Origin of the sequence: Chromohalobacter marismortui (genome assembly GCF_004364315.1) — a bacterium.
Classification (GTDB): domain Bacteria; phylum Pseudomonadota; class Gammaproteobacteria; order Pseudomonadales; family Halomonadaceae; genus Chromohalobacter; species Chromohalobacter marismortui.
Genome location: NZ_SOBR01000003.1, coordinates 228,711 through 286,381 on the forward strand (window position 1 = coordinate 228,711; position 57,671 = coordinate 286,381).

Annotated in this window: 54 protein-coding genes and 4 tRNA genes (2 of these 58 cut by a window edge); 17 read left to right on the forward strand and 41 right to left on the reverse strand. The window is 60.1% G+C overall.

From position 1 onward, the window contains the following. The 6 genes from clpP to C8E00_RS07630 all read right to left on the reverse strand — a co-directional run. Positions 1-50 carry the 5' portion of an ATP-dependent Clp endopeptidase proteolytic subunit ClpP gene (gene clpP / locus C8E00_RS07605; RefSeq protein WP_133696496.1) on the reverse strand. 571 nt of this gene lie to the left of the window's left edge, so only the first 50 of its 621 coding nucleotides appear in the window; its start codon is at positions 48-50; its stop codon lies off the left edge, out of view. 97 nt (positions 51-147) lie between these two features. Beyond that, positions 148-1,497, reverse strand: coding sequence for a trigger factor (gene tig / locus C8E00_RS07610; RefSeq protein ID WP_133696498.1), 1,350 nt, complete (start codon positions 1,495-1,497; stop codon positions 148-150). A gap of 255 nt (positions 1,498-1,752) precedes the next feature. Further along, a tRNA-His gene (locus C8E00_RS07615) sits at positions 1,753-1,827 on the reverse strand. A 33-nt stretch (positions 1,828-1,860) separates the two neighbouring features. Continuing rightward, positions 1,861-1,935: transfer RNA gene (locus tag C8E00_RS07620), tRNA-His, on the reverse strand. Between the two features lie 76 nt (positions 1,936-2,011). Continuing rightward, positions 2,012-2,088, reverse strand: a tRNA-Arg gene (locus C8E00_RS07625). 56 nt (positions 2,089-2,144) lie between these two features. Next, positions 2,145-2,221 (reverse strand) — tRNA-Pro (locus C8E00_RS07630). A 211-nt stretch (positions 2,222-2,432) separates the two neighbouring features. Here C8E00_RS07630 and folD point away from each other — a divergent pair. The 3 genes from folD to mtnN are packed head-to-tail and all read left to right on the forward strand — an operon-like array spanning position 2,433 to position 4,543. Then, positions 2,433-3,296, forward strand: a complete 864-nt coding sequence (gene folD / locus C8E00_RS07635) for a bifunctional methylenetetrahydrofolate dehydrogenase/methenyltetrahydrofolate cyclohydrolase FolD (protein ID WP_133696501.1) — start codon at positions 2,433-2,435, stop codon at positions 3,294-3,296. A 48-nt stretch (positions 3,297-3,344) separates the two neighbouring features. Then, entirely contained in the window at positions 3,345-3,812 is a 468-nt protein-coding gene (locus C8E00_RS07640) for an S-ribosylhomocysteine lyase (RefSeq protein WP_133696504.1), read from the forward strand. Between the two features lie 23 nt (positions 3,813-3,835). Beyond that, positions 3,836-4,543, forward strand: a complete 708-nt coding sequence (mtnN, locus tag C8E00_RS07645) for a 5'-methylthioadenosine/S-adenosylhomocysteine nucleosidase (protein WP_133696506.1) — start codon at positions 3,836-3,838, stop codon at positions 4,541-4,543. 89 nt (positions 4,544-4,632) lie between these two features. Here mtnN and cysS read toward each other — a convergent pair whose 3' ends face one another. Together cysS and C8E00_RS07655 are read right to left on the reverse strand one after the other, a co-directional pair. Next, a complete protein-coding gene (gene cysS, locus C8E00_RS07650; RefSeq protein ID WP_133696509.1) occupies positions 4,633-6,018 on the reverse strand; it encodes a cysteine--tRNA ligase in 1,386 nt (461 codons plus the stop codon). 12 nt (positions 6,019-6,030) lie between these two features. After that, on the reverse strand, positions 6,031-7,710 hold the full coding sequence (locus C8E00_RS07655; RefSeq protein ID WP_133696511.1) for a glutamine--tRNA ligase/YqeY domain fusion protein: 1,680 nt from the start codon (positions 7,708-7,710) through the stop codon (positions 6,031-6,033). Positions 7,711-7,877: 167 nt separating this feature from the next. Here C8E00_RS07655 and C8E00_RS07660 point away from each other — a divergent pair, with 167 nt between their 5' ends. Together C8E00_RS07660 and C8E00_RS07665 are read left to right on the forward strand one after the other, a co-directional pair. Then, positions 7,878-8,372 (forward strand): peptidylprolyl isomerase, encoded by a 495-nt coding sequence (locus C8E00_RS07660; RefSeq protein ID WP_133696514.1) that lies wholly within the window; start codon positions 7,878-7,880, stop codon positions 8,370-8,372. A gap of 83 nt (positions 8,373-8,455) precedes the next feature. After that, complete coding sequence (locus C8E00_RS07665; RefSeq protein ID WP_133696516.1) at positions 8,456-9,184, forward strand: UDP-2,3-diacylglucosamine diphosphatase; 729 nt, start codon at positions 8,456-8,458, stop codon at positions 9,182-9,184. 16 nt (positions 9,185-9,200) lie between these two features. On the opposite strand, the gene C8E00_RS07670 is transcribed toward C8E00_RS07665, so the two are convergent. Genes C8E00_RS07670 through C8E00_RS07680 form a run of 3 tightly spaced genes read right to left on the reverse strand, consistent with a single transcriptional unit; the run spans position 9,201 to position 14,247 of the window. Continuing rightward, positions 9,201-13,076 (reverse strand): ATP-binding protein, encoded by a 3,876-nt coding sequence (locus C8E00_RS07670; protein ID WP_133696518.1) that lies wholly within the window; start codon positions 13,074-13,076, stop codon positions 9,201-9,203. Between the two features lie 43 nt (positions 13,077-13,119). Then, the gene (locus tag C8E00_RS07675; RefSeq protein WP_133696521.1) at positions 13,120-13,746 is read right to left on the reverse strand and encodes a MiaE family protein; all 627 of its coding nucleotides are present in this window, start codon (positions 13,744-13,746) and stop codon (positions 13,120-13,122) included. 33 nt (positions 13,747-13,779) lie between these two features. After that, the gene (locus C8E00_RS07680; protein ID WP_133696524.1) at positions 13,780-14,247 is read right to left on the reverse strand and encodes a DUF1289 domain-containing protein; all 468 of its coding nucleotides are present in this window, start codon (positions 14,245-14,247) and stop codon (positions 13,780-13,782) included. Between the two features lie 272 nt (positions 14,248-14,519). Here C8E00_RS07680 and acnB point away from each other — a divergent pair, with 272 nt between their 5' ends. The 3 genes from acnB (at position 14,520) to rraA (ending at position 18,677) form a co-directional block, all read left to right on the forward strand. Then, a complete protein-coding gene (gene acnB, locus C8E00_RS07685) occupies positions 14,520-17,123 on the forward strand; it encodes a bifunctional aconitate hydratase 2/2-methylisocitrate dehydratase (RefSeq protein ID WP_133697221.1) in 2,604 nt (867 codons plus the stop codon). Positions 17,124-17,420: 297 nt separating this feature from the next. Further along, a complete protein-coding gene (locus C8E00_RS07690) occupies positions 17,421-18,023 on the forward strand; it encodes an outer membrane beta-barrel protein (RefSeq protein ID WP_133696527.1) in 603 nt (200 codons plus the stop codon). Between the two features lie 162 nt (positions 18,024-18,185). Beyond that, a complete protein-coding gene (gene rraA / locus C8E00_RS07695) occupies positions 18,186-18,677 on the forward strand; it encodes a ribonuclease E activity regulator RraA (protein WP_133696529.1) in 492 nt (163 codons plus the stop codon). Positions 18,678-18,785: 108 nt separating this feature from the next. On the opposite strand, the gene ppsA is transcribed toward rraA, so the two are convergent. Beyond that, positions 18,786-21,176, reverse strand: coding sequence for a phosphoenolpyruvate synthase (gene ppsA, locus C8E00_RS07700; protein ID WP_133696531.1), 2,391 nt, complete (start codon positions 21,174-21,176; stop codon positions 18,786-18,788). 256 nt (positions 21,177-21,432) lie between these two features. Between ppsA and ppsR the strand changes: the two genes are divergently transcribed. Continuing rightward, positions 21,433-22,266, forward strand: a complete 834-nt coding sequence (ppsR, locus tag C8E00_RS07705) for a posphoenolpyruvate synthetase regulatory kinase/phosphorylase PpsR (RefSeq protein ID WP_133696534.1) — start codon at positions 21,433-21,435, stop codon at positions 22,264-22,266. A 24-nt stretch (positions 22,267-22,290) separates the two neighbouring features. On the opposite strand, the gene C8E00_RS07710 is transcribed toward ppsR, so the two are convergent. The 6 genes from C8E00_RS07710 to C8E00_RS07735 form a co-directional block, all read right to left on the reverse strand. Further along, entirely contained in the window at positions 22,291-23,394 is a 1,104-nt protein-coding gene (locus C8E00_RS07710; RefSeq protein WP_133696536.1) for an enoyl-CoA hydratase/isomerase family protein, read from the reverse strand. 82 nt (positions 23,395-23,476) lie between these two features. Next, positions 23,477-24,058, reverse strand: a complete 582-nt coding sequence (locus C8E00_RS07715; RefSeq protein ID WP_133696539.1) for a hypoxanthine-guanine phosphoribosyltransferase — start codon at positions 24,056-24,058, stop codon at positions 23,477-23,479. Further along, positions 24,051-25,346, reverse strand: coding sequence for a mechanosensitive ion channel family protein (locus C8E00_RS07720; protein WP_133696542.1), 1,296 nt, complete (start codon positions 25,344-25,346; stop codon positions 24,051-24,053). Before C8E00_RS07720 ends, C8E00_RS07715 begins: the two co-directional genes overlap by 8 nt. Positions 25,347-25,403: 57 nt before the next feature. Further along, a complete protein-coding gene (gene nagZ, locus C8E00_RS07725) occupies positions 25,404-26,426 on the reverse strand; it encodes a beta-N-acetylhexosaminidase (protein WP_133696544.1) in 1,023 nt (340 codons plus the stop codon). Between the two features lie 82 nt (positions 26,427-26,508). Next, positions 26,509-27,027 carry a L,D-transpeptidase gene (locus C8E00_RS07730; RefSeq protein ID WP_166638276.1) on the reverse strand — a complete coding sequence of 173 codons (519 nt, stop codon included), beginning with the start codon at positions 27,025-27,027 and terminating at the stop codon, positions 26,509-26,511. Continuing rightward, complete coding sequence (locus tag C8E00_RS07735; RefSeq protein ID WP_133696550.1) at positions 27,027-27,686, reverse strand: TetR/AcrR family transcriptional regulator; 660 nt, start codon at positions 27,684-27,686, stop codon at positions 27,027-27,029. The genes C8E00_RS07730 and C8E00_RS07735 overlap by 1 nt, the downstream gene beginning before the upstream one ends. A 197-nt stretch (positions 27,687-27,883) precedes the next feature. Here C8E00_RS07735 and lexA point away from each other — a divergent pair, with 197 nt between their 5' ends. Beyond that, a complete protein-coding gene (gene lexA / locus C8E00_RS07740; protein WP_133696553.1) occupies positions 27,884-28,522 on the forward strand; it encodes a transcriptional repressor LexA in 639 nt (212 codons plus the stop codon). A 19-nt stretch (positions 28,523-28,541) separates the two neighbouring features. After that, positions 28,542-29,588: a DNA polymerase IV gene (dinB, locus tag C8E00_RS07745; RefSeq protein WP_133696555.1), complete on the forward strand. Its 1,047-nt coding sequence runs from the start codon at positions 28,542-28,544 to the stop codon at positions 29,586-29,588. A gap of 9 nt (positions 29,589-29,597) precedes the next feature. On the opposite strand, the gene purU is transcribed toward dinB, so the two are convergent. Then, on the reverse strand, positions 29,598-30,452 hold the full coding sequence (gene purU, locus C8E00_RS07750) for a formyltetrahydrofolate deformylase (protein ID WP_133696558.1): 855 nt from the start codon (positions 30,450-30,452) through the stop codon (positions 29,598-29,600). Between the two features lie 171 nt (positions 30,453-30,623). Between purU and C8E00_RS07755 the strand changes: the two genes are divergently transcribed. Further along, positions 30,624-32,306, forward strand: coding sequence for a ribonuclease J (locus tag C8E00_RS07755; RefSeq protein WP_208291897.1), 1,683 nt, complete (start codon positions 30,624-30,626; stop codon positions 32,304-32,306). Positions 32,307-32,360: 54 nt separating this feature from the next. Here the strand turns inward: C8E00_RS07755 and C8E00_RS07760 are convergent, their stop codons facing one another. From C8E00_RS07760 to C8E00_RS07805, 10 genes are all read right to left on the reverse strand, one after another. Then, the gene (locus C8E00_RS07760; RefSeq protein WP_133696560.1) at positions 32,361-32,657 is read right to left on the reverse strand and encodes an H-NS family histone-like protein; all 297 of its coding nucleotides are present in this window, start codon (positions 32,655-32,657) and stop codon (positions 32,361-32,363) included. Between the two features lie 177 nt (positions 32,658-32,834). Beyond that, positions 32,835-33,824 (reverse strand): GTP 3',8-cyclase MoaA, encoded by a 990-nt coding sequence (moaA, locus tag C8E00_RS07765; protein WP_133696563.1) that lies wholly within the window; start codon positions 33,822-33,824, stop codon positions 32,835-32,837. Continuing rightward, positions 33,821-34,279: a molybdopterin synthase catalytic subunit MoaE gene (gene moaE, locus C8E00_RS07770; RefSeq protein ID WP_133696565.1), complete on the reverse strand. Its 459-nt coding sequence runs from the start codon at positions 34,277-34,279 to the stop codon at positions 33,821-33,823. The genes moaA and moaE overlap by 4 nt, the downstream gene beginning before the upstream one ends. A 10-nt stretch (positions 34,280-34,289) precedes the next feature. After that, positions 34,290-35,069: a cyclic pyranopterin monophosphate synthase MoaC gene (gene moaC / locus C8E00_RS07775; protein WP_133696567.1), complete on the reverse strand. Its 780-nt coding sequence runs from the start codon at positions 35,067-35,069 to the stop codon at positions 34,290-34,292. After that, positions 35,066-36,337 (reverse strand): bifunctional molybdopterin-guanine dinucleotide biosynthesis adaptor protein MobB/molybdopterin molybdotransferase MoeA, encoded by a 1,272-nt coding sequence (locus C8E00_RS07780; protein ID WP_133696570.1) that lies wholly within the window; start codon positions 36,335-36,337, stop codon positions 35,066-35,068. Before C8E00_RS07780 ends, moaC begins: the two co-directional genes overlap by 4 nt. Next, on the reverse strand, positions 36,334-36,900 hold the full coding sequence (gene mobB, locus C8E00_RS07785; protein ID WP_133696573.1) for a molybdopterin-guanine dinucleotide biosynthesis protein B: 567 nt from the start codon (positions 36,898-36,900) through the stop codon (positions 36,334-36,336). The genes C8E00_RS07780 and mobB overlap by 4 nt, the downstream gene beginning before the upstream one ends. A gap of 142 nt (positions 36,901-37,042) precedes the next feature. Then, positions 37,043-37,642: a molybdenum cofactor guanylyltransferase MobA gene (gene mobA / locus C8E00_RS07790; RefSeq protein WP_133696575.1), complete on the reverse strand. Its 600-nt coding sequence runs from the start codon at positions 37,640-37,642 to the stop codon at positions 37,043-37,045. Between the two features lie 96 nt (positions 37,643-37,738). Beyond that, positions 37,739-38,404 carry an ABC transporter ATP-binding protein gene (locus C8E00_RS07795; protein WP_166638277.1) on the reverse strand — a complete coding sequence of 222 codons (666 nt, stop codon included), beginning with the start codon at positions 38,402-38,404 and terminating at the stop codon, positions 37,739-37,741. Positions 38,405-38,433: 29 nt separating this feature from the next. After that, entirely contained in the window at positions 38,434-39,141 is a 708-nt protein-coding gene (locus tag C8E00_RS07800) for an ABC transporter permease (RefSeq protein WP_133696579.1), read from the reverse strand. A gap of 15 nt (positions 39,142-39,156) precedes the next feature. Then, complete coding sequence (locus C8E00_RS07805) at positions 39,157-40,005, reverse strand: ABC transporter substrate-binding protein (RefSeq protein ID WP_133696581.1); 849 nt, start codon at positions 40,003-40,005, stop codon at positions 39,157-39,159. Positions 40,006-40,210: 205 nt separating this feature from the next. Here C8E00_RS07805 and C8E00_RS07810 point away from each other — a divergent pair, with 205 nt between their 5' ends. From C8E00_RS07810 to C8E00_RS07820, 3 genes are all read left to right on the forward strand, one after another. After that, positions 40,211-41,572, forward strand: a complete 1,362-nt coding sequence (locus C8E00_RS07810) for a sigma-54-dependent transcriptional regulator (protein WP_133696583.1) — start codon at positions 40,211-40,213, stop codon at positions 41,570-41,572. Next, the gene (locus C8E00_RS07815; RefSeq protein ID WP_133696585.1) at positions 41,569-43,668 is read left to right on the forward strand and encodes a sensor histidine kinase; all 2,100 of its coding nucleotides are present in this window, start codon (positions 41,569-41,571) and stop codon (positions 43,666-43,668) included. Before C8E00_RS07810 ends, C8E00_RS07815 begins: the two co-directional genes overlap by 4 nt. A 61-nt stretch (positions 43,669-43,729) precedes the next feature. After that, positions 43,730-44,317, forward strand: coding sequence for a cupin domain-containing protein (locus C8E00_RS07820; RefSeq protein WP_133696587.1), 588 nt, complete (start codon positions 43,730-43,732; stop codon positions 44,315-44,317). A 29-nt stretch (positions 44,318-44,346) separates the two neighbouring features. Here the strand turns inward: C8E00_RS07820 and C8E00_RS07825 are convergent, their stop codons facing one another. The 12 genes from C8E00_RS07825 to C8E00_RS07880 all read right to left on the reverse strand — a co-directional run bounded on the left by C8E00_RS07825 (position 44,347) and on the right by C8E00_RS07880 (position 55,525). Continuing rightward, entirely contained in the window at positions 44,347-45,588 is a 1,242-nt protein-coding gene (locus C8E00_RS07825) for a uracil-xanthine permease family protein (protein ID WP_133696590.1), read from the reverse strand. 283 nt (positions 45,589-45,871) lie between these two features. Further along, a complete protein-coding gene (locus tag C8E00_RS07830; protein ID WP_133696593.1) occupies positions 45,872-47,614 on the reverse strand; it encodes an ABC transporter substrate-binding protein in 1,743 nt (580 codons plus the stop codon). Between the two features lie 55 nt (positions 47,615-47,669). Then, a complete protein-coding gene (locus tag C8E00_RS07835) occupies positions 47,670-47,942 on the reverse strand; it encodes a DUF2160 domain-containing protein (RefSeq protein WP_133696595.1) in 273 nt (90 codons plus the stop codon). Positions 47,943-47,953: 11 nt separating this feature from the next. Further along, on the reverse strand, positions 47,954-48,847 hold the full coding sequence (locus C8E00_RS07840) for a carbohydrate ABC transporter permease (protein ID WP_133696598.1): 894 nt from the start codon (positions 48,845-48,847) through the stop codon (positions 47,954-47,956). Between the two features lies 1 nt (position 48,848). Then, positions 48,849-49,730: a carbohydrate ABC transporter permease gene (locus tag C8E00_RS07845; protein WP_133696600.1), complete on the reverse strand. Its 882-nt coding sequence runs from the start codon at positions 49,728-49,730 to the stop codon at positions 48,849-48,851. Next, a complete protein-coding gene (locus C8E00_RS07850; protein ID WP_133696603.1) occupies positions 49,723-50,823 on the reverse strand; it encodes an ABC transporter ATP-binding protein in 1,101 nt (366 codons plus the stop codon). The genes C8E00_RS07845 and C8E00_RS07850 overlap by 8 nt, the downstream gene beginning before the upstream one ends. A 1-nt stretch (position 50,824) precedes the next feature. Beyond that, complete coding sequence (locus tag C8E00_RS07855) at positions 50,825-51,913, reverse strand: ABC transporter ATP-binding protein (RefSeq protein ID WP_133696606.1); 1,089 nt, start codon at positions 51,911-51,913, stop codon at positions 50,825-50,827. 280 nt (positions 51,914-52,193) lie between these two features. Beyond that, positions 52,194-52,823, reverse strand: coding sequence for a uracil phosphoribosyltransferase (upp, locus tag C8E00_RS07860; RefSeq protein WP_133696608.1), 630 nt, complete (start codon positions 52,821-52,823; stop codon positions 52,194-52,196). 127 nt (positions 52,824-52,950) lie between these two features. Continuing rightward, on the reverse strand, positions 52,951-53,652 hold the full coding sequence (gene ung / locus C8E00_RS07865; protein ID WP_133696611.1) for a uracil-DNA glycosylase: 702 nt from the start codon (positions 53,650-53,652) through the stop codon (positions 52,951-52,953). 32 nt (positions 53,653-53,684) lie between these two features. After that, positions 53,685-54,173 carry a xanthine phosphoribosyltransferase gene (gpt, locus tag C8E00_RS07870; protein WP_133697223.1) on the reverse strand — a complete coding sequence of 163 codons (489 nt, stop codon included), beginning with the start codon at positions 54,171-54,173 and terminating at the stop codon, positions 53,685-53,687. Between the two features lie 67 nt (positions 54,174-54,240). Next, positions 54,241-54,786: an adenine phosphoribosyltransferase gene (locus tag C8E00_RS07875; RefSeq protein ID WP_133696613.1), complete on the reverse strand. Its 546-nt coding sequence runs from the start codon at positions 54,784-54,786 to the stop codon at positions 54,241-54,243. A 124-nt stretch (positions 54,787-54,910) separates the two neighbouring features. Continuing rightward, the gene (locus C8E00_RS07880) at positions 54,911-55,525 is read right to left on the reverse strand and encodes a riboflavin synthase subunit alpha (RefSeq protein WP_133696616.1); all 615 of its coding nucleotides are present in this window, start codon (positions 55,523-55,525) and stop codon (positions 54,911-54,913) included. A 489-nt stretch (positions 55,526-56,014) separates the two neighbouring features. On the opposite strand from C8E00_RS07880, the gene C8E00_RS07885 reads away from it, so the two are divergent. Then, the gene (locus tag C8E00_RS07885; protein ID WP_133696618.1) at positions 56,015-57,058 is read left to right on the forward strand and encodes a methionine ABC transporter ATP-binding protein; all 1,044 of its coding nucleotides are present in this window, start codon (positions 56,015-56,017) and stop codon (positions 57,056-57,058) included. After that, on the forward strand, positions 57,039-57,671 hold the 5' portion of the coding sequence (locus tag C8E00_RS07890) for a methionine ABC transporter permease (protein ID WP_133696620.1). It continues 21 nt past the right edge of the window; 633 of the gene's 654 nt are visible here — the first part of the coding sequence; it begins with the start codon at positions 57,039-57,041; the stop codon falls past the right edge of the window. The genes C8E00_RS07885 and C8E00_RS07890 overlap by 20 nt, the downstream gene beginning before the upstream one ends.

The following is a 57,671-nucleotide window of genomic DNA, read 5'->3' on the forward strand; positions in this document are numbered from 1 at the left end:
ACCATGGGGACTAAACCGCCGGCATTGCTGATATCGAACTCATTGCCCATTGCGTGGCTTCCTTAAATCCGGTGACTGATTGCTCCAGTGACTAGAGACCCGGCCGTAGCCGGGTCCAGGCACTTGCGACGGCACGCAAGAGAACGCTTAAGCGTTGGTCTCTTCCTGTGCTTCGCCCTCATCATCTGCTTCTTGCTGCTGTGCCGCTTGCAACGCTTGCTCGTAGGACATCTCGACATCCTTAACCTGAGCTTGCTCCAGCAGCTTGTCAACCGCCTTGTCTTCAAGAACCGAAGACTTGATCTGGTTTTTCATTTCATCGTTCTTGAGGTAGTACTCAATCACTTGCTCGGGCTGCTGGTACTGCTGGGCCAGTTCTTCGACACGCGCCTTGATTTCGTCATCGCTGGCGTCGAGCTCGTGAACCTTGACGACTTCGGCAAGCAATAGCCCCACCTGCACACGCTTCTTCGCCTGGTCGGCGAACAGCTCGTCGGGCAGTTGGGAAACATCGAAGTCTTCGCCCAGGCCGAACTGCTGCGCAGCCTGACGCTTGAGCCCTTCGGTCTCCTGTTGAATCAGTGACTGCGGGACCGGAATGTCATTGGCCTGCTGCAATGCTTCGAGCGCCTGCTGCTTGACACGATTGGTCACGGCCTGGGACAGCTCGTGCTCCATGTTCTTCTGCACGTCGGCGCGGAAAGCAGCGACGCCACCTTCTTCGATACCGAAGCGCTTGATGAATTCATCATCGACTTCCGGCAACTGCTTGCCGGCCACCTTGTGCACTTTCACCTTGAAAGTGGCTTCCTGACCCGCCAAGTGCTCCGCCTGATAATCGTCGGGGAAGGTGACCTTGATCTCGAGATCATCGCCGGCCTGGGCACCTGCCAGTTGCTCTTCGAAGCCGGGAATGAAGCTATTGGACCCAAGCTCCAGCTCATGGCCTTCTGCCGCGCCGCCTTCGAACGGCTCGTCACCCAGGAAGCCCTGGAAATCGATGGTGACCTGATCACCATCGGCCGCAGGGCGATCGACCTCTTCCCATTCGGAATTCTGCGAACGCAGCGTATCGATCATCTGGTCGACATCGGCTTCGGTCACCTCTGCCTGAGGGCGTTCGATGTCGGTGCCTTCGATGGTGTTGAGTTCGAACTCGGGGTACACCTCGAGGGTCGCGACGAACTCAAGGTCCTTGCCGTCTTCGTCCACGGTCGGCTCGACCTGCGGCGAGCCCGCCGGATTGAGGCTTTCCTGGGTGATCGCCTGCACATAGTGCTGGCGCATCATTTCGCCCACCACTTCGTTGCGGACTTCTTGGCCGAAACGCTGGCGCACGACCGTCAGCGGAATCTTGCCACGCCGAAAGCCGTTCAGCCGCACGTTCTTGGCGGTTTCCTGAAGACGGGTAGACACGGCTTGATCGACTTCGGCCGCCGGCACTTGGACGGTGACACGACGTTCGATCTGGGAAGTCGACTCAACGGAAACTTGCATGAATGATCCTCTACCGACTGGGGGCGTTCAAAAAAAGCGTAATAAGACGAGGATTCTATGAATCCCCATTCGCGCTGGCAAGCGTATTGCGTGGTTTATGGGGCTGAAAGCCTCATCTTACAAGGGTAAATACACGAAAAAAGAGCGAATGCACGCCACGGCGTGATATGAAGCCTGATCGAGACACGCGTCAAGACTGAATGACAAGCAACGGGGATGGCGATACACAAACAACAGGAAGGGAAACATCATCGCTGGGGTGGATGATGGGGATCGAACCCACGACCACCGGAGCCACAATCCGGGGCTCTACCACTGAGCTACATCCACCACGACGACGAATTACTGCAACGCATACAAGCATGGGGTGGATGATGGGGATCGAACCCACGACCACCGGAGCCACAATCCGGGGCTCTACCACTGAGCTACATCCACCACGACTTGATACGCACGGGAATTTTCCCGACATCGACACGCTTCATCGGTTAACGACGTACATCAATTAACCACTTGGCGCGCCCAGCAGGACTTGAACCTGCAACCTACGGCTTAGAAGGCCGTTGCTCTATCCGGTTGAGCTATGAGCGCCTGACAACGCCGACACAGACCCAACCTGGAACCGACCCTCGAAAAGGCTCGGATACTGGTCGGGGTAGAGGGATTTGAACCCCCGACATCCTGCTCCCAAAGCAGGCGCGCTACCAGACTGCGCTATACCCCGTCGCTCCGAGACCGCTTGGGCATGGCCAATCGAGCCCGTCGATGCGCAGCGTATTCTACGCATCTTCCTTGCCAGGTCAAGCCCTTACGCCCTCTCTTCTGCCTCTCCCACGCGAGGGATAGATTGACTGCACCTCCCAGCGTGCGAAAATTGCGCCTCTTTCATAACGTCGCCCCACGCGCCGGGCCAAGCACACCAAAGGAACGAGTCGATGACCGCTCAGTTGATCGACGGCAAAGCGATTGCCGCGAATGTCCGCGAACAGGTATCTCGCCAGGTCCAGGCACGCCGCCATGATGGCAAGCGCGCTCCCGGGCTCGCGGTCGTCCTCGTCGGTGAAGACCCCGCTTCCGAAGTCTACGTGCGCAACAAGCACCGCGCCTGTGATCAAGCCGGCCTGCACTCGGTGCAGCACCCACTGCCCACCACCACCACGCAGGCGGAGCTCGAGGTATTGATCGACTCGCTGAATGCCGATACCGACATCGACGGCATCCTGGTGCAATTGCCTTTGCCCGAACACCTCGACGAACGCCCGATACTCGAACGCATCCGCCCCGACAAGGATGTCGATGGCTTTCACCCCTACAACCTCGGCCGCCTTGCTCAACGCCTCCCCGTACTACGTCCATGCACGCCGAAGGGCATCATGACGCTTTTACAGGAGAGCGGCATTCAGCCACGCGGCTTGGATGCCGTGATCGTCGGCGCGTCCAATATCGTCGGCCGCCCCATGGCCATGGAACTGATGCTGGCGGGCAGCACGACCACTGTCTGCCACCGTTTCACCCGGGATCTCGAATCGCACGTGCGGCGTGCCGACCTGCTCATCGTCGCCGTTGGCAACCCCGGGCTGGTCAAGGGCGAATGGGTCAAGGAAGGTGCCATCGTCATCGACGTAGGGATCAATCGCCAGGCCGATGGCAAGCTCGCGGGGGATGTCGAGTTCGCGCCCGCCGCCGAACGCGCCCGTTTCATTACCCCCGTACCGGGCGGCGTCGGCCCCATGACGGTCGCTTCGCTACTCGAGAACACCCTGCTCGCGGCGGAACTCCACGACAGCATGCATGCCTGACTTACAGGCGTTACAATGAATGCCGAGATTGAGAAAAGGAGTGGATAGATGAGCGATAAAGAGATGAATGTCGAAAGCTTCAACCTCGACCACACCAAGGTCAAGGCACCTTATGTGCGTCTGGCCGGCATCAAGACGGGCGAACAAGGCGACGCCATTCATAAGTATGATTTGCGCATCTGCCAGCCCAACAAGGCGCACATGGACATGCCCGCGCTGCACTCCCTGGAACACCTGATGGCCGAGTTGTCACGCAACCATACCGATAAGGTGCTCGACATCAGCCCCATGGGTTGCCAAACCGGCTTTTACATCTCACTGATCAACCATGATGACTACGACGGCGTGCTCGATCTGATCGACAAGACGCTCAATGACATCCTCGTCGCCAAGGAAGTACCGGCCTGCACCGAAATGCAGTGCGGCTGGGCCGCCAGTCACAGCCTGGAAGGTGCCCAGACCCTGGCCCGCGACCTGCTGGCCAAACGCAATGAATGGAACCAGGTGTTTGCCTGATCGAGAGAGGGACCACGCCCCACATGCGCAAGATCGCCATCATCGGTGCCATGGCCGAGGAGGTTGAACTCCTCGCCTCGCATCTCGACAATCGCCAGACCCACCAGCACACCGGCTCGACCTTTCACACCGGTCACTTGCACGGTGTCGATGTCGTTATCCAGCAATCGGGTATCGGCAAGGTGAATGCAGCCGTTGGCACCACGCAGATGCTTGAGCTTTACAAGCCCGATGTGGTCATCAACACGGGGTCGGCTGGCGGTTTCGGAGCCGATCTGGACGTCGGGGACGTGGTCATCTCCAGCGAGGTTCGCCACCACGATGTCGACGCCGTGGTGTTCGGCTATGAGTACGGCCAGGTGCCACAGATGCCGCCCGCCTACCTGCCCGATGCTCGCCTGGTCGAGGTCGCTCGGGAATGCATCGAGGGGCTCGGTGAGCTGCGCGTCACGGAAGGCCTCATCTGCACGGGCGATATCTTCATGGCGGATGAGGCCGTCGTGGGACAGGCGCGCGCACGCTTTCCGAACATGCTGGCCGCGGAAATGGAAGCGGCCGCCATCGCCCAGACCTGCCATCTCTACCACTGCCCGTTCGTCGTCATACGTGCGCTTTCCGATATCGCCGGCAAGGAATCCAGTCTTTCTTTCAAGGCCTTTATCGATAAAGCCGCCACGCATTCGGCGATGATGGTCGAAGCCATGGTCAAGCGCCTGGGCACGACATCTTGAGCGAATGACGACACCCGTCGGCAAGCAACAACAAAGCCCGCGGCCATCACGCCGCGGGCTTTGTATATCGAGCTTCCGGCAGACATGGATCAGTCGCCTTCGAGGACCCACGTCGTTCCCTCACGGGAATCCTTCAGCACGATTCCCAGTGCCGCCAATTCATCGCGTATGCCATCGGCGGTAGCGAAATCCTTGGCCTGCTTGGCCTGCGCCCGCGCCTCGATGCGCGACTCGATATCTTCCTCGCTCATCGGCAACCGGCCCGCGCCTGCCTGCAAGAAACGTTCGGGATCCTGGCCGAACAAGCCCAGCACACCGCCAAGTTCCTTGAGCTCATGCGCCAGAGCCGGTGCATGCGCGGGCGCCTCCTGCTTGGCGCGATTCAACGCTCGCGCCAGATCGAACAGCACCGCCAGCGCCTCGGCGGTATTGAAGTCGTCATCCATCGCGGCGATGAAACGTTCGCGATAACCCGCTTCCACCTCGCCGGCCACCGGAGCGACCCCCTGGAGTGCATTGTAGAAGCGCTCCAGCGAACGACGCGCGTCGCTCAAGGCATCCGGCGCATAATTGATCGGGCTGCGATAATGGCTTGCCAAGAGCAGGTAGCGCACGACTTCAGGAGCATGCGCTTCCAGCACCTCGCGAATCGTGAAGAAGTTGCCCAGCGACTTGGACATCTTCTCATGATCGACCCGCACTGCCCCGGCATGCATCCAGGTACTGACGTAGGGCCGCCCGGTCGCCGCCTCGCTCTGCGCGATCTCGTTTTCATGGTGCGGAAAGACCAGATCCGGGCCACCGCCATGAATGTCGAAAGTATCGCCCAGGCAGCAGGTCGACATCGCCGAGCACTCGATGTGCCAGCCAGGACGCCCTTCACCCCAGGGCGACGGCCAACTCTCTTCACCCGGCTTGGCGGCCTTCCACAGCACGAAGTCCAGCGGATCTTCCTTGGCGGCCTCGATGTCGACACGCGCACCCGAGCGCATGTCATCGAGATCGCGATTGCTGAGCTTGCCGTACCCCTCGAAACGCCGCACGCGATAATAGACATCGCCATTGGCGGCGGGATACGCGTACCCCTTGTCGACCAGACGCTGGACCATGGCGACGATGTCATCGACATGGGCCGTGGCACGCGGCTCGCGGTCCGGACGCAATACACCAAGACGCCCTTCGTCTTCGTGCATGGCCGCGATCATGCGCTCGGTCAATGCCGCGATGGGCTCGCCATTCTCGTCGGCGCGCTTGAGGATCTTATCGTCGATATCGGTGATATTGCGCACGTAATCGACCTCGAAGCCACGCCAGCGCAGATAACGCGTGATCATGTCGAACGCCACCATGACGCGGGCATGGCCGATATGGCAGTAGTCGTAGACGGTGATACCGCATACGTACATGCGCACTCGCCCCGCGTCGAGCGGCGTGAACGTTTCCTTGCGTCGCGTCAGCGTGTTGTAGATCTGCACGGCAATCCCCTCTCAGCCTTTCTTCTGTGCCTTGGCCCAACCATCCTTGAGCCCGACCGTACGATTGAATACACGCTTGCCATCGCGGCACGCATGACGGTCGGCGCAGAAATAGCCCACGCGCTCGAACTGGTAGCGGCTCTCGGGCTCGACCTCGGCCAGGCTCGGCTCGGCATAGCCTTCGACGATACGCAGCGACGCGGGATTCAAGTGCTCCAGAAAATCGACGTCGCGATCGCGATCCGGCGCCTCCACCTGGAACAGGTTATCGTAGAGACGCACTTCGACCGGCACGGCGTGCGCGGTGCTCACCCAGTGAATGACGCCTTTCACCTTGCGGCCCTCGGGGTTCTTGCCCAGGGTGTCGAGGTCGACACTGCAGCGTAGTTCCTGAATGTCACCGGCGGCATCCTTGATGACCTCATCGCAACGGATCACGTAAGCATTACGCAGACGTACCTCCTGGCCCGGCGCCAGGCGGAAGAACTTCTTGGGCGGTTCTTCCATGAAGTCGTCCTGGTCGATCCACACTTCACGGGTCAGCGGCAAGTGGCGCACGCCCATGTCGTCACGCGCCGGATGACCGGCCACCTCGAAGGTTTCCTGATGCTCCTCGGGAAGATTGGTCAACACCACCTTGAGGGGCTTGAGAACGCACATCGCGCGCGGCGCGTTGTCTTCCAGATCGGAACGAATCGCATGGTAGAGCATGGCGATATCCACCATACCGCCATCGGCCCGCGTCACGCCGATCATCTCGCAGAACTTGCGCACGGACCCCGGCGTGTAGCCCCGGCGCCGCATCCCCGAAATCGTCGGCATTCGCGGATCGTCCCAGCCATCCACGATTCCCTGATCGACCAATAGCTTGAGCTTGCGCTTGGAAGTCACCGTGTGCGCGAGATTGAGACGCGCGAACTCGATCTGACGCGGCTTGCTCGGCACCGGCAGATGGTCGAGGAACCATTCATAGAGCGGCCGATGGTCCTCGAACTCCAGCGTGCACAGCGAATGCGTGACGCCCTCGAGCGCATCCGACTGCCCGTGCGTGAAATCATAGGACGGGTAGATCTTCCACTTGTCCCCCGTCTGATGATGATGGGCATGGCGGACACGGTAAAGAATCGGATCGCGCAGGTTGATATTGGAGGCGGCCATGTCGATCTTGGCACGCAATACCTTCTCGCCCTCAGAGAACTCGCCCTGGCGCATGCGCTCGAGCAAATCGAGGTTTTCCTCGGGCGACCGGTCGCGATACGGGCTAGGTTGGCCCGCCTCGGTCAAGGTGCCGCGGTATTCACGAATCTCGTCAGGGGACAGGTCATCGACATACGCCTTCCCCTCACGCACCAGATGCTGCGCCCAGGCATACAATTGATCGAAGTAATCCGAGGCATAGCGCACCGCCCCGTCCCACTCGAATCCCAACCAGGTGATATCGGCCTTGATGGCGTCGATGTACGCCTGCTCTTCCTTGGCAGGATTGGTGTCGTCGAAACGCAGATGGCATTGACCGCCAAACTGCTCGGCAAGCCCGAAATTCAGACAGATCGACTTGGCGTGGCCGATATGCAGGAAACCATTGGGTTCCGGGGGGAACCGAGTGACGATGGCCTCCTGGCGACCGGCCTCGATTTCCTCGCGAACCTGATTGCGGATGAAGTTCGGGGCGGAGTGGCTGTCTACGCTCATGGGCTGTCTAATGAACCTCTGTTCGTTCGCGGAGTGACCGGAGGGCGCGCCGAAGCACCGACTGGCGCCTCGACACGGTTTCGCCCGCGGGTGCAAAGCCGCTATTATAGCGCGACGCCAGCGCGCGACGCCAAGTCGCGCTCAGTTCTCTTCGCCAGGATACGCCCATGATCGTTCTGCAAACCAATTACGGCCGCATTCGACTGCGCCTCGACCATGACAACGCGCCCAAGACCGCGGCCAACTTCGAGCAATACGTGCGCGACGGCCATTACGACGACACCCTGTTCCATCGCGTCATCGACGGCTTCATGGTCCAGGGCGGCGGCTTCGACATCCAGTTCGAGCAAAAGCCCACCCGCGCGCCGATCGACAATGAAGCGGACAACGGCCTGAAGAACGTCAAGGGGAGCGTGGCCATGGCGCGTACCCAGGACCCACATTCCGCCAGTGCGCAGTTCTTCATCAACGTCGCCGATAACGACTTCCTCAACCATCGTGACAAGTCCACGCAAGGCTGGGGCTATTGCGTCTTCGCCGACGTCGTCGAAGGCATGGACGTGGTCGAGAAGATCAAGAACGTCCCCACCACGCGCCGAGGCATGCATGCCGATGTCCCCGCCGAGGACGTCATCCTCGAACGTGCCTATCTGGAAGACTGACCTCGCGCCGCCGCGCCCAACATCGGCGCGGCGTTCAGATACCTGCCGCACGCCATACGCACGCCCATGAGGACACCAGCACGATGACCACCCTGCTGATTTCCGATCTGCACCTCCACGCAGGCCAACCGGACATCGTCCACGGCTTTCTGAATTATCTGGAGCGCGAGGCGCGACACGCCGACTCGCTCTATCTGCTCGGCGATATCTTCGAAGCCTGGATCGGCGACGACTATCTCGGTGACTTGGAACGACAGGTCATTGAGGCACTGAAAAAGCGCAGCGATGCCGGCACCCGGATTTATTTCATGCACGGCAACCGTGACTTTCTGGTCGGCGATGCCTTTGCCGAGGCTGCCGGCGTCACGCTGCTTGAGGACCCCTGTCTGACCACCCTGGGTAATCGGCGTGTGTTGCTGATGCACGGCGACAGCCTGTGCACCGGCGATGAGGAGTACATGACCTTTCGTGCCATGGCACGAGATCCCGAATGGCAAGCCAAGATTCTCGCCCTGCCCGTCGAGCAACGTCTGGAACTCGCCAAGAGCCTGCGCCTGCAGTCCTCGGATGCCAACACCCAAAAGGCCGATGCGATCATGGACGTCACACCGGCGGAAGTCGATGCGATCATGCGCGCGCACGGCATTACCACGCTCATCCACGGCCACACGCATCGGCCGGCGGTACACGACTTCGAGCTAGACGGTCAGCATGCTCGACGCATCGTACTCGGCGACTGGCGGCCCGGCAGCGGCTGGGAAATACGTGTCGAGGACGACGCCGAACCACAGCTACGCGAATTCACGATCTGAAGACGCTGACCTGCCGTCACCACCGTTCGTGCTGCGGTTCGCGGACACGATCGAGTTGCAAGCGCCAGCGCACCAGCATCGGGGCATCGGTCAACGAGACCTGATTCAGCAATTGTCGGAACCGTTGCCGCATGTCGGCGTCGTCGGGGTCGATCAGCGTTAACCAGACTTCGCAGGCGTTGATCTGGTGATGTCGATTCTCTTGTTCGTCCGCCACACGCCAGGCCTGTTCGGCCAGGCGACGCACGTCTTGAGGGGCATGCCTCAGCGCGTGGCGCACGCGCACCATTTGCAGGGTGAGTTCCGGCAAATACAACGAACCGCGTTCACGCGCGACCATCAAGCACTGGTCCAGATAGTCTTCGGCCCGCGCATATTCTCCCAGCGCCAGACAGGCGTCGCCATACCACAGCAAAGGACGTTGATAACGATCCTGCCCCGTCGCCTCTGTTCCACGCGCCATGCTTTCTTCGAGCAATGCCAGGCCCTGCGGGTCGCCGCTCATTGCCTTGTGCCAACCGAGAATGCCCTGCGCCGCGTAGTGCCAGAGATGCAGGTCCGGCGTCGACGTCAGCTCATGCGCGCGCTCGGCGCGTGCCGCCGCCATGTGCACATGTCCCAACTGGCGATACAACGCCGCCGCAAAAATCAGCGACAGCGCCAACGAGCCAGGGTGCTTGATCGACTCGGCCAATCGTATCGCCGACTCGATCTGCTGCTCGGCCCGCAGATAATCCCCGCGCAAGCACAAGGCCCAGGCATGGTAGCAAGCCGCTGCGACCTGTGGATGATCGGAAAACGGCAGCCACTCGAGCACCATCGGCTGATGCAGCGGGTCGATTTCCTCGAGATGCTCGAACGCATGCCGCACACGCCCCGCCCAGTATTCGCAATGAGCCCTCGCATAATCCGCCAGACGCTGGTAACGCGGATCGACGAGACGCTCGGCGAACGCCGACAAGCGCGCCGCCAGGGCAAACGCGTCGGCATGTGCATGCCGCTGGCTACAACCGACCCATAACCCCCAGGTCACCAGGAACGGCTGTTCGTCGTCCGGATCGTCATCGTCGACACGCCGCGCTTCCAGCGTTTCCAACATGTCCTTGGCACGCACGAAGCTCTCGAGCGCCGTGGGTGAACCATGCCCCTCGAGGGCGAAGGCAGCCTGGCCGCGCACCGTCAAAAGACTGATATGGCGCTCTTCCTGCAAGGCGAGGTCTTGCAGACACTCCAGGCCCGAGTCGGCCATCCGCAGCGCCGTGCGATTGGCACTCAATTTGAGGGCCGCCCGCGCAGCCAGCTCAAAGTAGCGGGCCGCCCGCGCATGGTCGCCACTGCGACGCAAATGCGACGCGAAATAGCCTGGATGTTGGCCGATCAAGGCCGGGAAACGCTCTTCGATGAGAGAGACGACTTGGTGGTGTAGCTGCTCCCTGACATCGCGAGGACAAGAGAGATAGGCGGCTTCCTGCAACAACTGATGAACGAATTGGTAGTCGAACGGGCTGTCGCCATGGCACGGCTCGATGATTTCCAGGCGCAGCATGTGATCGAGCACCTGCTTGAGACGCGTCTCGCCGAGACCAGTGCATTCGCGCAGGAAGGCGAACCGGAACTGGCGCCCGAGGACTGCCGCGACATGGGCCACATCGCGATCGGCATCGAGTTGTTCGATGCGGCTGGAAAGAAGCCCCAACAACCCGCGCGGCAACTCGTCCACCTGGACGCGCCGCCCCTCGCGCCGATCCATGTCGAGACGCCGGCAAACTTCCTGCAGGTAAAGCGGCACCCCATCGCACCGCTCGATGAGCTGCTCGCGCAGACGCGGGCTGATATGCAGTCGATAATGCTTGGCCAGCTGCACCAGCAAGCGTGACGACTGGGTGCTATCCAGGCGCCCCAATACGATGTGCTGGTCCCAGTTGAGGCGCACCGACAAGGCCTCGCGTCCATGATGACTCGCCACCAGCATGAAGGGGACATTGATCGGCAGACGGGCCTGTAATGCCAGCAACACCTTGAGCGAGAGTTCATCGAGCCATTGCAAGTCATCGATGATCAAGGCCAACGGGCGGCTCGCGGTGATGCGCTCTATGAGTGAATGAAAGAGCTGGGTGACCGGTTCGAGACTCTCGCCGATGTCGCCATCCCCGCCCTCACTCAGTGCATCGAAGAGCACTTCGCGCCGCGCGTCGTCCAGCGCCGGCTCATTGGCCAGCCAGGCGGTCAGTGTCGAGGCATCGACATCGCGGTCGAGATACCAGCGCAATAGCGCGCGTACCACGCCGTAAGGCGTCTGACTCGACAACCGCGTCGTCGGCTGCCAACACAGCGCAATTTCCTGGCTTTGTTCCAGTTGCCGAAAGCTCACCAGCAACGCCGACTTGCCCATGCCCAGTGCGCCTTGCACCAGCACGCTCTGGCGCAAGCCGATGACCACCCTGGCCAATGCATCGCGCAGCTGGCGCAGCGCCGCTTCGCGTCCGATCAAGCTCGGCGGCGTGGCATCGCGCCCCCCTTCGTCGACGCCCAGGACCAGCGCACGCAAGCGCACGCGTCCATCGGCGGCCAGCAGGCGTGTCGTCAAGCGCGGCTGAAGATCCAGCGCGGGCGGCATGTGCTGACTCGCTTCCTGCGAAATCACCAGCTCACTCCCCTGGGCGGCACTCATGAGCTCGAGTGCCGGTTGCGTCACCTGTCCCAGGGGATCGGCCAAACAGCGTTCGGGCAGATACAACCCCCGCCCACTATTGAGCCCCGCGGCCAGTTCGAAACGTGGCACCGGGTCACCCCCTGACCAATGACGCTGGATCTCTTCGGGTAGCTGGCCTCGGCAATGTTCATACAAGGCGACCAGCTCGGCCAGTTGATGCGCCGGCCCATGCGTGCCGAAACAGGCCAATCCCAGCCCACCGGTGGCACCAGGCAGCCAGAACCCGCCCAAGAGATGGCATTGACGTTCCAGCCAGCGCATCAACTCCAGTTGCAGGAGCAGACAAGCATGGCCTTGAGCACGTTCCTGCCAGTCGCCCTGCAAGTGCAGGCGAATCGCCATCACCGATAGCTGTCGATAGCCAATCTCGTCTTCTCGCACGGGAGCGCTATCCAGCGCCACCGCCCGCGAAAAGGCCCCCTGAGGCGACGTGGGCGGCGGCGCTTGCGTGCCATCCGACCAATAGCGCGCCAGCTGTAGAAACTCGGCATCGGGCTGCTGACCGGAAAGCGCCAGCAATTCCAGGTAAGCATTGAAGCGCTCATGCGCGGCGGCGATTTGGCCCTGCTCGGCCAGTTGGTGTACCAAGCGCTGATGAAAGGGGCCATATCCCGAAAAACGGCTCACCAGCTGCCGCAGCACGCCCTCGGAAACGTCTTCGACGCCGCTCAGTGCTTCCTCGATATAGGCGATCATGCGCTGACGCCATTCGCCGCGTGTCTTGACCAACCAGCGTTGAAAGTCACTGCACTGCGGCAAGTGCAGCTCTTCAACCAGGTCTCCCCGATACAACGAGAGCAACTCATCGATGGCCTCGAGGTCGGGCGGCGCTTGCAGGAGCGTCTCGAGGCGACGCACATCCAGCGTCCAATGCACTCCCGGATGCAGCTCGATACTTTGACGCGAGACCGTCAAGGCCGCATCGGCTTCGGCACCGAGACATTGTCGTAGACAATGCAAGGCATGACGCAAGTTGGTTCGCCCCGACGACAAGCCTTGGTCGGGCCACAACATTTCCGCCAGCCCGGCACGATTGATCGCCTGCGCATTGAGCAGCAAGTAGACCAATAACGCCTTGACCTTGTCATAACTGAACTGAGTGCGGGTGGCATCCCCCACGCGCATCGAAAAATGCCCGAACAGCGTCAAGCGAGGCGATGCCGGGGTGTCCTGGGTCATGGTCGTCATACTCTGATTGGGCCGTTAGCGCCGATGAGCACGATCACGCTGCCGACGGCACACCGCTGTGGAACCGAAAGCAGGTATCCGGTGATTCGATCAGCGCGCGCTCTCGCTCGGCAAAAAACGCGATACGTGGCGCGATATCCTGCGTGGCATACTGTTGCGCCAGTGCCAGGTAATCTTCGTAGTGGCGTCCTTCCGACTTAACCAGAGCGCGATAGAACTTGGCAAGCTCGTCATCCAGAAAAGGGATCAGCGCCGCAAAGCGCTCGCAAGAGCGCGCCTCGATGAAGGCGCCGACGATGAGGGTATCGATCAACCGTTGTGGATCGTCCTTGCCGACATGCTGTCGTAATCCCGCCGCATAGCGCGAGGCGCTGAGCTGGCGATAACGCACGCCCCGTCCACGCATCAAGGTCACCACCTGCTCGAAATGCAGCAGTTCCTCACGGGCCAACTGGGACATCTTGGTCAGCAACTCGGTATGCTCGACATAGCGATACATCAGATTCATCGCCGTGGAGGCCGCCTTCTTTTCGCATTGGGCATGATCGATAAGCAGCAGCGCCGGGTTGGCCAGCGCCTCCTGTACCCAAGCATCCGGGGTCGGGCACGACAAGAAGTTCAACAATTCCTGGGGTAACAAGGCGTTTGTGTCAGTGGACATGGCTTTCTTCTAAAAGATGGGCGGTCGTGAGCGTTAAACGGGAGGCTCGGTCGGCGCCGTCGTCAGGCGACAGAGCGCCTCCTGCAACAGTGCCTCTTGAAGCGCCGCGTACAAGGCATCGGGCGCGAGCCGAGCGACGCTTGCATGGCGTCGTAGACCATAGCGACTCAAATCCTGCATGCGCGTGCGCCCCACGCGCAGCAGTTCCACGGCCCGTGACAACGACGGTTGCTCGCGGCGAAAACGTATCCTGTGACGCACCAACTGCGCCTCCAGAGAGGCCGGATCGTCGACATGCAAGAAACGCGACGCGACCCGTACACGCAAGGCATCCAAGGCCTGCATGCGAGCTGTACGGGCCTCGGGGTCGAGCGCGAACCAGTCGCGAATCTCATCATCCGTGCGCTGGCACCCCCGACAGACGCGATCACCGACGGTCGTCGAGCACAATCCCACGCATGGTGACGGGATACGCTTTGCTTGGCTCTCGTTGGCAGCCATCTGACCTCCCCTTTTCCCGAGCCTTCATGGTATCGCGCGCGCATCGCCAGGGCGACCGTCGTGCATGCTTCATGCCTTTGACCATTGTCCCAGAGCCCGGCACAGAGGGGATTCTTAACATTGTCGACAGTTTCGAGTAGAATCTCGCTGCCTATTTAGACCGGTGACAACCTTTGCCAGGTCGGTCGTGTCCGCCGTGCGCGTGCGAGGAAATGATGATCGCCACGCGCATCGCCCCCGCCCTGGTTTCGATGACTGACGAGGGTCCCAACGTGCTTGAAGCCTACCGCCAACATGCCGAGGAACGCGCCAGCCAAGGCGTGCCGTCCCAGCCGCTCAACGCCGAGCAGACCGCCGAGCTGGTCGAGCTGCTCAAAGCGCCGCCCACTGGCGAGGAAGAAACGCTTCTCGAGCTACTCACCAACCGTGTCCCGCCCGGCGTGGACGAGGCGGCTTACGTCAAGGCCGGCTTCCTGACCGCCCTCGCCAAGGGCGAGGCCACTTCGCCGCTGATCGACAAGACGCATGCGGTCAAGCTGCTGGGCACCATGCAAGGCGGCTACAACATCGCCACCCTGGTCGAGCTCCTCGACGATGACGCCCTCGCCCAGGAAGCCGGCGAACAGCTCAAGCATACCCTATTGATGTTCGATGCCTTCCATGATGTCGCCGAGCGTGCCAAGAACGGCAACGCCATCGCACACGCCGTGCTCGAATCCTGGGCCGAGGCGGAATGGTTCCTGGCCAAGCCGGCCCTCCCCGAGAAGATCAGCATCGCCGTGTTCAAGGTGCCGGGCGAAACCAATACCGATGACCTTTCCCCCGCGCCGGACGCCTGGTCGCGCCCCGATATTCCGCTGCATGCCAATGCCATGCTCAAGAACCCGCGTGAGGGCATTACACCGGAAGCACCGGGCAGCAAGGGACCCATCGCGCAGATCGACGCAGTCAAGGCGAAAGGTTTCCCGGTCGCGTATGTCGGCGATGTCGTCGGCACGGGCTCATCGCGCAAGTCGGCCACCAACTCCGTGTTGTGGTTCTTCGGCGACGATATCCCCAACGTTCCCAACAAGCGCGCGGGCGGCTTCGTGTTCGGCGGCAAGATCGCCCCGATCTTCTTCAACACCATGGAGGATGCTGGTGCCCTGCCCATCGAGATGGATGTCTCCAAACTCGAGATGGGTGATGTCATCGACGTCTACCCCTACGCGGGCAAGGTGACGCGTCACGACAGCGACGAGGTCGTTTCCACCTTCGAACTCAAGACTCAGGTCATTCTGGACGAAGTCCGCGCCGGCGGCCGCATTCCGTTGATCGTGGGCCGTGGCCTGACCGAGAAAGCACGCAACGAACTCGGCCTCCCCGGCTCCGAGATCTTCCGCAAGCCGGAGCAGCCGGTCGATACCGGCAAGGGCTTCACCCTGGCGCAGAAGATGGTCGGCAAGGCCTGCGGCATGGACGGCGTTCGCCCGGGCATGTACTGCGAGCCCAAGATGACCACCGTCGGCTCGCAGGACACCACCGGGCCGATGACCCGCGACGAGCTCAAGGACCTGGCCTGTCTCGGCTTCCAGGCCGACCTGGTCATGCAGTCGTTCTGCCACACCGCCGCTTACCCCAAGCCGGTGGATGTCGAGACGCATCACACCCTGCCCGATTTCATCATGAACCGTGGCGGCGTTTCGCTACGTCCGGGCGACGGCATCATCCACTCATGGCTAAATCGCATGCTATTGCCGGACACCGTCGGTACCGGCGGCGATTCCCACACGCGCTTTCCGATGGGCATCTCCTTCCCGGCGGGCTCTGGCCTGGTCGCCTTCGCCGCCGCCACCGGCGTCATGCCACTGGACATGCCGGAATCCGTGCTGGTGCGCTTCAAGGGCGAACGCCAGCCGGGCATCACACTGCGCGATCTGGTCCATGCGATTCCCTACTACGCCATCAAGGACGGCCTCTTGACGGTCGAGAAGTCGAACAAGCAGAACTTCTTCTCGGGTCGTATTCTGGAAATCGAAGGCCTCGAGGATCTCACCGCCGAGCAGGCGTTCGAGCTGTCCGACGCCTCTGCCGAACGCAGTGCCGCTGGCTGCACGATCACCTTGGGGGAGGAGCGTGTTTCAGAGTACCTGACCTCCAACATCACCCTGCTCAAGTGGATGATCGATAACGGCTACGGTGATGTTCGCACACTCGAACGGCGTATCCAGGCCATGCAGGAATGGCTGGCCGACCCCAGCCTGATGCGTGCCGATGGCGACGCCGAGTATGCCGCCGTGATCGAGATCGACATGAGCGAGCTCGATCAGCCCGTGCTGTGCGCACCCAATGACCCGGACGACGCGCGCCTGCTCTCCGACGTCGCCGGCGAGCAGATCGACGAAGTCTTCATTGGCTCGTGCATGACCAACATCGGCCACTTCCGCGCCGCCGGCAAACTGCTCGAGAAACAACCCCCCGGCAGCCTGAAGACCCGCCTGTGGCTTGCACCCCCCACCAAGATGGATCAACATCAGTTGACGGAAGAAGGCTATTACGGCATTTATGGGCGTGCCGGCGCACGCATGGAAATGCCGGGTTGCTCGTTGTGCATGGGTAACCAGGCACGCGTGGCGCCCAAGTCCACTGTGGTCTCGACCTCCACGCGCAACTTCCCCAATCGCCTGGGGGATGGCGCGAATGTCTATCTGGCCTCCGCCGAGCTGGCCGCCATCGCCGCCGTCGAAGGCCGCCTGCCCACGGTCGAGGAATACAAGGGATATATGAGCGAGTTCAATGCCATGGCGGGTGAAATCTACCGCTACATGAACTTCCATGAAATCGAAGAGTTCCAGAATGCGGCCGCGAACGTGATTCCGGTCGCCGAGGAAGCCTGACCACTCGTCTCCAATGCTCGCCTATTGAGGAAGAGTGCAGGTCACCGAAACGCCCCGCCAATGCGGGGTGTTTTTTATCGTGTCGCCATGTCCCAACGCCCGCGTACGTTTTTTAACACTGTTCGACTTGTCAGCGGGTCCTGCAGACGCTTAGATATGAAACGCTCGTTCGCGTCCTCATTCCATGCGGGCATGGGATGAGACGGCAGGATGCCATGACATGCCGGCGATCCTGACGCCACGCCTCGAGGCCGGCACACCAGGGTACGTCGCGATGAGGAAATCAAGAGGAATTCCATGAAACTCAAGACACTGCTTACTGCTTCCGTGGCCACGTCAGGGCTACTCATCTTACCCCCCAACGCCATGGCCGCTCCCAGTCCGGATGGTTTGTACTTCGGTGTCGGCACTGGCTTCAGCTCGCTGGAAAACGATGACGACGACGTTGACGATTTCATCGAGTCCGGCAGCGAGGACTTCGACACCGACGACGACGACAATGTCTTCAAAGGCTTCGTCGGCTACAACTTCAACCGCTATTTCGCCACCGAAGCGTTCTATGCGGATCTCGGGCGTGTCAAGCTCGAAGGCAACGACGCCGTCAATACCGACCTCGAATCACAAGCCTATGGCGTCAGCCTCGTCGGCAAGTTACCCATCACGAATTGGTTCGAGTTGTTCGCCAAGGCGGGCATGGCGAAATGGGAAACCGACGTCGACGGCAATCTCGGCGGTGCCAGCACCGATCTGAAGGATAACGACGGTGTCGACCCCGTCTACGGCGCCGGGGCACAATTCAACCTCACACCCTTCCTGGTACGTGCCGAATACGAGCGCTACGACTTCGACAGCGACTACCAGGTGGATTCCTTCACGGCATCCGTGGGCTGGCAGTTCTAAGCGCCAAGATTTCTCGTAGCGACAAAACGCCGGGCACCGTCCCGGCGTTTTGTCATTTTACTAGTGGTCATTCACCCAAGGCAGCACTGGCATACCGCCCTTGGCGTGGCATGATGGCACCTGCTATTGCGCTTCCCTATCGAGTATCCGCAAGGAGACAACATGCCATCCATGATCGTCACTCCCGATATCTGCGATGCCTATCCGGACGTCAAGGTCCTCGAGCCGTTGTTCCTCAACCTCGGCGGCCCTGATGCCTTTTACGGCCCCGTCCGCACGGTCAAGTGCTTCGAGGACAACTCGCGCGTCAAGGAAGCCGTCGGCGAACCTGGTGATGGTGCCGTGCTGGTGGTCGATGGCGGTGGCTCTCAGCGTTGCGCCCTGCTCGGCGACATGCTCGCCGCCAAAGCCGTCGACAATGGTTGGGCCGGCATCATCGTCCATGGCTGCGTGCGCGATATCGATATTCTCCACGAGACCCCCATCGGCATTCAGGCACTTGGCACCCACCCTCGCAAGAGCGAGAAACGCGACGAAGGCCAGCGCGATATTCCCGTTACGTTCGGCGGGGTGACGATCGCACCGGGGCAATGGCTTTACGCCGACAACAACGGCATCGTGATTGCCGATGAGGCGTTGACGCTAGACGCCTGATCGTCGCCGAGTTGCTAGCGCCGCAAGACACCACGGGGCTGACGACACAGGCGCCATGTCGCGGGCCCGCCGGCCCGCTTTCAGTCGCGCCGGTGGGCATGAACCGCGTCAGCCGACTTTTTCGCCAGCCAACATGAACCAAGTTTCAAGCACCGCGTCGGGATTCAATGATACCGAATCGATCCCCTGCTCCATCAACCATTTGGCCAATTCAGGATGATCCGACGGCCCCTGGCCGCAGATGCCGACATACTTGCCCTGCGCCCGGCACGCCTGAATGGCCATGGCCAGCAGTTTCTTGACCGCGGGATTTCGCTCATCGAAGAGATGCGCCACGATACCCGAGTCGCGATCCAGCCCCAGCGTCAACTGAGTCAGATCATTGGAGCCGATGGAGAAGCCATCGAAATGCTCCAGGAACTCATCAGCCAAGAGCGCATTGGCCGGCAATTCGCACATCATGATGACCTTCAGCCCCTTGCCCTCAGGAGACGCCGCTTCGCCGCGCTTGAGCCCATTGGCGGCCATCAGCGATACGACCTCGCGTCCTTCGTCGGGCGTTCTCACGAAGGGCACCATGATCTCGACGTTATCGAGGCCCATGACATCGCGAACCCGCTTCAGGGCACGGCACTCCAGCTCGAAGCACGGGCGGAACGTCTCCGAGATATAACGCGAAGCGCCACGAAACCCGAGCATCGGATTCTCTTCACCGGGCTCGTAAAGCTTGCCGCCGATGAGGTTTTCGTACTCGTTGGACTTGAAATCGGACAGCCGCACGATGACGCGCTTGGGATAGAACGCCGCCGCCAGCGTGGAGATGCCCTCCACCAGCCGATCGACGTAAAAGCTGACCGGGTCATCGTACCCAGCGGTACGCAGATCGATCGTCTGCTGCAAATCGGCAGGGAGCGTCGCGTAATCGAGCAATGCCTTGGGATGGACCCCGATCATGCGATTGATGATGAACTCCAGGCGCGCCAGCCCTACGCCCGCATTGGGCAAGCTGGAAAAGCCAAAGGCACGATCGGGATTGCCGACGTTCATCATGATATGGAAAGGCAGCGACGGCATGTTGTCGACCGTCGTGGTCTGACAGTCGTAATCCAGCAAACCATCGTAGACATGCCCCGTGTCACCCTCGGCACAGGACACGGTCACCTCATGACCATCGGCCAGGGCTTGCGTCGCGTCACCACAGCCCACGACGGCGGGAATACCCAGCTCGCGCGCGATGATCGCCGCATGGCAGGTGCGTCCACCCCGGTTGGTGACGATCGCGGAGGCACGCTTCATGATCGGCTCCCAATCGGGGTCGGTCATGTCGGTGACCAGCACATCGCCATCGTAGACCTTGTCCATCTGCTCGGGGCTGGCCACGATCTTCACCGCGCCACGCCCGATACGCTGCCCGATGGCGCGGCCATCCACCAGCACGCGGCTTTTTTCCTTGAGCTGAAAACGCTCGAGCTTGCCGCCTTCTACGTTGGAGACCACGGTTTCCGGGCGTGCCTGGACGATGTAAAGCTTGCCATCGTCACCATCACGCGCCCACTCGATATCCATCGGGCGGCCATAGTGCTCCTCGATGGTCACCGCTTGCCGGGCCAATGCCATGACCTCATCGTCACCGAGACAGAAACGCTGACGGTCGGCATGGGGCACATCGACTGTCTTCACGGAGCGGCCCGCGGTGCTTTCCTCGCCATAGACCATCTTGATCAGCTTGGAACCCAGTGTCCGCCGTAGAACGGCGGGACGCCCCGCCGCCAAGGTGGGCTTATGCACGTAGAACTCATCGGGGTTGACCGCCCCTTGCACCACCGTTTCGCCCAGCCCCCAGGACCCGGTAACGAACACCGCGTCGCGATATCCGGACTCGGTATCGAGCGTGAACATCACGCCACTGGCCGCCGTCTCGGAACGCACCATTTTCTGCACGCCGGCGGAAAGCGCCACGTTTTCGTGCGGATAACCGCGATGCACGCGGTAGGCGATGGCACGGTCGTTGAACAGGGACGCAAAGACCTCGTGAACGGCGCGTTTGACGTTGTCGAACCCCTCGATATTGAGGAAGGTTTCCTGCTGTCCGGCGAACGACGCGTCGGGTAGATCCTCAGCCGTTGCGGAGGAGCGCACCGCCGCCTTGAGATGCGGATGCTTATCCTGCAGCTGGCCATACGCCTCGGCCAGGATCCGCTCGAACGCCGGCGGCAGTGGCGTATCGATGACCCACTGACGGATCTGCGCCCCCGTCTCGGCGAGTGCCGTGACATCGTCGACATCCAGGCGCGCCAACGCGTCGTTGATGCGCTCGTTGAGCCCCTCATGGGCGAGGAATTCGCGATATGCCAAGGCGGTAGTGGCGAACCCGCCCGGCACCGTGACACCGGCATCCGCCAGGTTGGAGATCATTTCCCCGAGCGACGCATTCTTGCCGCCTACCCGCTCGACATCGTCCATGCCAAGCTGATCGAACCACACGATATACTCTTCCAAGAGAACCCCCTCGAGTCAGGACGGTGGCGATGACCACATCGTCACCGCCAGTACCGCGCGTGGCGCGGCGGATGGTCGTACCCTATCAAGGGCGCCTGGTATTCGCCATTGGTCTAATAGCGAAGAGGTTGGAGTATTTTTACAACAATGAAGGATTCTTGTAGCCGCCATGCCGGACGCGACGAACGACTATTTGCGCCAGCCGGACAGGAGCCAGAGAATAAGGGCATCTTTTTGGCCACGTTCGGACACGCTCATGCCTCGCACCGCTTTTTTCATCTCCGACGGCACCGGCATCACCGCAGAAACCCTGGGGCGCAGCCTGCTCGCCCAGTTCGAGGGTGTCGAGCTCACCTTGGTGGTCAAGCCTTATATCGATACGCTGGAAAAAGCCCGCACTCTGGCGGCCACCATCGCCCAGACGGCTGATCGCGACGGCGCCCGCCCCATCGTGATCGATACCATCGTCGATCAGACGATCCGCTCCATCATTGCCGATGCACCGGGTTTCAAAGTGGATATCTTCTCGACCTTCCTGGCGCCACTCGAAGAAGAACTATCGACCCATTCCACGTATACCGTGGGGCGCACACATTCCATTGGTCGCGATGACGTCTACATGCATCGCATCGATGCCGTGCACTTCGCGCTCGATAACGACGATGGCGCACGCACGCACCAATACGATCAGGCCGATGTGATCCTGGTCGGCGTCTCACGTTGCGGCAAGACCCCCACCTCGCTCTATCTGGCCCTGCAATTCGGCATTCAAGCCGCCAACTATCCCCTGACCGAGGATGATCTGGATGAAGACGGCACGCTGAGCATGCCCAAGGCATTGGCGCCCTATCGTCACAAGCTATTCGCCTTGACCATCGACCCACGCCGGCTCGCGGCGATTCGCAGCGAACGCCGCCCCAATAGCCGTTACTGCTCGATGGATCAATGCATGCAGGAACTGCAACAGGCCGAGGCACTTTTTCGCCGCTATAACATTCCCTATATCGACACCACGCGCTTCTCCATCGAGGAGATATCCACGCGCATGATCGCCGAAACGAGCCTGACACGCCGCTTCAGCCCGCGTTGAGGCTCACGCACGAAACGCCAACGCTCATAGATCGGCAAGCGGATGCGTCTCAGCATCCCAGAGTGGCATGAAGAAACCGTCGATATAGTGCTCGGGGACGCTGGCGACATCCGTATACGCCCATTGCGGCGCACGATCCTTGTCGATCAGCAACGCGCGAATGCCCTCGGCCAGTTCCGTATGCCGACAGCATTGCACCGACAACATCAGCTCGTCGCGAAACGTTTCCGCCAAGCTGCCATGCCGATGCCGGCGCAGCATGCGCCACACGAGATGCGCCGTGGCAGGACATCCCGCCGCCAAACGCGCCCGATTGGCCACCAGCCAGGCATCCTCACGGGGGTCATCGAAAATGCGCCGAACCACCTGGGTGATATCCGCCGCATCGGTCAAGGTCTGCAGATGATCGAGACGCGGCATGACTTCGGCCCTCGGCGCCAGGGCACGATTCTCGACGTCACGCAAGACCGCCCTGACCGCCTGCTGGGGATAGCGATAATCGGCATTTCTCAGCGCATCCAGGACGTCCTGCCGCGCCTCACGTGGGATGACGCGATCCGCCAAGCCCAGTTCAAGGGCATCACGCGCATTGAGTTGGGCGCCGGTCACGCCCAGATAGAGCCCCACGCCGGGAGGCATACGCTGAAAAAACCAGCTGGCACCGACATCGGGATACAAGCCGAGGCTGATTTCCGGCATCGCCAGGCGACTGGTCTCGGTCACGATACGCTGATCGGCGGCGACAAAGAGCCCCAGACCGCCGCCCATGACGATACCGTCGCCCCAGGCGATAAGCGGCTTGGGATAATGATGAAGGAAATGGTCGAGACGATACTCGGCACCAAAGTAAGTCTGAGCGGCCTCTCCCTCGTCACCGGGCGATTGCGTCATGGTGCGGTACAAGGCAACCACGTCGCCCCCCGCGCAAAATGCCTTATCCCCCGCACCTTGTAGCCACACCGCGTGTACCGCCACATCGTTCGCCCAGGCATCGAGCTTGGCATGTAGCGTGACGATCATCGACAGTGACAAGGCATTGAGACTGGCCGGTGCATTCAACGTGACGATGCCGATCCGCCCGCCATCACGCGTGGGCTGCTCCTCGAAAATCACCTCGGATTCCGTCATCACCATCCCCCACCTTCTGCTGCTTGAAGACGCTGCGAGCCACGTGTTCCTGGCCACGGCTCGAGCGTAGCAATGTCCACGCTTACATACCGTGTGGTGCGAAGATCCCCGGCGCATTGCGCCAGTAGCCTTTGTAGTCCATACCGAAGCCGAACACATAGCGGTCGACGACTTCGAGACTGCAGTAATCCGCTCGCAGCCCCGGCACGGCCTTGCGGTCGTGACGCTTGTCGACCAGCACCGCTGTCGAAATACTCGCGGCACCCGCCTGGCGGCAATGATCCAGAATGGCCGCCAGCGTCGTCCCTTCATCGAGGATATCGTCGACGATCACCACATGGCGGCCGGCCATGGGCACCTCTGGCGAGACGCGCCAGAAAAGCTCGCCTCCGCGCATGCCGCCGCGATAGCGTGTCGCATGCAGATAATCCACTTCCAGCGGAAAGCCAAGGCGTGTCAACAGATGTCCCGTGGTGATCAAGCCACCGTTCATCACACAGTAGAAAACCGGCAGCTTGTCGCCAAGATCATGCGTTATCTTGTCAGCCATGCGGTCAAGTGCACGCTCGACTTCCTGCTGCGAGATAAGACAATCGGCATGCGCCATGACATCGCGCATGGCCGCCAGGGATTCCTGGCACACGGAAGTAGATTGATTAAGCATCGGATTCCTGATCCTGGGAAGCATCATTCACTTCGCCTCGACGGGCGTCGCGCGAACGCTTTCGAGACGCTGTATCGGGCACCTCACGGGGGGATCCCCCACCCGAGCGGGTTTTATCCGCTGTCCTGTCATGGGCATCGGCGTTTTGAGTATCGTTGCCACCCTCGGCATGACGACGCGTCGCGTCTTCAACCGAGACCGGGCCGGCAATATGCAGCTCTGAAGCCGGTAATGCCAGGCGCGCGTCATGCTCACGCACGATATCGTAGATGCGCAGCAAGATATCTTGCTTCATCGACTGAAATTCACTCCAGTCGGTCGTCTTGGCAAAGGCATACACGATCAGTTCCAGCGCGTGCTCGCCATAGGCCTGAAAGTACACCAGGGTTTGTTCGTTGGTATCCACTTCATCATGAGAGTCGAGCATCGAGCGGATCGACTTGACGATGCCCGCCACACGCTCGATATCGGTATACCGCACCCGAATCGTCTCGAAAAGGCGCCGGTTCCACATGCGCGAGGGATTGTCGAGCACCAGATTGCTGAAAGCGGAATTGGGAACATAGCGTGGACGTGACGCAAAGGTGCGGATACGCGTCAGGCGCCAGCCGATGTCTTCCACGACTCCTTCGATCTCGCGATCTGGAGATTTCACCCAATCGCCGACGCGAAACGGTTTATCCAAGTGAATCATCAACCCGCCAAAGAAATTGGCCAGCATGTCCTTGGCAGCGAACCCGATTATCAGCCCACCGACACCACCAAAGGCCGCTACCCCCGAGGGCGAGACCCCCAGACTTGAAAGAATCAACAAGCCGGCGACAACCACGACGACCGCGCCCAATATCTTGGAGACAGCCGATGCCGTATCGGCATCCATGGGCTTGGCACGCTGCCCCCCCGGCGGAAACACAAGACGTTTCTCGAGAAGTTTGACGGCCCTGAGCCCCGCCCAGGCCAGAAGTAGCCACGAAATGACGGCCTGCACCTGGACCAGGTGTTCGGCGAGCCATTCGATATTCCAATGGTAGCGAACGACAGTCAGGCAGAGGAGTGCCCCCATCAGCCAGATCCAGAGACGAAGCGGTCGCCGCAGCGCCTGAATCAGGATGTCATCCCAACGATTGCTGGTTTTCTCCAGTAGTGGCCCGAGACGCCAGAAAACGACCCAACTCAGCAGATCGATCATCAACGTCAAGATGACGACCAACCCCAGTGCCGCTACCCACAGCGGAATGCCCAGGGTCGCTTGCACCCAGTCCATGACGGGAGAGAAAAAATCAAACACGAGGGCCTTTCCTTCTAGTACGCATACAGGTGTCGACGTCGATAACCAATGGCGGGATCAGTCGGCAAGTGTTTCCGACAGCGACTCGAGACGCGCATGGGCGCGCCGCCAACGCGCCAGCGCAGGTAGCGTTTCCAACTCAGGGCGGGCCCGACCGTAACGCAATTTGCCCAGACGCTTGGACGCGTGCCCCACCGCCGCATCGAGCACCTCGAGCGCGGCCGCGCGATCATTGCATACCAGTACCATGTCGCACCCCGCCGTCCAAGCGGCCTGGGCACGCGTCGAGGGCGGTCCGGCCACGTGCGCACCGGCCATGCTCAGGTCATCGGAAAACACCACGCCCTTGAACATCAGTTCCTCGCGCAACATCCCTAGCCAGGACGGGGAAAATCCCGCCGGGCGCGCATCGAAAGCGGTATAGACGACATGCGCCGGCATCACGGCATCCAGCTTGCCGGCCAGCGTCTTGAAGGGAATCAGGTCGTGCGCGCGCAGCGTCGCCAGCGAGCGCGTGTCTTCGGGCAAGGCATGATGCGAGTCGAGATTGACACCGCCATGGCCGGGAAAGTGCTTGCCCACAGCGATCATGCCGGCTTCATGCAACCCATCGATGAAGGCACCGCCAAGCGTCGCGACGACGTCGGGATCGGCGGAAAAGCTGCGATCGCCGATGGCCGGCGAACGCTGATCGTCGACATCGAGCACCGGAGCAAAGGTGATATCGAAACCGCAGGCCGCCATCTCCATGCCTAAGAGCCAACCGGCCTCATGGGCCAACACACGGACCGCCTCGGGTGTCTCGCCATACCCGGCTGCCAATGTCGCCATGGCCGGCAGACGCGTCACGCCGTCTCGCAGTCGCTGGACACGCCCGCCTTCCTGATCGATCGCCAGCAACACATCAGGACGTATCTCGCGAATCGCGCGGGTCAAGCTGCGCACTTGCTTGGCATCATGCGTATTGCGCTTGAACAGGATCACCCCACCGACCTCGGGGCGTGCCAGAAGATGACGTTCGTCGTCGCTGAGTTGCGTCCCTTCGATGTCCAGCATGACCGGGCCGAGAGGTTGGGTCATCGTCGCGCTCCTGGCAAATGGAGGAAGGATTCTAGGCGGTGAGCGGCACTACGTCGAGCGCAGCCCTTGTGTAAACACCCTCTCAGTCATGCAGCCAGACCGGCGTGCCAGCCGGCGCAGCCTCGCAAACGGCCAGCAGCGCCGCATCGCGCAGACGTATGCAACCATGCGAGGCGGGCACCCCCATCGGCTGGTCGAGCGGCGTGCCGTGCAGATAGATATAGCGACGCTGGCTGTCCACCTCCCCCCCTCGGTTGATCCCCGTTTCCAAGCCACACAACCACAGGATACGCGTCAATATCCAATCCCGCTCGGGATGGGCACGCGCCAACGCAGGTGAAAACACCTCACCGGTGGGGCGCCGCCCGCGAAAGACACTGCCGGGCGGCAGTCCATCACCGATAACTGCGCGAACGTAATGCCATCCCACAGGCGTCTGCCCGCTACCCTCGTGCTGTCCAATGCCATGGGCGCCCGAGGAAATGGCAAATGTCTCGCGACACGTGTCGCCCTCGCGAATCGTCAGCGCCTGGGCGGCAAGATCGATTTCCAACCACACGCCCCGATCGGGGGGCATCTGGGCAAGTCGCGGCGTCTGCATCATCCCGCCACCTTGAGCGCTTCATCGGGCAGTGGCGCCTGCATGCCAGCCACGACGACAGGACGCAGACGCCGGATCAAATCGCGCACGCTGACATGCTCGTGGTAATCCTTGTCGGCAATATCGCGCAAGGCATCAAGGCCCGACAACGTGAAGATCACCGTTCCCAGCATGAAGTGTAGCCGCCAGAAGCGCTCCGCCTCTGGCAACTCCGGCGTGGCCCGGCGCACCAGGTCGCTGAAACGCGAGAACACATTGCCGTAATGGTCTTGTATATAACGCCGCAGATGGCCCTGAGCCTGGGTATAGGCCAGCCCCAGCAAGCGCATGAAGACCTTGAGGCTATTGCGCTCGGCGGGGACTTCCAAGACGGTACGTGCCAGCGTCTCCAACAACACCTCTAAAGGAATGGGCTCGCCCTGGTAGTGCGCCTCGAGGTCGTCCAGGGCTTGGTGAAAGCGCTCGGAAAAGGGATCGAGATAGCGCGCGAAGACTGCTTGGATGAGCGCCTTCTTGGACCCGAAATGGTAATTGACCGCCGCCAAGTTGACCTTGGCCTTGCTGGTGATGGTACGCAGCGAGGTCTCGGCGAACCCCCGCTCGGCGAACAGAACCTCGGCGGTATCGAGAATGCGCGTCACTGTATCGGTCTGAGCCATGGGGGCGCCCCGCGTGGAATAAACGAATGTTTTAAACAAATTCGATTCTAAGCCTTGACATCGATAACGACAAATCTCCCCAGGTTTGAAACACCCGGGCCGTGAACGAATGACCGCGCTAATGGTTGCACCACGCCAAAGACTGGATACAATCACATACTGTATGCTTGAACACGTCAGCGCCTGCCGGAGGCCCCATGTCTCGCTCGTTAACTTCACGCCAGCAACACGTCTTCGATTTTATCGTCAAGACCATGAATGAGCTTGGCTATCCACCGACACGCGCGGAAATTGCCCGGGCTCTGGGCTTTCGTTCGCCGAATGCCGCCGAGGAACATCTCCGAGCGCTCGACCGCAAGGGGGTCATCCGCATGATCCCCGGCACCTCACGCGGAATCCGCCTCACCGGAGAGGAAGAGACCGCCTCGAGCAGCGGCGATGGCCTGCCGGTCATCGGGGAGGTCGCCGCCGGTAGCCCGATCCTGGCCGCGGCGCACATCGACCGGCACTGCCCTCTGGCGCCGGACTACTTCACCCCGCGCGCCGATTATCTGCTGCGTGTTCGCGGGCTCTCGATGAAGAACGCCGGCATTCTCGATGGCGACCTGCTCGCCGTGCATCGTACCCAACAGATCCGCGACGGTCAGATCGTCGTCGCGCGTCTGGAAGATGAAGTCACCGTCAAGCGCTTCAAGCGTCAAGGGCATCATGTCTGGCTGCTGGCCGAAAACGACGATTTCACGCCCATCGAGGTGGATTTGCGCCACCAGGAACTCGACATCGAAGGCCTCGGCGTCGGCGTGATTCGTGGCGGTGGCGGTAACGGCCTGCACTGAGCAGACACGCCCATTTGCCATGCGCAAGATCCTCCACGCCGATTGCGACTGCTTCTATGCCGCCGTGGAAATGCGCGACGATCCGACGTTACGCGACATTCCTCTGGCAATCGGCGGCAGCCCCGAGACGCGTGGCGTTGTCGCCACCTGCAACTACCCCGCGCGCGCCTTCGGCATCCATTCGGCGATGCCCATGGCGCGTGCCATGCGTTTGTGTCCGCACTTGACCCGGCTTTCTCCGGACTTCGAAAAGTACCGTGACGTGTCGGCCTGCATTCAGGCACTTTTCCATGAGCTGACGCCACTGGTGGAGCCCTTGTCCCTCGACGAGGCGTATCTGGACGTCAGCGAGGTCACACGCTTCCAGGGAAGCGCGACATGGATGGCCAGATGGCTCAAGCAGGAAGCGCTGGCGAGAACGGGCATCGTCATCTCTGTGGGAGCGGCGCCCAGCAAGTTTCTCGCCAAGCTGGCCAGCGACTGGGACAAACCGGATGGACTCCGAGTGATCGCTCCCGATGAAGTCGAGCCTTTTCTCCTCGCGTTGCCCGTCAAGCAGTTGCACGGTGTCGGCCCGGCGACGGCGGCCAAGCTCGAGGCACTACAGATCGTCACCTGCCGTGACCTGCGCGAATGGCCGCTCGAATCTCTGATCGACCGCTTCGGCAAGTTCGGACGACGGCTATTCGAGCTGGCACGTGGCATCGACGAGCGCCCGGTACAGATCGAGCGTGAACGCAAGTCCGTCAGCGTGGAAACCACCTATCACCGCGACCTGCCCGATCTAGCCAGTTGCCACGACGCACTCGCACCGCTCGTTGAGCGCTTGATGACGCGTCTGACGCGACATGGCTCGCCGGACATTCAAAAACTGTTCGTCAAGGTTCGCTTCAACGATTTCAGCAGTACGACCCTGGAAGCGGCGGGTCGCGAGGCGCTGGCAGTACGCTTTCAGGCCTTACTCGACGGGGCCTGGGCGCGCGGCGAGCGCCCCGTGCGCCTGCTCGGGGTCGGCGTGCGACTGACCCCCGAGGCGCAGCAACGACAGATGACCCTCTTCGACTGACCCTCACCTTCAAGCAAACACGACCGTCTTGTTGCCATGGATCAAGACACGATCCTGCAAATGCCAGCGTAGCCCCCGCGCCAGCACGGCCTTTTCGACGTCACGCCCCAGGCGCACCAGGTCCTCGGCGGTATGGCAGTGCGTCACGCGCTGGATGTCTTGCTCAATGATGGGGCCCGCGTCGAGTTCTTCGGTGACATAATGGCACGTCGCGCCGATCAGCTTGACACCCCGCGCATAGGCCTGATGGTACGGCTTGGCGCCAGCGAACGAGGGCAGGAAGCTGTGATGAATATTGATGATTCGGCCGGCGTATCGCTGACACAGGTTGGGCGGCAAGATCTGCATGTAGCGCGCCAGTACTACCGTATCCGCCCGCGCCTCTTCGACCAGTGCCTCCACCCGAGCAAACGCCGCCGCCTTGTCGTCTGCATCGACGGGCACATGATGGAATGGAATGCCATGCCATTCGACCAGTGCGCGCAGCGCTTCATGATTGGAGATCACGCAGGGGATCTCGCAGTCGAGCTCACCTGCCGTCCAGCGGTACAACAAATCGACCAGGCAGTGCGACGCGCGCGACGCCATCAGGACGACGCGCTTGGGCATAGCGGTATCGCTCAGCGCCCAGTCCATCGAAAACTCATCGGCAATGGCCGAAAAGTCGTCGCGCATCGCATCGATGCTCAGTGGCAACGACTCGGCTTTTATTTCGTAGCGCATGAAAAAGCGCCCGGTGGCCAAGTCCGAATGTTGATTGGCCTCGGTGATCCAACCACCATGACCGGCGATATAGCTGGATACGCGAGAGACGATGCCCACGCGGTCGGGGCACGAAACGATAAGACGATACGAATGGGACATGCGCGCTACCATCAATCCTGAAATGAGGCAGTGATCGGCGTCTCATCGAGGAAGACGCGTCTCACCAAAGGGCGCCTATTGTAGCGAATTCGGTGATCACAAGAAGCCTCGATTGTGGCCGCACCGGGGCATCCCGTATAGTGTTGGACATCTTCACGTCAAGGGATAACGATGTCCCAATCACGCATCCAGATACGCGCTCGCCGCAAGCCTCCCCTGCGGATACTGCCCCTCGGTGGCTGCGGTGAAATCGGCATGAACTTCACTCTTTACGGGCACCTTGATCACTGGATCGTGGTCGATTGCGGCATGATGATTCGCCAGGATCTCCCGCAGGCGCCCTTGCAAGTCCCCAATGTCGATCTCTTGCCTTCTCAGGGTATCGTTCCTCAGGCCATCTTCGTCACGCACGGACATGAAGATCACATCGGTGCGATTGCCTGGCTGTGGCCACGTTGGCAATGCCCCATTCATGCCACGCCACTGGCCGCCGGCTTGCTGCACCTACGCTTCGCCGAGCAGCAACTGCCCACCGATGCGATTCACGTCATCACGCCCGACGACGCCACGCAAAGCGGCCCTTTCGATGTACGCTTCTTGCCAGTGCCGCACTCGATTCCCGAAAGCTGTGCCCTGCTATTGGCGACCCCCGATCATCGTATCCTGCACACCGGTGACTGGAAACTCGATTCCGAGCCCTTGATCGGTGCCCCCGCATGTCCGCAGCGTTTCCAGGCGCTGGCGCCTATTGATCTCGTCGTCGGCGATTCCACCAACGCCCCCATCCCCGGACATTCACGCAGCGAGGGCGAGGTCGCACGCGCACTTGAAGCGACGATCGACGCCTGCCCCGGCCGTGTGATCGTCAGTTGCTTCGCCAGCAACCTGGCCCGCATTCTGGCCCTGGGCCGCGCTGCCAAGGCGTGCGGACGACGCGTCAGCCTCATGGGGCGTTCGATGGAGCGTATGGTGAATGTCGCGCGAGGACTTGGCTATCTAGAGGACTTCCCCACCCTGGTGCCCGTTCGCGACCTTGGCTATCTACCCCCCGAAGAAGTCCTGATCATCGCCACCGGTAGCCAGGGAGAGCCACGCTCCGCCCTGTCTCGCCTGGCTCAGGGGCAACATGCTGATTTCGAGCTCCAGCCCGGCGACAGCGTGATTTTTTCGGCCAAGGCGATCCCCGGCAACGAACTGCTGATCGAGCGATTACAGGCAGGACTCAAGCGCGCCCGCATCACGCTTTACGATGAGCGCCATCATCCCGAACTGCATGCCTCGGGGCATCCTGCACAGGACGAATTGCAACGTCTTTATGGCTGGCTTGCGCCCAAATATCTGCTGCCCGTGCACGGTGAGTCTCAGCACCAACTGGCGCATCGTCGCCTGGCGAAATCACTGGGCATCGAAGTGCCCTGGATACCTCGCAATGGTGATATGCTCCGCTTCGATAACGACGGTCTGACCTGCCTCGAGCGCCATCCCCTGGCACCGCATATCGTGACCCAGAATCGCATACATCCCCTGGAAGGATTGCGCGCGCCCAGCATGTCGAGCATGCACCATCGCAGCGGCATCTTGAGCCTGACGCTGCCGGTCATTCGCCAGCCATCGGGATGGGCACGCGTGGGACGTTTATTGTGGGATACGAGCCACGACCTGGCGCTGGACGATACGGCGCTCGCCGACTGGCTCGACGATCAACTACCCCTTCACGAGGCGGATACCATCGCGGCATTACGCCAACGGCTACACGCCCCCTTGATGCATTGGCTCAATGAGCATCTGCGACATCTCCCCGAGGTCCACCTGCATATCATGGCGGCGGAAGAAACCTCGTCGATCGATGGGTGACCCGGCAATAAAAAACGGACCCGAAGGTCCGTTTTGATCGTTCGAGCGTGTCGCTCACTGCTTGCGGTCCTTGTCTTTCTTAGGTGGACGACCTCGACGCTTGCGCGGCTGCTCGGACATCAAATCGTCCAGGGAAAGGCCCGCATCGCTCATCGCCTCACGAATTTCCGCCAACTTCCGCTCTTTTGCAGCTTCTTCCGCTTGGCGCTTGTGATCTTCCTGCTGCTTCTGCTCGATCACTTCACCGATGACTTCTGACAGCTTATGGAGCTGTTCCATGCTGAGCTGTCGCGCGGCAGCGCGAGCCACATTTTTATTTCGCGCAATGCGCTCCAGGGTGTCAGTGGACATTCGCCTCCTCCATTAAAAATAAACGACCTGCGGCAATAACGCCTTGGCGTTTTTGAAAAGTATATGACTCGAACTTGGTTTAGCAAGAAAATAATGCACTCAAGCCCCGTCGAAACCTCACGCCTTTATGGTCAGGAGACGCATCACGCTAGCGCGAATGACGCACACCGTAAAACATCACCCGCCCGTCATGTTCATAAAACGCACGATATCGACATCGCCATCGGTGCGGAAATGATGGCGTTCGGGTTTCAGTGGCATGGCCTCGATGATGCGCTGTTTGAGGCGCTCGATATCCCCGGGATAACGCCGCAGAACCTCGCGCAGGTCGACCGAGTGCTCGTTACCGAGGCACAGTAACAAGCGCCCTTCCACCGTGACCCTGACGCGGTTACAGGTATCGCAGAAATTATGGCTGTGCGGCGAGATAAAACCGATACGCGATTCACTATCGGGCATGCGGAAATAGCGCGATGGCCCCAAGGTATTCTCGGTCGTCGGTAATAGCGCATGACGCGATGCGATCGCCGCATGGACATCATCGCTGGAATAAAAGGTTTCTTCACGCGAATGGTCAGACACATCGCCTAGCGGCATTTCTTCGATGAAGCTGATATCCACGCCTTCTCGGCGCGCGAAATCGACCAGGTCGAGCACTTCATCGTCGTTTCGCCCCTTGAGCACGACGGCATTGAGCTTGATACGCTCGAACCCGGCATCGCGCGCGGCACGAATACCGGCGATGACATCCTCGAGATTTCCGGTACGCGTCAAGCTGCGGAAGCGCTCGGGGTCGAGTGAATCAATGCTGATATTGAGGCGCTGCATACCGCCTGCTCGCAATGCCTTGGCATGCTTGACCAGCCCCGCGCCATTGGTCGTCATGGCGAAGTCCTTGAGCCCCGGCAGCGCGCCGACGCGCGATACCAGATCATCGATGCCACGTCTGACCAGCGGCTCACCGCCGGTCAAACGAATCTTCTCCACGCCCAGTTCGACGAAGGCACGCGCGACTTGTTCGATCTCTTCAAGCGTCAATATCTGTGCGCGCGGTAGAAACGTCATGTCCTCGCTCATGCAGTAGACGCAGCGAAAGTCACAGCGATCCGTCACCGAGATACGTACATAACGAATCTGGCGCTGAAAGTTGTCGATCAGCTCGGTCATGCTTCCTCCCAACGGTCCGCAGCTCGCACGTCACTGTCACGCGCCGAGACCCAATACGTCCCGCTTGCAGTGTGTTCTTTCTTCCAGAATGGCGCACGTGTCTTGAGGTGGTCCATAAGAAAATCGCACGCATCGAATGCCGCACGTCGATGGGCACTCGCGACCATGACCATGACGATGGGATCACTTGGCGACAAGCGGCCGACACGATGCACGATGCGTACTCCTTCGAGCGGCCAACGCGACGTCGCCTGTTCGGCAATATCGCGCAACGCCGCCTCGGTCATGCCAGGATAATGCTCCAGTGACAGGGCCTGCACATCCGGACGCTCATTGACATCGCGCACCAGGCCGGTAAAGGTCACCACGGCACCGATATCGCAACGCCCCGCCAGCAGGTAGCGTTGCTCCTCGCCCACATCGAAGACGGAAGACTGCACGCGCACATCGATCATGATTAGCTCCTCATCCTCCGGTGACCGGCGGAAAAAACGCCACTTCATCGCCCTCGCGAAGGGTTGTGTCGTCATGCGCCATGGCATGATCGACGGCACATAGAATACGCGCGGCGGACAAGGCCGCGAAGCGCGAATCCCGTGCTTCGAGTGCGGCCTTGAGACTGGCGACATCGAGACTTTTTAGCGATGCAACCGGCACTTCCACCTCTTCGGTGTCCAGTCGCTCGCGCAATTCGGCGAGAAACTTGACGCGTATTGCGGCGACGCCGACGGGCGGGGTTTCGGACGCTTCACGCGTCGCGGGGACCTCCTCGGCGGCGCGATGCCATTCACCGGACTTGCCGCCCGTCTTGTGCTCCAGGCACACGCCGTCGATCGTCATGTCCTTGTCGACCGCCTTGCACATATCATAAAGAGTCAGGCACGCCACCGAGACCGCGGTCAGCGCCTCCATTTCCACACCAGTGCGGCCCGCCAGACGACAGCGTGACTCCACATGCACGCAGGACGCCGCTTCGTCGAGGCGAAAATCGACACTTACCTTGGACAGCAGCAATGCATGACACAAGGGAATCAATTCATGTGTGCGCTTGGCGGCCTGAATACCGGCGATGCGTGCCGTGGCCAGCACATCCCCTTTGGGCAAGCCGCCCTCGGCCAGCAAGGCCAACGTGTCCGGGCGCATGACGATGCGTCCGCTCGCCACGGCCTCGCGCTGCGTTTCGGCTTTATCGCCGACATCCACCATGTGAGCTTCGCCACGCGCATTGAGATGGGTCAAACTCATGTCAGGTCACCGAACGGTTGTATCGTCACCGGCGTACCCGCCTCGACGGCGGCACACTCGTCTCCGATTTCGATAAGGCAATTGGCCGCCACCATCGAGCTGAGGATGCCCGACCCTTGACGGCCCGTGGTCCGCACCGAGAGCTGGCCGGCCTCATCCACGGTATAGATACCGCGATGAAAATCGACACGTCCGGCGCGGCTTTTCAATGGCTCGCCGGCCAGCGCCGTGAGACGTGACGGCTGCCAAGCGCGCTCTCCCTGCATGCGCCGGAGCATGGGTTGAACGAATTGCAAGAACGTCACCATGACCGCCACAGGGTTGCCGGGCAGCCCGAAGAAAGGCACCGTCACCCCTCCCGTTCGATGGATACGACCGAACGCCAAGGGTCTTCCGGGGCGCATGGCGATCCGCCACAACCCCAGCTCGCCGATGGCGGTTAGCGCGGGCTTGACCCAGTCGGCTTGCCCCACCGATACGCCGCCGCTGGTCACCACCATATCCGCCTCGCGGGCCGCCGCCGACAGAGAGGCACGCATGCTGTCCAGATCGTCCCGCAGAATGCCCAGGTCGATGACCTCGCATCCCAAGCGGCTCAGCAAGCCATGTAACGAAAAACGATTGGTATCGTAGATACCGGCGGGTGGCAACGCCTCGCCCGGCGCCGTGACTTCATCGCCGGTGGAAAACACGGCCACACGGAGTGGGCGAAACACCTCGATCTCCGCATACCCCAGCGAGGCCAGCAGCCCCACGTGCTGCGGCCGCAATCGTGTACCTATCCCCAGCGCACGCTGGCCGCGCGCCAGGTCTTCGCCGGCCTGGCGCACGTTCTGCCCACGCCGCACTCGTTCGGGTCGTGCGACACGCATGCGCCCGGCGTTGTCGACATCGGCGAGCTGCTCGCTCATGACCACGGTATCGGCACCATCCGGCAGCGGTGCGCCAGTGGTAATCCTCACCGCCTCACCTGGCGCCAGCGATGTCGTCAACCGCGTACCCGCCAGGACATCAGCGACCACATCCACGAGCATAGCGCCTGCCGGTGCCTCGTCGGGCCATGCCAACGCGATGCCGTCCATCGCAGCATTGGTATTTTGCGGCACGTCGATTGGCGACATGACATCCACCGCCAACACCCGACCGCAGGCCGCCTCCAAGCCGATCCGCTGCCTGGCAACCGTCGGCGGCGCCATCTCAGCCAGCGCTGCGAGGGTCTCGTCGACGCTGAGCATGCGCTCGCCCAACTCGAAACAGGATAAGGTCATGACGTCTCCCGAGGACCACGGCGCATCTCGGGCCAGCGTGGCGGCCATGCCCGCACCCAGTCGACCAGGGCGTCATGATCGTCCATCGGCAAGCGCTCGACTCCGTCCGGCAGCACCATATTATCGGGCGTCGCCACCGCCCGCACCCAGGGGTCATCGGCCGCCATCAGCGGCTTTTCCAAGGCTTCGCGATGCAGCTCCAGCTTGGGCAAAGGCCAGGCTTTGAAGCCTTCGACCAGGATCAGATCCGGCGCCAAGGGCAAGACATGAGGGATCAGCGCCGCGAGATCGGCTTCCTCGCGATCGGGCGTTTCCATCATCAAGGCAAAACGCTTGCCCGAGGCCACCAGCATCGGCGTCGCGCCAGCCTGACGCAGGCGGTAGCTATCCTTGCCGGGGCGATCGATATCGAAGGCGTGATGGGCATGCTTGATCACGGCCACTTGCATTCCCGCATCGGCTAGCCTGGGCAACAGTGCCTCGAGCAGCGTCGTCTTGCCGGTCCCGCTCCAGGCGGCGATACCCAACAGTGGCGTGTCTAGCGCATCAAGCGATAACGTCATCGCGTCTCGTCGTCCTCTTGCAAATCATCGAGGGAATCATCAGTGAGTAATGCAACGCAACAAACATGCCGAGGGCTCGCCATTGATACGATGGTGGATCGCCTTGGTTCTCCGAAAATCACATGGCGCGATAGCTACCGCGTCAAAACGATCCATCAGCGCGCCAATGTCGCTCCATAACGTCACGGTCAGCGGGGGAGTTGAGATTGGCGAACGCCTCGGGCTGATCGGAAAAGTCGACATGGCACCAGGGATGGCGCGCATACCAGCGATCTATCTTGCGTTCGCCATCGCGCAGGGCCGCCCCGAGATCGTCGCGCAGCGTGGTATCGATCAAGGCCACCACGGGATGCGCCCGCTGACCATCGTGCGCGACCGCGATACGCTGCTCGCCGCGTCCCTGCTGCAAGCGCAGCGCCAGATCCACCGGCAGCGCCGGAGAGTCGCAGGGCACGAATAACGCCCACGGCGTTTCCACGGCACATAACGCGCTCCACATGCCCATCAGCGGTCCGTGATAACCGGTCTCACGGTCGCCGATGAGCGGGTAGCCCAGCGCACGATAGCGCTCCAGGCTGCGATTGGCATTGATCGCGATGCGCCCCACCTGAGGCACCAAACGGTTCACCACATGCGTGATCAAGGGTTGCCCCGCAAACGGTTCCCAGCCTTTATCGCGGCCACCCATGCGACGCCCTTCCCCACCCGCCAAGATGACCGCGGTCACGTCCTCTTCGTGCATGCCTATCACTCCTGCACTGGCTATTATGTCCACCATCATACGCAGCTTGGATGCACACGCCGAGCCACTTCCCCAATGCGTGCGGCGAGGAAGGCGTCACACCGCCACGCCCTGCTTGAAAGCACTTACCTGTAGGCAGCGTTGTTCCAGGCACCAGTACTCATCGCAACGTTCGGTCAATACGCTCGGCTGATGGGCACTGAGCACGATGGCACAGCCTGCTTCATGCAGCGACGAGATCAATGTACAGACATCGGCAATGGCCTGACGGTCGAGGCTGGCGGTAGGTTCATCGAGCAGCAACACGCGAGGCGACAAAAGCCACGCCCGTGCCAACGCCAATCGCATGCGCTCACCGCCCGACAACGATCGGGCACGCTGCTCGGCATGCGCAGCCAGGCCGCAATGTTCCAGCATCGCGGCGACGCGATGGCGCGCTTCCTCCCGTCGCCAGCCGTGCCAGCGAGCCACATAGCGCAGGTTGCCGGCGACACTCGTATCGAAGAGATAAGGCTGTTGATGCAAATAGAGCACGCGCCCAGGGCATGGCGGTGACAACGGCGCCGCATTTCCCAATGTCCAGCGTATGGTGCCTTGGCGAGGGACCTCCAGCCCTGCCAGCAGACGCAGCAATGTCGTCTTGCCGCTGCCGTTATCGCCGCGCAGGTGCACGAGCGAGCGCCCCTGCCATTGCAAGTGAGATATCTCCCATAGCGCCGGCTCGCGGTCGAAGCCATGGGCTAGCTGGCTCACCTCGAGCATGAGCATTCCCCTCGATGGACGCGACGCGGTCAGGCGCTCACGGTTTGATGACCGCGTCCACGCATGACGCCCAGTAGTACATTGAGGACCAGCGCCAACAGCAGCAAGACGAGCCCCAAGGCCAGCCCTTGAGCAAATTTACCCTTGAGCGTTTCCAGCGCGATCGCCGTGGTGATGGTGCGCGTAAAATGCTCGATATTACCGCCGATCATCACCGCGCTACCGACTTCGGCAATGATGCGCCCGAACGCCGCCAGCACGGCGGCGATGACGCCGAAGCGCGCTTCGCGGATCAATAGCCATAAAGACGACCACCACCCCGCGCCTAGTTGCCGCGCCGTTTCCCAGGCCCGTTGATCGATGCTCTGTAACGTACTGTGCAACATGGCGATCAAGACCGGCATCGCCAGCAGAAACTGCCCCATGATCATGGCGCGCTGGGTGAACAGCAATTGCCATTCTCCCAGCGGGCCACTGCGCGATAGCAGCATGAACAGCACCAGTCCCACCACCACTGTCGGCACGGCCATGAACGTATTGACCAACGATATCGCGAACCAGCGCCCCGGAAAGGCAACACGCGCCAGTAGCAAGGCGATCAACAAAGAAGGCGGCAAGGCTGCGAATATCGCCGTCAACGAGACACGAAAGGAAACGCCGATGATTTCCCATAAGGCCGGATCGAAGGAGACCAACAGATACAGCGCCTCCCCCACCGTGTTCATGAGCTCACGCATCGGCGTCTCCGCGCATCAGTCGTTTTCTTGGACGGCGGCGGAAGGATCGACCTTCTCACCGGCGCTAGCATGAAACAATACCTTGTCGTTGAGTCGGAACGCATCGATCAGGTCCTGCCCCTCATCGGAAATCAGCCACTCGGCCAGCGCTCGTGCCCCCTGTGTATTGAGCCCCTCATGGCGTTCGGGATTGACCAGAATGACCTGGTAAGGGTTGAACAATGCCTTGTCACCCTCGACCATGATCTCCAGATCCAGCTTGTCCTTCATCGCCAACCAGGTCCCCCGATCCGTCAAGGTGTAGCCCTGCAGTTCACTGGCCATGTTCAGTACAGCGCCCATGCCTTGGCCGGCGGAGCGGTAGCCCTCGAAATCAGGGGTGGTTCCGGCGTCTTGCCACAGGTGATTTTCTTTTTTCTCGGTGCCGGAATCATCGCCGCGCGAAATGAATGTCGCGCCCTCATCGGCCAGCGTGGCAAACGCACGGGTCGCATCATCGCCACCCTCAATGCCCGCCGGATCGTCGGCGGGCCCTACGATCACGAAATCGTTGTACATCACGCCATGCGGCTCGACACCGTAACCGGCATCGACGAAGGCCTTTTCCGCTCCGGGAGCATGCGTCAGGACCACATCGACATCACCATCACGCCCCAGCCTTAGCGCCTTGCCGGTGCCCACGGGGATGACCTGGACCTGATAAGGATGGTCTTGCTCGAACTTGGGCAACAGATAATCGAGCAATCCCGAATTATAGGTACTGGTGGTGGTCGCCAGGCGCACGATATCGGCCGCCTGGGCGCCGGAGGCCAGCAGGAACGTTAGCGCCAGGGCGGCGAGCAGTGGAAAACGGCGTTGTAGCATGGGAAACCTCTCATCATTGTGGGGCCGTGGATACACTCGACTCCCTTGCAATTGGCATGCCTGACGTGACCCTGCCGCCAAAAACGGTGACAATTGCCGGATCGCATCGCGCCTTTTACCATGAAAATAATCCAGGTGCGTAACGAATGGAACAAATTGACCCAATAGCGAGACATAGTGTCCCGTCACGCAGGGAACGCCACTCATGACTGCATCCACCGAACTGCCCACCGCCTCCGTGCTGATCGTCGACGACGAGCCTGGCATGCGCAGCTATCTGGCCAAGGCGCTGGCCTCGCGCTTTGCGCTGGTCGAGGTCGCCGACTCGCTCAGTGCCGCCGAGGCGCTGCGCCAGCGTCTACACTTCGATCTGCTGCTGGTGGACATCCGCCTTCCCGATCGGTCGGGCATCGAGTGGCACGAAGCCCTCGGCCCCGAACGGCGTAGCGATATCATCTTCATGACCGCCTACGCCGATCTCGACATGGCGGTCAAAGCGCTGCGCGCGGGCGCCAGCGACTTCATCATCAAGCCGTTTCGGCTCGAGCAGTTGCAAGGCGCCGTCGACCGCTGCCTGGCTCAGCGCCGTCTGGCGCGCGAGAATTTCGTGCTCAAGCGCGAGACGCAGCGCCTTTATCACCCCGACGAAAGCATGATCGGGGATAGCCGCGCCATGGCCCAGGTCAGAACGATCATCGAACGCGTCGCACCGGCCCCCTCGGCTGTCTTGATCCATGGCGAGTCGGGCACTGGCAAGGAGCTCGTGGCGCGTGACCTGCATCGCCTTTCAGGGCGGTTCGGGGCTTTCGTTCCGCTCAATTGTGGCGCCATCGCCGGCGAGCTGCTGGAGTCGGAACTCTTCGGCCATATCAAGGGGGCGTTCACCGGCGCGGTGAAGACCCGCGAAGGGCTGTTCACCTATGCCGACGGCGGGACGTTGTTTCTCGACGAAATCGCCGAGATGCCATTGGCCATGCAGGCCAAACTGCTGCGCGTGATCGAAAGCAAACGCATCCGTCCGGTGGGTAGCGAGCAGGAACAACCCGTGGACGTGCGCATCATCGCCGCCACCCATCGCAACCTGCAGCATGAAGTCAGCGAGGGACGCTTCCGTGAGGATCTCTATTTTCGCCTCAATGTCCTGACCATGACCCTTCCCGCCTTGCGCGAGCGCCCCGAGGATATTCCTGTCCTGGCCCACCATTTTTCCCGGCAGCTGGCACGCGATCTCGGCCTCGAAGCCCTGCCGTGGCAACACGCCGATCTCGAGCGCCTGACGCATTACCCTTGGCCCGGAAACATCCGCGAACTCAAGAATTTCATCGAACGTTGTATCCTGCTCGGCCAGCTTCCCAGTGACATGCTCGACGAGGCAGCCGACAGCTCCTCCAGCGATAGCGTCAAGGGCTATCCTTGCGACTGGTCGCTGGAAGCCGTCGAACGAGCGCATATCCTGGAGGTGCTCGGGGCTCACGGTCATAACAAGTCCAGCGCCGCTCGCTCTCTGGGCGTGTCGCGCAAGACCCTCGATCGCAAGCTCAACGCCTGGCAAGACCTCGGCGCATGAGACGCCTGCGCCGCTGGCTGCGCGCCTCGATTCGACGTCGGCTCTTGTGGCTCACGTTCGCGCCCATGGCGTTGCTGATAATCGCCCTGACGGGACTCACCGCCTACTGGACCTCGACGTACAATGACCGTCAGTTGTACATGAAAGTGCGTGCCGACCTGGCCGTCGCCTCGCGGGTTCTGGATGGCTTGAGCCAGCAGCAGCAAGCACGCCTCGAGGAATTGGCGCATAGCCACGCGCTCGCCTCGGCACTGCAGGGCGAGGGGTCGCAATCCCTCGAGGCACTGCTCGATGAAACCCAGGAAGCAATGCAACTGGACTGGTTGCGCGTGGTACCGCTGGCAGCCTTCGAGACACGCCCCGAACTGCACCGCCGATTGCACTCGCCAGGCCATACACACGGCATGTCCGGCCTGGATGTGCTCCCCGCAACGCGGCTCGAGACACTGGCTCCCGGACTGGCCCAACGCGCGCGCCTCGAGCTGCATGACACACCGCAAGCCGCCCCCAGCGATCGGCGACGCGAAACACGCGGTATGGTGCTACGCACGCTGTATCCAATTCATGATGACCCGGGCCACCGGCGTCTTCTGCTGGATGGCGGGCGCTTGCTCAATGGCGATGCCGCTCCCGTGGATGATATTCGCGACCTGGTCTATGGGCCGGGCACGTTGCCCGAAGGCAGTACCGGCAGCGTCACCTTGTTTCTCGATGACGTGCGCATCGCCACCAATGTACGCCTGGACAACGGCGAACGGGCACTCGGTACACGCGTCTCCGAGCCCGTCAGTCGCCAAGTGCTCGAACGCGGCGAGCGTTTCATCGATAGCGCCTTCGTGGTCAGCGGCTGGTACGTCGCCGCTTATGCACCGCTCACATCGCTGACCGGTCAGCGTATCGGCATGATCTACGCCGGTTTCCCCCTGGCGCCTTATGAAGCCCTTTATCGGCAAACGCTCTTTCAGGTCGGTGCCATTCTGGCCATCATCGTCCTGATCTCAGGGCTGATGGTGATCCGCGGAATCGATGCTCTCGCCAGTCCAATACGCCGAATGCATCGCGTGATCCACGGGGTTCGCGAGGGTCGCCATTTGCGCATTGGTCACCTCGACAGCCAAGACGAACTGGCCGAACTGGCCCATGAATTCGATGCCATGCTCGATCGCCTGGATACCCACCAGGCCGCCTTGCAGCGCGCCGCTCAGACCCTCGAGCGACGCGTCGAGGCACGCACCCAGTCCTTGACCGAAAAAACACGTGCCCTCGAGGAGCACGTGGCCTTGCTCAAGCAGGCGCGCGCCAGCCTGATGACGCAGGAGAAGCTCGCCGCCCTGGGCGAAATGACGGCTGGCATCGCGCATGAAATCAACAACCCCGCGGCCGTCATCCTGGGCCACGTGGAACTGCTGGACGATACGCTCGGTCCTGATGCGGCTCCCGTACGCGACGAGATCGACACCATCATCGCCCAAGTCGAGCGCATCCGGGCGCTGATCGACAACCTGCTGCAATACTCGCGTGCCGGCAACGGTCAAGAGCCGGCCTTCCGTGACGAGGACATCAATGCCATCGCCGCAGATACCGAGGTACTCGTCCGCCACGCGCTCGACAAGCACGGCCATCGGCTGATCGGTTCGCTGCACGCCACACGGCGAGCCGAATGCCACCGCGGCCAATTGCAGCAGGTACTGATCAACCTGCTGCTCAATGCCACTCAGGCCAGCACGTCACCGATGATCATTCATCTGGCCACGCGCGACACGTCACGCACGATTCCCGGACACGGACGGCGCGATGGCGTGGAGGTTCGTGTTGCCGACCAGGGGCCGGGCATTCCACTGGAACTACGTGGGCGCGTCTTCGATCCGTTCTTCACCACGCGCGAAGCAGGCTCCGGGCTCGGCCTGGCCATCAGCGCGGGTATCGTACGTCGCAGCGGCGGCGAGATGTGGGTCGCCTCGGCACGCGGTCGCGGCTCGATATTCCATGTCTGGCTCCCCTGCCAGGCATTTCCCAGCGGCGCCGAGGACGTCACGACACGCAAATTGATCGCCTCTCTCAGCGACATGACCTCACCGTCCTCACGCGGCGGTTAAGATCGCTTCAACGAGGCGCTATCATAGGTCGATAACGTCTCGGTACACGCAAGGATCATCCATGAGCGGATTCGACGTCGGCGCACGTCTCAAGCAATTGCGCATGTTGCGCGACTTATCGCAACGCGAGCTGGCGAAACGTGCCGGCGTGACCAACAGCACCATTTCGCTCATCGAGCAGAATAGCGTGAGTCCTTCGGTGAGCTCGCTGAAAAAAATTCTCGATGCCATGCCGGTCTCGATCAGCGAGTTCTTCGTCGGCGAGGAAACCAGCCCCCAGGAGAAAGTCTTCTATCGCGCCGCAGAGCTGACGGAAATCGGCGATGGCAATCTTTCCTGGCGTCTGGTCGCCGCACGCCACCCCAGCCGCGGCATGTCGATCATCCACGAGCATTACCCGCCAGGGGCCGATACCGGCGAGGACATGCTCGAACACGAAGGCGAGGAAGGCGGCGTCGTCGTTTCCGGTACCATCGAACTCACCGTCAATGGTGATACCCAATGCCTGCACGCGGGCGACGCCTACTATTTCGACTCGCGCCTTCCTCACCGCTTTCGCAATCCCGGCGCTGGGGACTGCGTCATCGTCAGCGCCAACACTCCCCCGGGTTTCTCGGAGGGCGGGGCGAGTACGCATCACCGCCACTAGCCTCCACCTGACGAGCCTCCCGCTCTCCCTCACTCATGCTTGGCGGCCGGCGGCAAGGCCCAGTTGAGCACGATACCGACCAGCGCGGCGAGGCTCACGCCCTGCAGAGCGTATTCGCCGCTACCGAGCTGCATCCCCCCAATACCGAACACCAGGATCAGCGACACCACCACGAGATTGCGCGGCGCGGTCAAGGACTCGCCGCCACGCACCAAGGAGTTCATCCCCACGACCGCGATGGAGCCGAACAACAGGGTCATGATCCCCCCCATCACCGGCGTAGGGATGGTCTGCAACAACATGCCAAGCTTGGCCACGAACGCCAGTACAATGGCGGTACAGGCTGCGACGATCATGATCGCCGGATTGAAATTGCGAGTCAGCGTTACCGCGCCGGTGACCTCCGAATAGGTTGTGTTGGGCGGTCCACCGAAAAGTGCCGCCACGGACGTCGCCAGCCCATCGCCCAGCAGGGTGCGCTTGAGTCCGGGGGTTTCCAGGTAATTGCGACGTGTGACCGACCCGATCGCCACCATATCGCCGATGTGCTCGATCACCGGCGCGATGGCCACCGGAATCATGAACAGGATCGCTGCAAGATTGAACGTCGGGGACACGAAATCGGGCCACGCCAGCCAGGCGGCGTCATGCACCGGCGTCAGATCGACCACGCCCATGGCCAGCCCTAACGCATACCCGACGACGATCCCGCCCATGATCGGAATCAGACGGATCAGGCCTCGCCCGAAAACCGCCAACACCAGCGTTACCAGTAGGCTGATCATCGACAACGAAATGGCCTGGACATAGCCCATATCGCTGTTTTTCCCCGTGGCCATATCCACTGCCACCGGCGCCAGCGCGAGGCCGATGACCATGATCACCGGTCCCACCACGACCGAGGGCAGCAGGCGATGCAGCCATGCGGTTCCCCTCACGCGCACGATCTGTGAGATCGCCACATAGACCAGGCCTGCGACGAACAATCCACCCAAGGTGGCAGGTATGCCATAGCTGGCCACCGACCCCTGAATGGGGGCGATGAACGCAAATGAGGACGCCAGAAACACGGGGATACTGCGTTGCGTGATGAACTGGAAGATCAAGGTGCCGATCCCCGCCGTGAATAACGCGACACTCGGGTCCAGACCTGTCAATAACGGCACCAGCACCAAGGCTCCGAACGCCACGAACAGCATTTGCGTTCCAGTGATCAGCGTGCGTATCGGATGGTTCGTTGGCGTCGCCGAGGTCGCAGTGTCGTCGGTCATGGGAAAGCAGCTCCTGATATTGGTGGGCGGGAATGGAAGCGCGATATTCTAGCAATGACGATGGCTTCACCGCAGCTACCAGCGCACTAAGAGCTCCTTTCAACACATTGATAGCGCGGATATCGGGGCAGTTGTCACAAGAGGCTTGTCCAAGCAAAAGGCCCCGCCCGGCATGAACCGAGTGAGGCCTTGTGTTGTACTCCGAATCGCCGACTACACGATCATGGCATGTCCCGGGCAAGCCCGGGACATTCATGGACGCGTCAAGCACCACGTCCATTGATCACTCGCTAGAACCGGCCGCCATCCATTGCTTCATCAGTTCATCATAGGGAACGGTGGTGCCCTGCGGCATCTCGTTGTCCAGCTTGGGCTTAGGCGCTCCCGGTTGGGATAGCCAGTATTCTGGATCTCGCTTCTCATTGAGATTCGGTGAATACGTATCGAACACATCGGCTCGAGCAAGACGCGACATGATGTTGTCCAGGTCAGCAGCCAGGTTATCGAGTGCCTCTTTGGGAGCGACATCACCGCTTACGGCCGGCGACAAGTTTTCCCACCACAAGGGCGCCATTCGCGGATAGTCCGGGACATTGGTGCTCGATGGCGTCCACTTGGCTGCATTGGGACTACGATAAAACTCCACCAGCCCACCGAGCTTGGGCGCCATTTGCGTCATTTTTTCAGAGAAAATATCCGATTTACGGATCGGGGTCAGGCCCGCCAGCAACTTTTCGAGCGAGACGGTCTTTGAAACAGTAAACTGCGCAAAGAGCCAAGCGGCCGTCCGTCGATCCTCGGGCGTGGATTTAAAGAAGGTCCAGGCTCCCACATCTTGATACCCGACCTTCATGCCTTCTTCCCAGTACGGCCCCGTCGGCGATGGCGCCATCCTCCACTTAGGATTTCCATCTTCATCGGTCACCGGCAGATCGGGCCCGGTCATATCCGCAGTAAAGGCCGAATACCAAAAGATCTGCTGGGCAATATTGCCTTGCGCAGGCACCGGCCCCGCCTCACTGAACGTCATGCCGCTCGCCTCGGGCGGTGCATACTTCTTCAGCCAATCGACCATTTTGGTCACGGCAAAAACCGAGGCCGGTGAGTTGGTGGCCCCGCCACGCGAAACGCTGGCACCGACCGGTTGACTCTGCTCGTTGACGCGAATCCCCCAGTCATCCACCGGGTTGCCAAACGGCACCCCCGGACTTCCCATACCCGCCATGGAGAGCCAGGAGTCATGGAAGCGCCATCCCAGCGAGGGATCCCGACGACCGTAATCCATGTGGCCATACACCTTGTGGCCATCAATCTCGCCGACATGCTCGGTGAAGAACTCGGCAATATCTTCATAGGCCGTCCAATTGGTAGGAACGCCTAGGTCATACCCATAGATATCACGAAATTTCTTCTGCAGATCCTCACGCTGAAACCAATCGTAGCGGAACCAATATAGGTTGGCGAACTGCTGCGTTGGCAACTGATAAAGACTACCGTCGGGCCCCGTCCCATATTGCAATCCCATGAAATCATCGAGATCCAAAGTGGGCAGCGTGTAATCGGCCCACTCGTTTTTCATGGCCTCGGAAATATTGACGGTATCACCATAGCGAATATGCGTACCGATGGAATCTGTATCATTGACGTAACCATCATATATATTACGTCCTGTTTGCATCTGGGTCTGCATATTGGTGACAACATCACCCTCACCGATGATATTATGAGTGAGGTTGATACCCGTCAGCTTGCTAAAAGCCTTCGCCAGGACGTCACGTTCATAAACGTGCGTCGTCAGGCCCTCCGCGACCGTATTGATCTCCATTCCACGAAAAGGCTCGGCTGCCTTGGCAAACCACATGAGCTCTTCGATCTGTTGTTCACGTGTCAGTGTCGATTCCTGAAAGTGCTTATCCACCAATTGCTCTGCAATGGCCCGAGTATCTCTCTCATCGGCGTGCACTGAGCCGCTTGCAAGCATCACGCCTGCGGCAAGCAGAGAGAATCGTATTCTTATAGCTTTCATAGTCACCTCTTCGATTGTGGTTTTTCGTCCGTGAAACTACAGCTCCAAGCAACGGTTACCCCCAGCGTATCAGCACCAACATCCAAAGGATGGAGACGCTCAAGGCAATCCAGATATTGAGTGAAGTAAAGCCAACCACCAACAAGTGAATATAGGCGGCACAAAGCAGACCGATAAACAGCCGGTCACCCCGTGTGGTTGAAATCGGTAAAAACCCCTTGCGCTCGACCGTGGGTGAGACAACCTCCCAGACCGTCATCCCTGATAGCATCAGGGCAATGGCCATGAAAAATATCGCAGTAGGCGTCGTCCAAACCATCCATTCCATATCACGCCCCCTCAGGTTCGGCCTAGAGCAAAGCCCTTGGCAATATGATTACGAACAAAATAAACCACCACGATGCCAGGCAGAATCGTCAAGACGCCGGCGGCAGATAGCGTTCCCCAGTCAATCCCCGAGGCTCCCTTTGTTTGAGTCATAACGGAAGCGATAGGCTGTGCGTTGGTCGCAGTCAACGTATTGGCGAGCAGTAATTCGACCCAAGAGAACATGAACAAGAAGAACAGGGTAACCCCTATACCCGAGCTGATCATGGGCACAAAAATCTTGACGAAAAACTTGGGGAAACTGTAGCCATCGATAAACGCCATTTCATCGACTTCCTTAGGCACACCACTCATGAATCCTTCCAGAATCCAGACCGCAAGCGGAATATTGAACAGGCAATGTGCCAGAGCCACCGAAAAATGAGTATCGAAGAGCCCAACCGTATAATAGAGTTGAAAATAAGGCAGCAAGAAAACTGCCGGTGGCGCCATGAGGTTAGTCAACAGCCAGAAAAAAAGATGCTTATCGCCTATAAATTTATAACGACTGAAAGCATAGGCTGCCGGCAATGCCACCACAATACTTATCAGCATGTTCATCAAGACATAAGAAATAGAGTTGACATACCCCATATACCAATTAGAAGTTGTAAAAATCTTGACATAGTGTTCAGCAGTAAAATCCTGCGGCCACAACGTCAAGGCACTCAGTATCTCGTTATTGGACTGGAATGACATATTGAGAAGCCAGTATATGGGCAACATCAAAAAGATGACGTAGATGCCCACCAGCCCTCGACGACGCCACTGGGTGGAAGCCGAGCGCGCTCTGCGACGGCGACGGTTATTGGCAGCCGCTGCCCGATCACGCACGGCCTCTGGTGTTGTGGGTAGTATATTTCTCATCTCACCCTTCCTTGTTTTTATCGTCTTTCTGCATATTCATGATGGCGGTGTAGAACACCCAGCAGACAAGCAGAATAATCAGAAAATAAATGAGCGAGAACGCTGCTGACGGCCCCAAATCCTGTTGACCAATAGCCATAGTGGTAAGTGACTGGCTAAGAAACGTCGTTGAACTGCCAGGACCACCGCCGGTTAAAACGAAAGGCTCTGCATATATCTTGAAGGAGTACATGAAGCGCAACAATACGCCAATAACCAACACATTGGTTAACTTGGGAAGCTGGATATGGCGAAATATGGCCCATTTGGAAGCACGATCGATACGTGCCGCCTGATAATAGGCATCCGGAATCGAGCGCAGGCCACTAAAGCAAAGCAAGGCGATCAGAGGCGTCCAGTGCCAGACATCCATCAGGATGATGGTCGCCCAAGCATCCACTGGATTTGCCGTAATGTTGTAGCCATAACCCAACTCGCGTAGCCCCCACCCCATGAGCCCAATATCGCCACGGGTGAAGATTTGCCAAATGCTGCCGACCACATTCCAGGGGATCAATAATGGCATGGTAACGAGTATGAGCATGGCCGATGCCTGCCAGCCCTTCTTGGGCATTATCAGAGCAATACCGATCCCCAAGGGCACTTCGATGGCCAGCACGGTCAGCGAGAAGGCAAACTGACGCACCAAGGCCGCCTGTAGTGCAGGATCATTGAGCATCTGCTTGAACCACTCGGTCCCCGTAAAGAACCGAGTATGAGCATCGAAGACATCCTGGACCGAATAGTTCACCACGGTCATCAATGGAATAATGGCGGTAAACGCTACCAGCAATAGCATGGGTAGAATCAACCACCATGCCCGGTTATTGTAGACTTTATTCATGACCGCTCTCCACGCGATATTCATCGATGTATAGGCCAAGTCGGTCATCGGGAAAACGAAGCCATGCCTTGCTACTTGGCGTTGCCTGATCTTCCGCTATACGCGCCTTGAGGACGACATTGCCCAGCATGAGATGCACGATAGAAAAGGTCCCCAAATCCTGAGCGTAATCTACCCGAGCCTCCATCCCACCTTCGATTGGCTCTGGATGCACCTCGATGAACTCTGGGCGGATACCCAACTTGATATTGCTGGAATCGGCATGCGCCACGGCATCACAAATATGCTGTCCCACGACCAATTCGGCGTCACCACTCATGACGCGGCCGTCACTCATCACGACATCCAGAAAATTCATTCCGGGACTACCGATAAAATAGCCGACAAACGTATGCCTTGGCTCTTCGAACAATTCACGTGGCGTTCCGAACTGGACGATCTGACCTTCATACATCACCGCGATCTTGTCTGCAAAAGTAGAGGCCTCGAGCTGATCGTGAGTCACATAGATCATGGTGACTCCAAAGCGTTGATGAATCTCTTTCAACTTGCGGCGAAGCTTCCACTTGAGTTGAGGATCAATAACGGTGAGCGGTTCATCGAATAAAATCGCCGCAACATCGTCACGTACCAGTCCACGCCCCATGGAAACCTTCTGTTTTTCATCGGCGGTCAGGTTCTTGGCCTTGCGCTTGAGCTGGGCAGTAAGTTCCAGCACATCGGCAACTTCCATGACGCGCTCGTGAACGCGCGCCTCGGGCGTCTTCACGTTACGTAGCGGGAAGGCCAGATTGTCATAGACCGTCATGGTGTCGTAAACGACGGGGAACTGAAAAACTTGCGCGATGTTGCGCGCCTCGGGGGGCATGTCGTTGACCAGTTCACCATCAAAGAGAACCTCGCCGCTCGAAGGTTCCAGCAAGCCGGAAATGATGTTCAGCAGCGTCGATTTACCACAGCCAGAAGGCCCGAGCAGCGCATAGGCTCCTCCTTGATGCCAGACGTGGTCCATCTCGCGGATGGCATAATCCTCTGATGACGTTGGATCGGCGAGATAGGTATGGGCAAGGGATTTTAGAGTGATTTCTGCCATGTCAGCTTCCTCCCAGATGCATGGGTGTATGCGCGACTGCACCCTGCTGATCGAAGACATACATCTTGTGGGCCGGAAGATAGAGTGTTACCGATGCATCCACCGAGAACTCATGGATACCCTCAAGGTACACTGTCATATTGAAACGTTCGTCATGCACGTGAAGAAACGTCTCGGAACCACTGATCTCCGCTAGATCCACTATCATGTGGAGCGTAATGTCATTGCTCGTCTGAGGTGTCAATGAAATGTGCGAGGCACGTACGCCAAAGCGATACTCGCCCGCCGGTAGTCGCTTCAAATAACGGTCCAGTGAAAAATACGTTTTACGATCGAAGGTCAGCTCCTCCCCAGAGACGACACCGTCCAGAATATTGATGGAGGGTTCGGAGAACATCTCCGCCGTGAGGATGTCCTGAGGACGATGATAAACATCTTCGGTGCGGCCGTACTGCAATAGGCGACCTTCGTGCAATACCGCCGTATTACCTCCTAATGCCAGCGCCTCGGCAGGTTCAGTGGTTGCATAAACCGCAATGCAATTACGCTCGCTAAAGACGGCACGCAATTCTTCTCGAAATTCTTCACGAAGCTTGTAATCCAGATTGACCAATGGCTCGTCGAAGAGGACAACGTCCGCATCCTTTACCAGGGCCCGTCCCATGGCGGTACGCTGTTGTTGTCCGCCGGAAAGTTCAAGTGGGAGACGGTCAAGCAAATGCTCGATATGAAGCATTTCGGCGATATTTCTTACCCGTCGATCGACCTCCGCACGTGGTACCTTGGCGAGCTTCAGCGGTGATGCAATGTTATTATAAACCGTCAGACTCGGGTAATTGATGAATTGCTGATAGACCATCGACACATTACGATGACGTACCGAGACGCCGGTGACATCTTGGTCATTCATTATCAAGCGCCCGTGGGTCGGGGAGTCGAGTCCGGCCATCAAGCGCATCAACGTTGTTTTACCCGCCAGAGTACGTCCCAGCAGGACATTGAAAGAGCCGGGCTGTAGCTCTAGATTCACGTCTTTTATATGGGACTCGCCACCGACCTGCCGATCGATGTTTTCCAGGATCAATGACATGGCGCATCTCAAATAGTCGTTGTTAGTGCATGACGATTCACGTCACTGCCCTTACAACCCTAGGCGAGGCGCATTTTTTTAACAATGCCGCTCATTATCGAAAACCGAATATGCGATCTTGAAAACGGCAAAAAATCTTGCAAGGCATTGTTTTATTTAATTTTTTATTGGACTTATACTTTATATTGAGAAACGAAAGCGCTAAACAGAGACAAAAAAACGGCCCTGCGTTCGTATATGAACGCAGGGCCGCGAGCGAAAAGCAGCGTCCAGGACGGGGTCAGCGTGTACCGAATATCTTGTCACCGGCATCCCCCAGGCCGGGGATGATATAGCCATTCTCATCGAGGCGCTCATCAACAGCGGCGGTGTAGATCTCCACCTCGGGATAAGCCTCCTGAACCCGGGCGATACCTTCCGGTGCCGCCACCAGGACAATGACCTTGACCTGTGGGCACCCTCGCTCCTTGAGCATGTCCAGCGTGGCGACCATAGAGCCGCCCGTCGCCAACATGGGGTCAATGACGATCGCTAATCGCTCGTCGAGGTCGCCGACGAACTTCTCGAAATACGGCACCGGCTCCAGCGTCTCTTCGTTACGATAAAGCCCCACAACACTGACGCGCGCACTGGGAATGAGGTCGGTAACGCCGTCGAGCATCCCAAGACCGGCACGCAGAATAGGGACCACGGTGACCTTCTTGCCCTTGAGCAACTCGACTTCGAGCAAGCCTCCGCTCCACCCCGGAATCTCGGTTTTCTGAGTCTCGAGATCCTGCGTCGCTTCATAGGTCAGCAACTTGGCGACTTCGCTGGCCAGTTCACGGAAGCTCTTGGTACTGATACCGGCTTCGCGCATCAAGCCCAGCTTATGCTTGACCAGGGGGTGTTGGATGGCATGAACGCTCATGTCGGGGGATATCCTTTCGGCGATGACGAGCCGAACCACATTCCACGCTGGCCATGCGGTTACGTCATGGACGCGGCCGGAACACGGTTCGGATTTACGTGCATTCTAGCGTGTCAGGGGAACTGGGTTAAGAGGACGCTGCGAGCTCAGGCTGCACCGGCAATTGCCAGTCAATGCCCTCTCGGCCCCGAGCGACCAAGAAGTCATTGGCTTGGGAAAAGTGACGCTGACCGAAGAAGCCACGATGCGCCGACAAGGGAGAGGGATGCGGCGCGTGCAGCACTAGGTGTTTCTGACGATCGACGAACGCCGCCTTCTTCTGTGCGTAACTGCCCCACAGCAAGAAAACCACGCCATCGCATTGCTCGTTGACGACCTGGATCGCGCGATCGGTGAAGAGCTCCCACCCCTGGCCTCGATGCGCGCCAGCGTTGCCCTGCTCGACGGTCAACACACTATTGAGCATCAACACGCCCTGACGTGCCCACGACTCGAGAAAACCATGCGACACAGGACTCGCGCCCACATCCTGGGCCAGCTCCTTGTAGATATTCTGCAAGGATGGAGGGACGGGCACACCGGGCCGCACCGAGAAACACAGCCCATGTGCCTGGTGCGGACCGTGATACGGATCTTGCCCCAGGATCACGACGCGGACCCGGTCTAACGGCGCCAGCTCGAAGGCACGAAACCAGTGAGCAGAATGCGGGTAGATCACCTTGTGCTGGGCTTTCTCGCGCGCCAGAAACGCGCGTAACGCCTGCATGTAAGGCGCATCGAACTCGGGGCCGAGATGATGCTGCCAGCTATCCGGCAAGACCTGGGGCATCACGGGATTTCCTTACCTCTGACGATGAATGATCACGCATCGCGCGAGCGAACCTGGTCGACCAGCGGCTCGACATAGGCAATCCCCATGTCCCAGGGAAACTGAATCCAGCAATCCTGAGCGACCTCGGTCAGGTATTGGTCGACCAGCGGGCGACCTTCCGGCTTGGCATAGACAGTCACGAAATGTGCCTGGGGCAGCATTTCACGCACCGCTCGAGCTGTCTTGCCGGTATCGACCAGGTCGTCGACCAGCAACCAGCCATCGCCGTCGTGCTCAACGCCCTTCATGACGTTCAAGCCGCCTTGTTCCTGGTGCTCGTAACTCTTGATGCACACGGTGTCGATCAAACGCACATTGAGCTCACGCGCAATCAACGCCGCAGGAATCAAACCACCGCGCGTGATGGCAACGATCCCCTTGAAGTCTCGCTCGACAAGTTGATGGCACAGAGCACGCACGTCGCGATGCAACTGGTCCCAGGAAACGGTGAATTGCTGGTGATAGCGATCGGTACTCATGGGGAAGACCACGCGGATGAAGATGGGGAAGACTAGAGAGGGCGCGAGAGCCACACGCCCACGCTCATCATTCGTGCTCGGTAAACGTGCAGACGGCGAACACATTATGGCCGGCTTCGCGGAGCTTCTGCGCGCCACCTAGTTCGGGAAGGTCAATGATCGCGGCGGTCTCGACCACCTGCCCTCCGCTACGCTGAATCAGCGAGGCCGCCGCCAGCATGGTGCCGCCGGTGGCAATCAGATCATCCATGACCAGAATACGATCACCCTCGCGGAAGGCATCGGAATGCAACTCGACCGTCGACTCACCGTATTCCAGCATGTAGGTTTCGCTGATGGTCTTGAACGGCAACTTGCCTTTCTTGCGCACCGGCACAAAGCTGCACCCCAGCTCATACGCTACCGGCGCGCCGATGATGAAGCCCCGCGCATCGATCGCGGCGATCGCATCCAGATTGAGCTCCTGGTAACGGTGCACGAAGCTATCGATGAGCTTGCGGAAGGCAGCGCTGTTCTGCAGCACCGGCGTGATATCACGGAAGTTGACGCCCGGCTGGGGCCAATCGGGGACGGTACGAATGACCGACTTGATGTAATCGCCATAAATGCTCATCTGGAGCTCCATCAGCAATGCATGCGGCTTTAGCCGCGACGGGCAGCGGACAAAGCGGCAAATGGTACCCAATGCAACGCCAGGAATCGAGGGGGCACATCGGATCCTCGATCCCTATACGGTTTCATGATGCGCCGCGGGCCGTCATGACCCGCTCGACCGTTTCGACGATGGCCTGCGTCTGCGGATCGATCTCGATATTGACACAGTCGCCCAGCATTCGCTCACCCAACGTCGTCCGCGCCAAGGTCTCGGGAATCAGGTCGACACAGAAGCGCTTGCCCTCGACCGCACCGATGGTCAGGCTGATACCGTCGACGCCAATATAGCCCTTCTCGAACAAGAACCGCGCATGCGCATCGGGCAATGCAAACCAGAGGCGGCGATTGTTCGGCGCTTCCTCGAGCTCCTCCAGGGGCGCCTGGCATATCACATGCCCGGACATCGCATGACCACCGATCTCATCGCCGATACGAGCGGCCCGCTCGAGATTGACATGATCGCCGACGCTCAGCGCCCCCAGGTTGGTGAGACGCAACGTTTCACGCATCAGGTCGAAAGATACATGGTTCCCCTCGATTCCCGTCACCGACAGGCAGCATCCATTGTGCGATACCGAAGCCCCGGTTTCGAGCCCGTCCGCCATGCCCTCGGGAAACATCACCACGTGGCGCCGAAACTGGACGTCTTCTTCCACGGCGACCACTGTGCCTACGCCCTGCACGATACCGGTAAACATCTAGACTCCTATTTGCTAACGACAGCGTGTCAAGACGCTGTACTGCCGCATGACGACTCACTATACCATGGCCCGACAATGTCCACCGCCAGACGCCTACACCTTTAAAAAGCCACGAAAAAGACGATTTTTCTGATCCCAAGACCTGTCAGCAAGAACTTGGCCTAGGAATATTGACAGGTTACGGGAGGCTACCTAGAATTCACCGCTTATTGAGCGCCGATTTGTACCCAGATTGCGGGCGCACCCGAGCATGCCTCGGGAAAATGCCGCTAAAAGGGTGTGTCCAGCGTTGATGGCCACCCGTCTGGGTGGCCTTTTTTATGGCCACAACCTGCAAATCCCGCCACACAGGCGATCCAGCCCCGTTACAATGCTGGCTTTCGCCACATGCGACGTCACCTCCTGGCATGACAAGCGTCGTCGCCCAAGATCGCCGACGCGTGCCACGGATCATGATGTCCCAACGCATCAACCCAAACGAAAACGATGATCAAACTCGAAGGTGTCTCCAAAACCTATGGGAGCGGCCCTGAGGCTGTCCATGCCCTCAAGCATATCGACCTGGATGTGCCGAAAGGCGCCATCCATGGCGTCATCGGCTTGTCCGGTGCGGGCAAATCGACGCTGATTCGCTGCGTCAATCTCCTCGAGCGTCCGACCTCGGGGCGCGTCATCGTCGACGGCCAGGACTTGACCCGACAGGACAGCGAGGCCTTGCGCCAATCACGCCACCAGCTCGGCATGATCTTCCAGCATTTCAACCTGCTTTCCTCACGCACAGTGTTCGATAACGTGGCACTGCCGCTGGAACTGATGGGGGTCTCGAAAAGCGAGATTCGCGAGCGTGTCGAACCGCTCCTGGACCTCACCGGCCTGACCGACAAAGTGTCACAATATCCGGCACAACTCTCGGGGGGGCAGAAGCAACGCGTGGCCATCGCACGCGCCCTCGCCAGTCGCCCCAAAGTGCTGCTGTGCGACGAAGCGACCTCGGCTCTCGACCCGCAAACCACAGCGTCGATCCTCGAATTATTGCAGGACATCAACCGCAAACTGGGGCTGACCATTCTGCTCATTACCCACGAGATGGAGGTCGTCAAGAGCATCTGCCACCGTGTCGGCCTGATCTCCGATGGCGAGCTGGTGGAAGAAGCCGACGTCGGCGACTTCTTCACCGCGCCCAGCACACGTCTGGGGCGTGAGTTTCTCAATGCGTTTCTCGAACTCGAGCCTCCGCAGGCACTGATCGAACGTCTCGAGGAAGCTCCTGACGAGCATACGCATCCCGTGGTACGTCTGGCGTTTTCCGGCGCCAACGTCGCCACCCCGCTCATCTCGCGCCTGGCACGCGAGAGTGGCGTCGATGTCAGCATCCTGCAAGCCAAGGTGGAATCGATCCAGGGCCGTACACTGGGCCTCATGATAGCCGAGCTCATCGGCACACCCGAGACCACGTCACAAGCCCTTGCACAACTCGAAGCTCACGATATCAATGTAGAGGTACTCGGCCATGTCCAGCGCAATGCTTGAACTGATCTTCAAGGCCACCCTCGACACACTCTATATGGTGGCTCTTTCAGGAACCGTTTCGGCCTTGATCGGCATCCCCCTCGGGGTCCTGCTGTATGTCACCCGACCGGGACAGGTACTCGCACAGCCTTTCGCCCAGCGCGTACTCGGCATCATCACCAATATCGGGCGTTCGATCCCTTTCATCATTCTGATGGTGGCGATCATCCCCTTCACGCGGCTTATCGTGGGCAGCTCCATCGGTACCAATGCCGCCGTGGTGCCACTCATCATCGCCGCCATTCCCTTCGTCGCGCGCTTGGTCGAAGGCGCCCTCAACGAGATACCGCCGGGACTCATCGAAGCCGCTCAGGCGATGGGCGCCACCCCCATGCAGATCATCACCAAGGTGCTCCTTCCCGAGGCCAAAGGCGGCATCATCAACGGCCTGACCATTACGGTGGTCACGCTGGTCAGCTATTCGGCCATGGCCGGTGCCGTTGGCGGCGGCGGCCTGGGCGACCTGGGCATTCGTTACGGCTACAACCGTTTCGAACCGATGATCATGCTCATCACGGTAGCGATACTGGTCGTCATGGTGCAGGGCTTTCAAAGCCTCGGCGACCGCCTCGTG

Excerpts from the sequence above, each read along its gene's own strand:
- C8E00_RS07665 (WP_133696516.1), top strand. The coding sequence starts at position 8,456 with ATGACCACCCTGCTGATTTCCGATCTGCACCTCCACGCAGGCCAACCG.
- tig (WP_133696498.1), bottom strand. The coding sequence starts at position 1,497 with ATGCAAGTTTCCGTTGAGTCGACTTCCCAGATCGAACGTCGTGTCACC.
- C8E00_RS07735 (WP_133696550.1), bottom strand. The coding sequence starts at position 27,686 with ATGGCTCAGACCGATACAGTGACGCGCATTCTCGATACCGCCGAGGTT.
- C8E00_RS07660 (WP_133696514.1), top strand. The coding sequence starts at position 7,878 with ATGATCGTTCTGCAAACCAATTACGGCCGCATTCGACTGCGCCTCGAC.
- C8E00_RS07760 (WP_133696560.1), bottom strand. The coding sequence starts at position 32,657 with ATGTCCACTGACACCCTGGAGCGCATTGCGCGAAATAAAAATGTGGCT.
- C8E00_RS07825 (WP_133696590.1), bottom strand. The coding sequence starts at position 45,588 with ATGACCGACGACACTGCGACCTCGGCGACGCCAACGAACCATCCGATA.
- C8E00_RS07755 (WP_208291897.1), top strand. The coding sequence starts at position 30,624 with ATGTCCCAATCACGCATCCAGATACGCGCTCGCCGCAAGCCTCCCCTG.
- C8E00_RS07715 (WP_133696539.1), bottom strand. The coding sequence starts at position 24,058 with ATGCTTAATCAATCTACTTCCGTGTGCCAGGAATCCCTGGCGGCCATG.
- ppsR (WP_133696534.1), top strand. The coding sequence starts at position 21,433 with ATGCCTCGCACCGCTTTTTTCATCTCCGACGGCACCGGCATCACCGCA.
- C8E00_RS07845 (WP_133696600.1), bottom strand. The coding sequence starts at position 49,730 with ATGAATAAAGTCTACAATAACCGGGCATGGTGGTTGATTCTACCCATG.
- mobA (WP_133696575.1), bottom strand. The coding sequence starts at position 37,642 with ATGCACGAAGAGGACGTGACCGCGGTCATCTTGGCGGGTGGGGAAGGG.
- C8E00_RS07640 (WP_133696504.1), top strand. The coding sequence starts at position 3,345 with ATGAGCGATAAAGAGATGAATGTCGAAAGCTTCAACCTCGACCACACC.
- ung (WP_133696611.1), bottom strand. The coding sequence starts at position 53,652 with ATGCCCCAGGTCTTGCCGGATAGCTGGCAGCATCATCTCGGCCCCGAG.
- C8E00_RS07800 (WP_133696579.1), bottom strand. The coding sequence starts at position 39,141 with ATGCGTGAGCTCATGAACACGGTGGGGGAGGCGCTGTATCTGTTGGTC.
- moaE (WP_133696565.1), bottom strand. The coding sequence starts at position 34,279 with ATGATCGATGTGCGCGTGCAGTCTTCCGTCTTCGATGTGGGCGAGGAG.
- C8E00_RS07680 (WP_133696524.1), bottom strand. The coding sequence starts at position 14,247 with ATGGCTGCCAACGAGAGCCAAGCAAAGCGTATCCCGTCACCATGCGTG.
- rraA (WP_133696529.1), top strand. The coding sequence starts at position 18,186 with ATGCCATCCATGATCGTCACTCCCGATATCTGCGATGCCTATCCGGAC.
- C8E00_RS07805 (WP_133696581.1), bottom strand. The coding sequence starts at position 40,005 with ATGCTACAACGCCGTTTTCCACTGCTCGCCGCCCTGGCGCTAACGTTC.
- mobB (WP_133696573.1), bottom strand. The coding sequence starts at position 36,900 with ATGACGTTATCGCTTGATGCGCTAGACACGCCACTGTTGGGTATCGCC.
- mtnN (WP_133696506.1), top strand. The coding sequence starts at position 3,836 with ATGCGCAAGATCGCCATCATCGGTGCCATGGCCGAGGAGGTTGAACTC.
- gpt (WP_133697223.1), bottom strand. The coding sequence starts at position 54,173 with ATGAGTACCGATCGCTATCACCAGCAATTCACCGTTTCCTGGGACCAG.
- C8E00_RS07690 (WP_133696527.1), top strand. The coding sequence starts at position 17,421 with ATGAAACTCAAGACACTGCTTACTGCTTCCGTGGCCACGTCAGGGCTA.
- C8E00_RS07880 (WP_133696616.1), bottom strand. The coding sequence starts at position 55,525 with ATGTTTACCGGTATCGTGCAGGGCGTAGGCACAGTGGTCGCCGTGGAA.
- purU (WP_133696558.1), bottom strand. The coding sequence starts at position 30,452 with ATGTCCCATTCGTATCGTCTTATCGTTTCGTGCCCCGACCGCGTGGGC.
- C8E00_RS07655 (WP_133696511.1), bottom strand. The coding sequence starts at position 7,710 with ATGAGCGTAGACAGCCACTCCGCCCCGAACTTCATCCGCAATCAGGTT.
- C8E00_RS07820 (WP_133696587.1), top strand. The coding sequence starts at position 43,730 with ATGAGCGGATTCGACGTCGGCGCACGTCTCAAGCAATTGCGCATGTTG.
- C8E00_RS07815 (WP_133696585.1), top strand. The coding sequence starts at position 41,569 with ATGAGACGCCTGCGCCGCTGGCTGCGCGCCTCGATTCGACGTCGGCTC.
- C8E00_RS07675 (WP_133696521.1), bottom strand. The coding sequence starts at position 13,746 with ATGTCCACTGACACAAACGCCTTGTTACCCCAGGAATTGTTGAACTTC.
- moaC (WP_133696567.1), bottom strand. The coding sequence starts at position 35,069 with ATGAGTTTGACCCATCTCAATGCGCGTGGCGAAGCTCACATGGTGGAT.
- C8E00_RS07795 (WP_166638277.1), bottom strand. The coding sequence starts at position 38,404 with ATGCTCGAGGTGAGCCAGCTAGCCCATGGCTTCGACCGCGAGCCGGCG.
- C8E00_RS07835 (WP_133696595.1), bottom strand. The coding sequence starts at position 47,942 with ATGGAATGGATGGTTTGGACGACGCCTACTGCGATATTTTTCATGGCC.
- C8E00_RS07830 (WP_133696593.1), bottom strand. The coding sequence starts at position 47,614 with ATGAAAGCTATAAGAATACGATTCTCTCTGCTTGCCGCAGGCGTGATG.
- lexA (WP_133696553.1), top strand. The coding sequence starts at position 27,884 with ATGTCTCGCTCGTTAACTTCACGCCAGCAACACGTCTTCGATTTTATC.
- folD (WP_133696501.1), top strand. The coding sequence starts at position 2,433 with ATGACCGCTCAGTTGATCGACGGCAAAGCGATTGCCGCGAATGTCCGC.
- C8E00_RS07840 (WP_133696598.1), bottom strand. The coding sequence starts at position 48,847 with ATGAGAAATATACTACCCACAACACCAGAGGCCGTGCGTGATCGGGCA.
- C8E00_RS07855 (WP_133696606.1), bottom strand. The coding sequence starts at position 51,913 with ATGTCATTGATCCTGGAAAACATCGATCGGCAGGTCGGTGGCGAGTCC.
- C8E00_RS07670 (WP_133696518.1), bottom strand. The coding sequence starts at position 13,076 with ATGACCCAGGACACCCCGGCATCGCCTCGCTTGACGCTGTTCGGGCAT.
- moaA (WP_133696563.1), bottom strand. The coding sequence starts at position 33,824 with ATGACCGAGCTGATCGACAACTTTCAGCGCCAGATTCGTTATGTACGT.
- C8E00_RS07885 (WP_133696618.1), top strand. The coding sequence starts at position 56,015 with ATGATCAAACTCGAAGGTGTCTCCAAAACCTATGGGAGCGGCCCTGAG.
- C8E00_RS07780 (WP_133696570.1), bottom strand. The coding sequence starts at position 36,337 with ATGACCTTATCCTGTTTCGAGTTGGGCGAGCGCATGCTCAGCGTCGAC.
- upp (WP_133696608.1), bottom strand. The coding sequence starts at position 52,823 with ATGAGCGTTCATGCCATCCAACACCCCCTGGTCAAGCATAAGCTGGGC.
- nagZ (WP_133696544.1), bottom strand. The coding sequence starts at position 26,426 with ATGACCCAACCTCTCGGCCCGGTCATGCTGGACATCGAAGGGACGCAA.
- dinB (WP_133696555.1), top strand. The coding sequence starts at position 28,542 with ATGCGCAAGATCCTCCACGCCGATTGCGACTGCTTCTATGCCGCCGTG.
- C8E00_RS07710 (WP_133696536.1), bottom strand. The coding sequence starts at position 23,394 with ATGACGGAATCCGAGGTGATTTTCGAGGAGCAGCCCACGCGTGATGGC.
- C8E00_RS07875 (WP_133696613.1), bottom strand. The coding sequence starts at position 54,786 with ATGAGCATTTATGGCGATTACATCAAGTCGGTCATTCGTACCGTCCCC.
- C8E00_RS07850 (WP_133696603.1), bottom strand. The coding sequence starts at position 50,823 with ATGGCAGAAATCACTCTAAAATCCCTTGCCCATACCTATCTCGCCGAT.
- C8E00_RS07730 (WP_166638276.1), bottom strand. The coding sequence starts at position 27,027 with ATGCAGACGCCGCGACTTGCCCAGATGCCCCCCGATCGGGGCGTGTGG.
- C8E00_RS07810 (WP_133696583.1), top strand. The coding sequence starts at position 40,211 with ATGACTGCATCCACCGAACTGCCCACCGCCTCCGTGCTGATCGTCGAC.